50 protein-coding genes (2 of these 50 cut by a window edge) are annotated in these 57,671 nt (G+C 56.4%); 28 read left to right on the plus strand and 22 right to left on the minus strand.

Annotation, left to right across the window (positions count from 1 at the left end):
- From RAC65_RS00265 to ycgZ, 4 genes are all read right to left on the minus strand, one after another.
- On the minus strand, positions 1–1,159 hold the 5' portion of the coding sequence (locus RAC65_RS00265) for a SulP family inorganic anion transporter (protein WP_039340743.1). Its footprint begins 320 nt before the window's first position; only the first 1,159 of its 1,479 coding nucleotides appear in the window; it begins with the start codon at positions 1,157–1,159; its stop codon lies beyond the left edge, outside the window.
- 640 nt (positions 1,160–1,799) lie between these two features.
- Positions 1,800–2,060, minus strand: coding sequence for a hypothetical protein (locus RAC65_RS00270; protein WP_006119675.1), 261 nt, complete (start codon positions 2,058–2,060; stop codon positions 1,800–1,802).
- Between the two features lie 816 nt (positions 2,061–2,876).
- A complete protein-coding gene (locus tag RAC65_RS00275) occupies positions 2,877–3,152 on the minus strand; it encodes a hypothetical protein (protein WP_375096230.1) in 276 nt (91 codons plus the stop codon).
- Between the two features lie 90 nt (positions 3,153–3,242).
- Positions 3,243–3,476 carry a regulatory protein YcgZ gene (ycgZ, locus tag RAC65_RS00280; protein ID WP_006119672.1) on the minus strand — a complete coding sequence of 78 codons (234 nt, stop codon included), beginning with the start codon at positions 3,474–3,476 and terminating at the stop codon, positions 3,243–3,245.
- Positions 3,477–3,973: 497 nt separating this feature from the next.
- Between ycgZ and RAC65_RS00285 the strand changes: the two genes are divergently transcribed.
- Positions 3,974–4,471: a glutathione peroxidase gene (locus tag RAC65_RS00285; RefSeq protein WP_058701696.1), complete on the plus strand. Its 498-nt coding sequence runs from the start codon at positions 3,974–3,976 to the stop codon at positions 4,469–4,471.
- A gap of 103 nt (positions 4,472–4,574) precedes the next feature.
- Here RAC65_RS00285 and RAC65_RS00290 read toward each other — a convergent pair whose 3' ends face one another.
- A complete protein-coding gene (locus RAC65_RS00290) occupies positions 4,575–5,999 on the minus strand; it encodes a trehalose-6-phosphate synthase (protein ID WP_058701736.1) in 1,425 nt (474 codons plus the stop codon).
- A gap of 118 nt (positions 6,000–6,117) precedes the next feature.
- On the minus strand, positions 6,118–6,669 hold the full coding sequence (locus RAC65_RS00295; RefSeq protein WP_054633930.1) for a GNAT family N-acetyltransferase: 552 nt from the start codon (positions 6,667–6,669) through the stop codon (positions 6,118–6,120).
- 687 nt (positions 6,670–7,356) lie between these two features.
- On the opposite strand from RAC65_RS00295, the gene RAC65_RS00300 reads away from it, so the two are divergent.
- Positions 7,357–8,475: an alkene reductase gene (locus tag RAC65_RS00300; RefSeq protein WP_375096231.1), complete on the plus strand. Its 1,119-nt coding sequence runs from the start codon at positions 7,357–7,359 to the stop codon at positions 8,473–8,475.
- Between the two features lie 14 nt (positions 8,476–8,489).
- On the plus strand, positions 8,490–8,804 hold the full coding sequence (locus RAC65_RS00305; RefSeq protein WP_058701698.1) for a helix-turn-helix transcriptional regulator: 315 nt from the start codon (positions 8,490–8,492) through the stop codon (positions 8,802–8,804).
- A gap of 308 nt (positions 8,805–9,112) precedes the next feature.
- Here RAC65_RS00305 and RAC65_RS00310 read toward each other — a convergent pair whose 3' ends face one another.
- Positions 9,113–10,657, minus strand: a complete 1,545-nt coding sequence (locus RAC65_RS00310; protein ID WP_039340722.1) for a methyl-accepting chemotaxis protein — start codon at positions 10,655–10,657, stop codon at positions 9,113–9,115.
- 586 nt (positions 10,658–11,243) lie between these two features.
- Between RAC65_RS00310 and RAC65_RS00315 the strand changes: the two genes are divergently transcribed.
- Complete coding sequence (locus RAC65_RS00315) at positions 11,244–13,208, plus strand: methyl-accepting chemotaxis protein (protein ID WP_058701699.1); 1,965 nt, start codon at positions 11,244–11,246, stop codon at positions 13,206–13,208.
- A gap of 297 nt (positions 13,209–13,505) precedes the next feature.
- Here RAC65_RS00315 and ychF read toward each other — a convergent pair whose 3' ends face one another.
- A complete protein-coding gene (ychF, locus tag RAC65_RS00320; protein WP_033741049.1) occupies positions 13,506–14,597 on the minus strand; it encodes a redox-regulated ATPase YchF in 1,092 nt (363 codons plus the stop codon).
- Positions 14,598–14,704: 107 nt separating this feature from the next.
- Entirely contained in the window at positions 14,705–15,292 is a 588-nt protein-coding gene (pth, locus tag RAC65_RS00325; protein WP_033741051.1) for an aminoacyl-tRNA hydrolase, read from the minus strand.
- A 258-nt stretch (positions 15,293–15,550) separates the two neighbouring features.
- Between pth and ychH the strand changes: the two genes are divergently transcribed.
- Positions 15,551–15,826: a stress-induced protein YchH gene (gene ychH / locus RAC65_RS00330; protein ID WP_033741052.1), complete on the plus strand. Its 276-nt coding sequence runs from the start codon at positions 15,551–15,553 to the stop codon at positions 15,824–15,826.
- Here ychH and RAC65_RS00335 read toward each other — a convergent pair whose 3' ends face one another.
- From RAC65_RS00335 to lolB, 4 genes are all read right to left on the minus strand, one after another.
- Positions 15,827–16,975, minus strand: coding sequence for a GGDEF domain-containing protein (locus RAC65_RS00335; RefSeq protein ID WP_058701701.1), 1,149 nt, complete (start codon positions 16,973–16,975; stop codon positions 15,827–15,829).
- A gap of 220 nt (positions 16,976–17,195) precedes the next feature.
- A complete protein-coding gene (gene prs / locus RAC65_RS00340; RefSeq protein ID WP_006118899.1) occupies positions 17,196–18,143 on the minus strand; it encodes a ribose-phosphate diphosphokinase in 948 nt (315 codons plus the stop codon).
- Between the two features lie 136 nt (positions 18,144–18,279).
- The gene (gene ispE / locus RAC65_RS00345; protein ID WP_324028501.1) at positions 18,280–19,137 is read right to left on the minus strand and encodes a 4-(cytidine 5'-diphospho)-2-C-methyl-D-erythritol kinase; all 858 of its coding nucleotides are present in this window, start codon (positions 19,135–19,137) and stop codon (positions 18,280–18,282) included.
- Entirely contained in the window at positions 19,134–19,760 is a 627-nt protein-coding gene (lolB, locus tag RAC65_RS00350) for a lipoprotein insertase outer membrane protein LolB (protein ID WP_006118901.1), read from the minus strand. Before lolB ends, ispE begins: the two co-directional genes overlap by 4 nt.
- Positions 19,761–19,976: 216 nt before the next feature.
- Here lolB and hemA point away from each other — a divergent pair, with 216 nt between their 5' ends.
- The 6 genes from hemA to kdsA are packed head-to-tail and all read left to right on the plus strand — an operon-like array spanning position 19,977 to position 25,315.
- The gene (gene hemA / locus RAC65_RS00355; protein ID WP_033741057.1) at positions 19,977–21,233 is read left to right on the plus strand and encodes a glutamyl-tRNA reductase; all 1,257 of its coding nucleotides are present in this window, start codon (positions 19,977–19,979) and stop codon (positions 21,231–21,233) included.
- Positions 21,234–21,275: 42 nt separating this feature from the next.
- Positions 21,276–22,358, plus strand: coding sequence for a peptide chain release factor 1 (gene prfA, locus RAC65_RS00360; RefSeq protein ID WP_006118903.1), 1,083 nt, complete (start codon positions 21,276–21,278; stop codon positions 22,356–22,358).
- Positions 22,358–23,200 carry a peptide chain release factor N(5)-glutamine methyltransferase gene (gene prmC / locus RAC65_RS00365; protein ID WP_006118904.1) on the plus strand — a complete coding sequence of 281 codons (843 nt, stop codon included), beginning with the start codon at positions 22,358–22,360 and terminating at the stop codon, positions 23,198–23,200. Before prfA ends, prmC begins: the two co-directional genes overlap by 1 nt.
- Before the next feature lie 30 nt (positions 23,201–23,230).
- Positions 23,231–23,629, plus strand: coding sequence for a SirB2 family protein (locus RAC65_RS00370; protein ID WP_039340706.1), 399 nt, complete (start codon positions 23,231–23,233; stop codon positions 23,627–23,629).
- Positions 23,626–24,435: an invasion regulator SirB1 gene (sirB1, locus tag RAC65_RS00375; protein WP_033741062.1), complete on the plus strand. Its 810-nt coding sequence runs from the start codon at positions 23,626–23,628 to the stop codon at positions 24,433–24,435. Before RAC65_RS00370 ends, sirB1 begins: the two co-directional genes overlap by 4 nt.
- Positions 24,436–24,460: 25 nt before the next feature.
- Entirely contained in the window at positions 24,461–25,315 is an 855-nt protein-coding gene (gene kdsA / locus RAC65_RS00380; protein ID WP_006118907.1) for a 3-deoxy-8-phosphooctulonate synthase, read from the plus strand.
- 63 nt (positions 25,316–25,378) lie between these two features.
- Here the strand turns inward: kdsA and chaA are convergent, their stop codons facing one another.
- On the minus strand, positions 25,379–26,470 hold the full coding sequence (gene chaA, locus RAC65_RS00385) for a sodium-potassium/proton antiporter ChaA (protein ID WP_058701703.1): 1,092 nt from the start codon (positions 26,468–26,470) through the stop codon (positions 25,379–25,381).
- Positions 26,471–26,835: 365 nt separating this feature from the next.
- Here chaA and chaB point away from each other — a divergent pair, with 365 nt between their 5' ends.
- Both chaB and RAC65_RS00395 read left to right on the plus strand, forming a co-directional pair.
- Positions 26,836–27,066: a putative cation transport regulator ChaB gene (gene chaB / locus RAC65_RS00390; protein WP_006118909.1), complete on the plus strand. Its 231-nt coding sequence runs from the start codon at positions 26,836–26,838 to the stop codon at positions 27,064–27,066.
- 427 nt (positions 27,067–27,493) lie between these two features.
- Positions 27,494–28,168: a gamma-glutamylcyclotransferase gene (locus RAC65_RS00395; protein WP_162835475.1), complete on the plus strand. Its 675-nt coding sequence runs from the start codon at positions 27,494–27,496 to the stop codon at positions 28,166–28,168.
- Positions 28,169–28,197: 29 nt separating this feature from the next.
- Here RAC65_RS00395 and RAC65_RS00400 read toward each other — a convergent pair whose 3' ends face one another.
- The 7 genes from RAC65_RS00400 to icmH are packed head-to-tail and all read right to left on the minus strand — an operon-like array spanning position 28,198 to position 36,576.
- Complete coding sequence (locus tag RAC65_RS00400) at positions 28,198–29,604, minus strand: serine/threonine-protein kinase (protein ID WP_058701704.1); 1,407 nt, start codon at positions 29,602–29,604, stop codon at positions 28,198–28,200.
- A gap of 44 nt (positions 29,605–29,648) precedes the next feature.
- A complete protein-coding gene (locus RAC65_RS00405; protein WP_185199526.1) occupies positions 29,649–30,590 on the minus strand; it encodes a hypothetical protein in 942 nt (313 codons plus the stop codon).
- Positions 30,591–30,600: 10 nt separating this feature from the next.
- Positions 30,601–31,380: a PP2C family serine/threonine-protein phosphatase gene (locus RAC65_RS00410; RefSeq protein WP_058701706.1), complete on the minus strand. Its 780-nt coding sequence runs from the start codon at positions 31,378–31,380 to the stop codon at positions 30,601–30,603.
- The gene (gene tagH, locus RAC65_RS00415) at positions 31,377–32,504 is read right to left on the minus strand and encodes a type VI secretion system-associated FHA domain protein TagH (RefSeq protein WP_058701707.1); all 1,128 of its coding nucleotides are present in this window, start codon (positions 32,502–32,504) and stop codon (positions 31,377–31,379) included. Before tagH ends, RAC65_RS00410 begins: the two co-directional genes overlap by 4 nt.
- A gap of 34 nt (positions 32,505–32,538) precedes the next feature.
- Positions 32,539–33,237, minus strand: a complete 699-nt coding sequence (gene tagF / locus RAC65_RS00420) for a type VI secretion system-associated protein TagF (protein ID WP_058701708.1) — start codon at positions 33,235–33,237, stop codon at positions 32,539–32,541.
- A gap of 13 nt (positions 33,238–33,250) precedes the next feature.
- Complete coding sequence (gene tssM / locus RAC65_RS00425) at positions 33,251–35,359, minus strand: type VI secretion system membrane subunit TssM (RefSeq protein WP_033741079.1); 2,109 nt, start codon at positions 35,357–35,359, stop codon at positions 33,251–33,253.
- Positions 35,359–36,576 carry a type IVB secretion system protein IcmH/DotU gene (icmH, locus tag RAC65_RS00430; RefSeq protein ID WP_033741082.1) on the minus strand — a complete coding sequence of 406 codons (1,218 nt, stop codon included), beginning with the start codon at positions 36,574–36,576 and terminating at the stop codon, positions 35,359–35,361. Before icmH ends, tssM begins: the two co-directional genes overlap by 1 nt.
- 109 nt (positions 36,577–36,685) lie before the next feature.
- Between icmH and RAC65_RS00435 the strand changes: the two genes are divergently transcribed.
- From RAC65_RS00435 to cobA, 8 genes are all read left to right on the plus strand, one after another.
- Positions 36,686–36,883 carry a hypothetical protein gene (locus tag RAC65_RS00435; RefSeq protein ID WP_152998357.1) on the plus strand — a complete coding sequence of 66 codons (198 nt, stop codon included), beginning with the start codon at positions 36,686–36,688 and terminating at the stop codon, positions 36,881–36,883.
- Between the two features lie 633 nt (positions 36,884–37,516).
- Positions 37,517–38,740, plus strand: coding sequence for a nitrate regulatory protein (locus RAC65_RS00440; protein ID WP_039340692.1), 1,224 nt, complete (start codon positions 37,517–37,519; stop codon positions 38,738–38,740).
- Positions 38,741–38,999: 259 nt separating this feature from the next.
- Positions 39,000–40,262, plus strand: coding sequence for a CmpA/NrtA family ABC transporter substrate-binding protein (locus tag RAC65_RS00445; RefSeq protein ID WP_058701709.1), 1,263 nt, complete (start codon positions 39,000–39,002; stop codon positions 40,260–40,262).
- A complete protein-coding gene (gene ntrB, locus RAC65_RS00450; protein WP_006118920.1) occupies positions 40,262–41,134 on the plus strand; it encodes a nitrate ABC transporter permease in 873 nt (290 codons plus the stop codon). Before RAC65_RS00445 ends, ntrB begins: the two co-directional genes overlap by 1 nt.
- 10 nt (positions 41,135–41,144) lie before the next feature.
- Entirely contained in the window at positions 41,145–41,933 is a 789-nt protein-coding gene (locus RAC65_RS00455; RefSeq protein WP_033741085.1) for an ABC transporter ATP-binding protein, read from the plus strand.
- A 10-nt stretch (positions 41,934–41,943) separates the two neighbouring features.
- Positions 41,944–46,017 (plus strand): nitrite reductase large subunit NirB, encoded by a 4,074-nt coding sequence (gene nirB / locus RAC65_RS00460; protein WP_375096232.1) that lies wholly within the window; start codon positions 41,944–41,946, stop codon positions 46,015–46,017.
- A complete protein-coding gene (locus tag RAC65_RS00465) occupies positions 46,014–48,635 on the plus strand; it encodes a nitrate reductase (RefSeq protein ID WP_058701710.1) in 2,622 nt (873 codons plus the stop codon). Before nirB ends, RAC65_RS00465 begins: the two co-directional genes overlap by 4 nt.
- Positions 48,632–49,462, plus strand: coding sequence for a uroporphyrinogen-III C-methyltransferase (gene cobA, locus RAC65_RS00470; RefSeq protein ID WP_058701711.1), 831 nt, complete (start codon positions 48,632–48,634; stop codon positions 49,460–49,462). Before RAC65_RS00465 ends, cobA begins: the two co-directional genes overlap by 4 nt.
- Positions 49,463–49,496: 34 nt before the next feature.
- Here the strand turns inward: cobA and RAC65_RS00475 are convergent, their stop codons facing one another.
- Complete coding sequence (locus RAC65_RS00475) at positions 49,497–50,309, minus strand: DeoR/GlpR family DNA-binding transcription regulator (RefSeq protein ID WP_033741089.1); 813 nt, start codon at positions 50,307–50,309, stop codon at positions 49,497–49,499.
- 343 nt (positions 50,310–50,652) lie between these two features.
- Here RAC65_RS00475 and RAC65_RS00480 point away from each other — a divergent pair, with 343 nt between their 5' ends.
- The 7 genes from RAC65_RS00480 to RAC65_RS00510 all read left to right on the plus strand — a co-directional run.
- Positions 50,653–51,450 (plus strand): GolD/DthD family dehydrogenase, encoded by a 798-nt coding sequence (locus RAC65_RS00480; protein WP_006118926.1) that lies wholly within the window; start codon positions 50,653–50,655, stop codon positions 51,448–51,450.
- 54 nt (positions 51,451–51,504) lie between these two features.
- Positions 51,505–52,440, plus strand: coding sequence for a D-ribose ABC transporter substrate-binding protein (locus tag RAC65_RS00485; RefSeq protein ID WP_033741095.1), 936 nt, complete (start codon positions 51,505–51,507; stop codon positions 52,438–52,440).
- Between the two features lie 44 nt (positions 52,441–52,484).
- On the plus strand, positions 52,485–53,096 hold the full coding sequence (locus tag RAC65_RS00490; protein WP_058701712.1) for a DUF2291 family protein: 612 nt from the start codon (positions 52,485–52,487) through the stop codon (positions 53,094–53,096).
- A 10-nt stretch (positions 53,097–53,106) separates the two neighbouring features.
- The gene (locus RAC65_RS00495) at positions 53,107–54,633 is read left to right on the plus strand and encodes a sugar ABC transporter ATP-binding protein (RefSeq protein ID WP_058701713.1); all 1,527 of its coding nucleotides are present in this window, start codon (positions 53,107–53,109) and stop codon (positions 54,631–54,633) included.
- A 16-nt stretch (positions 54,634–54,649) separates the two neighbouring features.
- On the plus strand, positions 54,650–55,717 hold the full coding sequence (locus tag RAC65_RS00500; protein ID WP_054633914.1) for an ABC transporter permease: 1,068 nt from the start codon (positions 54,650–54,652) through the stop codon (positions 55,715–55,717).
- A 12-nt stretch (positions 55,718–55,729) separates the two neighbouring features.
- Complete coding sequence (locus RAC65_RS00505) at positions 55,730–56,524, plus strand: glucose 1-dehydrogenase (protein ID WP_058701714.1); 795 nt, start codon at positions 55,730–55,732, stop codon at positions 56,522–56,524.
- Between the two features lie 164 nt (positions 56,525–56,688).
- Positions 56,689–57,671, plus strand: partial view of a YchO/YchP family invasin gene (locus tag RAC65_RS00510; protein ID WP_058701738.1) — the 5' portion only. It continues 490 nt past the right edge of the window; 983 of the gene's 1,473 nt are visible here — the first part of the coding sequence; the start codon lies at positions 56,689–56,691; the stop codon falls past the right edge of the window.

The raw sequence follows: 57,671 nt of genomic DNA on the forward strand, positions 1-57,671 counted from the left end.
AGCGCGCCACTTTAGTGGCAAAGTTCAGCGAGGCAATCAGTACGCCGATCAGCACACCCAGCGCCAGGTTGTGAGTGGCGACCACAACGACGACGGTGGCCAGCATCACCACGCTGGTGGACATGGGATGGGTGCGCAGGTTGGCAATCGACTGCCAGGAGAAGGTTCCTACAGATACCATAATCATCACGGCGACCAGGGCTGCCATCGGGATCTGAGACACCCACTGGCGCAGAAAGACCACCATCAGCAGTAACACCACGCCCGCCGTCAGGGTGGACAACCGTCCCCGGCCGCCTGACTTCACGTTAATCACCGACTGACCAATCATGGCGCAGCCCGCCATACCGCCAATAAAGGCGGTACAGATGTTGGCGATCCCTTGCGCTTTGCACTCGCGGTTTTTATCGCTGCCTGTATCGGTCATGTCATCCACGATGGTGGCGGTCATCATCGACTCCAGCAATCCCACCACAGCCAGGCCTGCGGCGTAAGGCAAGATGATCAGCAGGGTGTGCAGATTCAGCGGAATGTCCGGGATCAGAAACACGGGCAGGCTGTCGGGCAGCCTGCCCATATCGCCGACGGTGCGCACATCCAGATGGAGCCATACAGAGATTGCAGTCAGAACAATAATGCAGACCAGGGGGGAAGGGATGGCTTTGGTGATCCGCGGGAAAAGATAAATGATGCCGAGCCCGGCAGCGGTCAGGGCATAAACCTGCCAGCTCACATGAGTCAGTTCCGGCAACTGGGCCATAAATATCAGGATGGCCAGCGCGTTGACGAAGCCGGTCACCACCGAGCGGGAAACGTAGCGCATCAGACTGCCTAACCTGAGATAGCCTGCCAGCAACTGCAGAAGGCCGGTCAGCACGGAGGTCGCCAGCAGATACTGCAAGCCGTGCTCTTTAACCAGCGTGACCATCAGCAGCGCCATCGCGCCGGTGGCCGACGAAATCATCGCCGGTCGGCCACCGAGAAAGGCCATAACGAAGGGAATACAGAACGCGGAGTAGAGTCCGACCTGGGGATCTACGCCAGCGATAATCGAAAAGGCGATCGCTTCTGGAATAAGGGCGAGCGCGACCACAATACCGGCAAGGACGTCACCCCGGACGTTACCCAGCCAGTCCTTACGCGTCGAGGACAGCAACATATTGATTTCTCAGTTTTTTAGATGAAAGTAAGCCCATGCGGGCAAAATTTAGTGATGCAAAAGCACATCCGCAGTCGGGATGTTATTGCGTGCGCGATCGGTTAAGCCGGTGCGCCAGGGAAGGGGGAAAACTCAGGGTGGCGTAAGACGCATGATGGTAATTCTCCTTTACGGCCATAAGGGGCTTTCAGGAAGGTCATTCCTGCCCGGACGCGATATCCGGGGCAGACGGCGATGCCTGTCAGGGGGCAAAATGGTGCTTTCCTGAGCAGAACAGCGACTCACTATAAACAAAACGACACGCAGGTCAACGTTAAATCGTCCTGCATATTTCTGACAGGCTGCAAAGTCAACCCGAAAGTGAGTGTCAGGGGAACACAGTGAGGAAGGGGGGCGGCCGTACTTGAAAGAAAGCGCCACGCGTCGTGAGCCAGCTGTATCCGCGTGTTTGACGCGATCGTTTCGTTTACAGAACGTGTTTTGACCGCACGAGGAGCAAAAGACAACACCGTGGTTATGCGCAACATGCCGTGAAGTGTCGTCCCTGACAGTATCTCCGGCCGGTACACGCTCGCGCGAGACCGATGAGGTTATCTCGTATCGTCGTCTTCCGGCCGGGGCCGGACTACGTCCATTGGCGTTATTTCTTTTCTTCGTTCAGGCCTGCAAGTGTCTGCAGGTAGGGCACTGGCTGCTTTACGAGACCGGGCGTTAAAAATGCTCTTAGCCATGTTCTGGCTTCCAGGATTTTACTCAGGCGATCGTCGCTGCAATTGTCTGTTGCCATGCGTCTCAGTTCATTCATCAGAGAAGTAATGTTTATTTCCCTGTCAGCCAGCGCCAGGTGCAATGCTGCTTCGCCAATAATGACGTGGCCTTTCTCGTCGTCTTGAAGTAACACGGTCAATCCTCCATAAGTACGATTTATGACAACCTCACCACTGACTGTAGTCGTCCCCGCAGATAATGCCTGCTTAAAATATTCAGCACTTACCCTGTTCTGTCGTGATGCGCTCAGAAACAGGTACGCGTAACCCAGACCAGGTCTGTTATTCGTGCGTTAAAGGGAACATAATGGCACTGCGACCGGAAGGGAGAAAATCTTTTTCATTTAAAGTTATTACCGTTAGCGTAATCTCTTCGGGTGTTCAGTTTCATTTGCACTGTCTTAACCTGAAAGCGCAAGAAAGAGCCAGGGTTGGGTGGTGGGATGAAAAGTGATAAACTGTATGTTTATACACCTGCCGGGAGGACGATTGAAAAACAATGAGCACGATATTTCACAAGAGGTGCTTGCTCTGGTAGGCAGAACCGTCAGCCAGCTCCTGAGACGGGAGGGCACTGTCATGCCTGAAGACCTGACGAAGGCCTTGCAGACGATGAGTGAACATAGCGTAGAGGCAAAAACGCGCGCGGACTGCGGTGAACTCATTATCCGGCTTATGAAAAAGATGCATTAATATCCGCTTCACGTCAGGCATCTTCTTATCTGCGTCGCAGTCGGGCCAGTCGCCGTAATCTACGTGCGCAGAATATCGGGCCTTACTCTCTCTGGTGTCGTTCCGGTCACGGTAATACGAAACGTTTTGTCTTCCAGAAAGCCTTGCCTGGCAGGGATAGCGCTTCGACGCTATTTTCACCCCCAAACAGACAGCCTGCTTGTGTCGTTAATCGTAAATGACTTGCTTTGACAGACGTGTATAACGCTGAGACACGGTCAGTTCCGTGAGGTTTCATCGGCATCTTGTGACAGAAGGGCGGCATGGTCATCGTCCCTGTCATCAGGAGAGCGACGAGCGGCCATATCGGCTTTAATTTCACTGATGGCCATGCTGACTGCGCGGCTTTTCTCTTCGCTGTCAGAAGAACGCATGATGGCATCAAGATTTTCCAGCACGCTCTTTAATGTGACGCTGCCCTGCTCCTCAAGGGATGCCAGGGCAGCCTCTCCAATGAGTGTGTCACGGAGTTTTTCATCTTTACTGTATGTCATTATTACTCTCTGAATAAGTTTTGCCTGCCCGGCTGTCGTGTATGTCAGCCACTGTGCCGCAAAGTCCCTTTCAGAAGGTTCCAGCCAGTATCAGAACAGAAGGCGCAACAGTTCCTGCAGGTGTTCTTCTTCCTGAGGAGAAGAAACATGGCTCATACGTTCAATGAGCGACTTGCAAAGCGCTTTGCGGTTCAGCGTACGACCTGCTCTGAGTATTTCAACCACAACAACGCCCAACGTTTCCTGCTGAGAGGGCAGTGATGCGCGGCTGAAGAAGGATGAAACATCTTTACTTACGCCAGTTACGGGCAGTCTGTGTTGCATAGGTTTCTCCATTGTACAGTTATTATGCTGAGTGTATAGATCTAAGTTATACAACAAATCAGTCATTGTACAGGTTTGTTTTGGGTTCTGATTTTTAGAGGTCAAATCATCAGGTTTCAAAGTAACTGACCTTCCAATGACGTTGGGAGAAAGAGACAGGATGAGCCAGACAGCCGCTCTGACGGGACAGGCAACAAACGCCTGTAAACACGGGGGCTGGGCCTTTTCTTCTTAACGCGACATCGTTCCGCTGTACACCGCTGGTTTAATGACAGGCGTATTTCTCTGTTATGCTTTGGCCACGTCTTTTTAAATATCATAGCCAGTGTTATCCCTGGCTAAGCGCGAAGAGGGTGTGCCATAAAACGGGTGGGCCGGGTCACATCCTGTTGCCAGCGCCTTCGCCGCCGATCAAAAGTCGGCTTGCCGGGCCCCTGTGTTGTGATGTACGGCGCGCCAGTCCTGGCGGTAAATGTTTTTTCTCTGAGGATTACACTATGACGGCCTTTTATCAACTCAGTGCTACCCGTTTACATGGCGAGCGCATTACGATGGCCGACTACGCTGGCAAGGTGGTGTTGGTGGTGAATACCGCCAGTCATTGTGGCTTCACGCCCCAATATGCAGGCCTGGAAGCGCTTTACAAAAAGTATGCCGATCAGGGGCTGGTGGTACTGGGCTTTCCCTGCAACCAGTTCGGCAGGCAGGAACCCGGTAATGCCGACGATATCGCACAGACCTGCCATATCAACTATGGCGTGAGCTTCCCGATGTTCGAGAAAGTCGAGGTCAACGGCGCCGCAGCGCACCCGGTGTTTCGTTTCCTGAAACAGGCATTGCCAGGTGTGTTGGGTGGGCGGATTAAGTGGAATTTCACTAAGTTTCTGATCGCGCGTGATGGTAAACCGCTCAGACGATTTGCCCCCATCACTTCTCCTGAAAAAATGGAAGCCGCGATTGTTGCCGCGCTGGAAAGCACAGCGGCTGTGATGTGAAGCGTTGATCTGAGTGCCAGCAAAGGACAGCGACCCGGTCAGGTTGTCTGCCGTGCCGCAACCGGCGCCAGGAGGCTGACTGGCGCAGCGTTTGCCTGTCACCTCAGTAGCGCACCCGGCTGCTGCTCAGACGCAACGCGGGCGCGGCTGCCATAACCGGGCCCGGAATGACCGGCATGCCACCCAGCACAGACAGAAATGCCTCTGCCCAGTGATGGCTGTCATGCAGATGTAACCCCTTCATCAGCCGCGCGTGCAGGTGTCGCCGTTCACGCAGCGGCATCAGCAGGGCACTGTGAATGGCATCGGCCATGGCATCCGGATCGTAGGGATTGACGATAAGCGCGCCGTCCATCTGCTCCGCCGCGCCCGCAAACTGTGACAGGATCAACACACCCGGGTTTTCCGGATCCTGCAGGGCCACATACATCTTCGCCATCAGACTCATGCCTGACATCAGGGGCGTGACCAGCGCGACGCGTGAGGCACGATAAATACCCGCCTGCTCCTCACGGCTGTAGGCATGCGTCAGGCAATTCACGGGATACCAGTTCATCATGCCATGCACGCCATTACATTCTCCGCACAGAGTTTCTAACGTGTGCGTGACAGCCGCTGCCCGGTCCGCGTAGCCCGCAGCAGGCGGGGCCAGTTGCAGCAGGGTAATATTTTTTTGATAGACGGCATGTTTGCGCAGTAACACTTCTACCGCGCTGATGCGGTAAGGCAGTCCGGCGCTTTCATCAAGATGACCGCCGCTCAGAACGGTGTTTTCCGGTAAGCTTTCACGACACTGCATTTCCATAAACGCACAGCTGTTGCTGTCACGCAGGCAGCGCACATCATCCAGATCGATCCCGACAGGAAAGACGCCGAGCTTTACAATCCGCCCCTGCACGCGAACGCTGTCTACGCTCAGGCGCTCGGTGCGGAATTCGCTTTCCAGCCAGACGATAAAGTTGTTCAGGTCCTGAACGGTCTGAAAGCCGAGCAAATCACAGCACAGCAGCGACTGTGTGAGCCAGCGCCAGTCGGGAATCGCCTCAAACATCGTGCCTGAGGGAAAGGGCTGGTGCAGGAAAAAGCCCACAGGATTAGTCAGTCCGGCCTCACGAAGGTAATGGGCGCAGCCCAGCAGATGGTAATCCTGTATCCAGATGGTGTCATCGGGCATAGCGTTATCACAGATGACCCGCGCATAGGCTTCGTTAATCTTTTTGTATTCCCGATAGCCGTCAGCAGAAAAGCGGGCCAAATCCGGACGCTGGTGGAAAACCGGCCACAATCCCTGATGAACATAATGGTGATAACCCTCTTTCACTTCGGCGGAAGACAGAGGAAAGGTCAGCGTTTCATAAGGGCCTTTCTGCTGAATGCTCAGCGGCCTTGGTGCATCAGAAGGCAGCATCGTCGTCTCACCATCCCAGCTTATCCAGAGTCCGCCGTGGCGGGAAAGCAGGCCTTCATAAATTGCAGACAGCGTGGAACGTTGTGAATGATTATGTGATACCAGGATAAAACCTGACATGGTGTTTTCCTTATGGGCGGGCAGGGCATCAGTTGCCGTGCCCGGCGTCCAGCCGTGATCGGGTTGAGGTCGGATGAAAAACTGCAGCAAGCCACACATGGCAAAGCGTCCTGTCCGCTTAATGGTGGTGGGCGCGGTCAGCGCTCAGCGAGTCGCTCAGGCCGTAAGGCGCAACCGCCCTGAGATAAAGACCCGGCAGAGAGGCATGGCAAATGAATCCGTTGCGTTCAAGAAAGTCCTGGGCGCTGTCGCTCAGCGCAATAATGCGATGACAGCCACTGGCGCCAGGGTGGGTCAGACAGCAGTGGAGCAGCCAGGATCCCAGCCCGATATAGCGATACTCTGGCGAGATAAACAGGTCCTGTATAACCCAGGTTTCGGCCATATCGGTAACGACCCGCGCAAAACCGATCTGCCGGGTATGACGATAGAGGCCAAAGCAAAGACTGCTGTTCAACGCCAGCGTCAGCAGACGTGCATCGGGAATAGCCGAACCCAGCCACTGGGCAATCAGCCGCGGATTGAGCATGGACGGATCGGTGTTGACCTCCATCGTCTCTCTGAACCATTTACGGGGAGAAAGCAGGCGCAGCCGCTGCTGCTCGGCAAGATCCGCAATCACGGCATCACCACAAACCGGCAGGAAAGAGGCCGCATTCACACATTTCATCAACGGTTTCCTTTTACATGGACGCCTTAGCGCCCGGTGCCGTTGATTTAAGCGCCCGGCGTGTAAAAGTGGCGTAAAAAAGAGCGGGTGCGGTGTAAAAAGGGTGCAAAGGAAAGGGTGAAGACATGGGGGCATGAGCCAGTGAAGAAGCCCCCGTGGCGCAAAGATTACGTGCCGTCGTATCCCCAGCCTGATATATCCCTGTCTTCTCTCCTGAAAAGGGCGGCATGCATACGCTGAGGACGGGACAGACAAGCAATGTTATGTGAAGGCGACTCGCCTTCGTCTCTGCCCGAGCTGTACCGCAGGTCGCGTTTCAGGTGACCGGTTCTGACGATTTAACAGGGTATAAAGCGGCTATCTTCTGCTTTATGCGCCGATCTGCCATTGTTTTGCTGCGTTCATCATCCAGGCTGCTGCACGCGTTCATACTGCGCTGATAAAGGGCAGTGAGGGATTTTCCTACCGGCGGAGTGATGCTGATTTTTGCCGCAAAAAAGCCGAAACAGCCACCATCAGCCCGGTCGTTCCGCCGTGAGGATAACGGTAACGCTTAGGTGAAGGGCGCGGTGAAGGCAATCTGGCAGAGTCATCATGACAACGGGAGATAACCGCACACATTACATATTTACAAATTTAAATGTGTAAATATAATGCCAGCCCTGTTTCTTTTTAAGGATGTTAATTATGCCGTCTCTTTTCACGCCCCTGACGCTGGGTGATCTCAGGTTGCGTAACCGCATTGCGCTTCCACCCCTGACCCGTTGCCGTAGCGAGCAGCCGGGCAACATTCCCGGCAGGATGATGGTGGAGTACTATCGCCAGCGTGCCAGCGCGGGCTTCATGATCACCGAAGGTACGCAAATTGAACCGCGCGGGCAGGGCTATGCCTGGACGCCTGGCATTCACAGCGACGCACAAATTGCGGGATGGCGAAACGTCACCGACGCTGTGCATGCAGAAGGCGGAACGCTCTTTTGCCAGCTCTGGCACGTGGGCCGCGTATCGCACAATGCGTTGCAGCCCGGTAAACAGCCGCCTGTTGCTCCTTCCGCCGTTGCCGCCAGCGGCGTACGGGTCTTTATTGAAACCGGACCAGGTGCCGGTATGCTGACGGAACCCAGCATGCCGCGCGAACTGACCACATCGGAAGTCAAAGCGATTGTGGCGATGTACCGCACGGCAGCAGAGAACGCGAAAAAAGCCGGTTTTGACGGTGTCGAGCTGCATGCCGCCAACGGTTATCTGATCAATCAGTTTATTTCTGAACACACCAATTTCCGTACCGATGAATATGGCGGCTCCCTTGATAACCGCCTGCGCTTTCTGCGTGAAGTCACCGAAGCGGTGAGTGCGGTATTTGGCAGTCACCGTGTCGGCGTACGTTTCGCGCCATTGTTCTCAAGCACAGAGGAAGAACGCGTTTATCTGGGGCTGGTTGAACGCGATCCGCATGCTACCTACATTCGTGCTGCGCAGATGCTAAACGAGCTTGAAACTGGCTATCTGTCTATCGCCGAAGCGGACTGGGACAACAGTCCGGAGATGCCCGAAAGCTTCCGTATTGCGCTGCGTGAAACCTTCCGTTCCCCCATCATGTATTCCGGACGTTATACCAGGGAAAAGGCCGAACGTATGCTGGAAAAGGGATGGGGCGATCTGTTTGGCTTCGGGCGCACGTTTATCGCTAACCCGGATTTACCGGCGCGTTTCAAAATGGGCTACCCGCTGAACAACGCGGATCCTGCCTCACTGTATGGTGGAAGTGAGAAAGGCTATACTGACTACCCTTTCTATTCTGCTTGAGGTTCTGAGACGGCATGACACCTGAAAATGCCATTAAATTACTGGCTAACCCGACACGGGTTGCGGTGCTCAAATGGCTTAAACGCCCTGACGAAGCCTTTGCTGACTATTCTCAGCTGTATCCCTTCGATCAGTACGGTGTCTGTGCCAGTCTTATTCAGGACAAAGCGGGCCTCTCACAGCCCGCCACCTCGTTATGTCTGAAAGCGCTGCATGATGCCGGCCTGCTTGAGGCAAGCAAGGTCGGTAAATGGACATACTATCGCCGGCGTGAAGAGGCGGTTCACGAGATGAATATGTCAATTATCCAGGCCCTGCAGGATCTGTAGGCGGCTTGTCAACGACAGTCATACGGACGTCCGGTAACGCTGCGTTGTGGCACATCAGGACATGCATGAAAATCAGCGCCAGGCTCACGCATTTCGCTGGCGAGGAAGAGAGGGCGCATGAGCGCCACTCTCTTTTACCGTTGCGACGTTTAGGGCAGCCTGAATAAGTCACGATACAAAGCGCCATCCCTTCGCAACACGCGCCGGAATCTGTCGCAGATACCACAGCCTGTGAACCTGCGCCAGGCGGATGTGATTGCCCCTGTACCTTCCTGATGAAGCCTGGAATGCCGGCGTTACCTGAATGTTCAGACGCTAAACGATCCAACAATCTGTCGTAATGTTTGGGCCTGTTCAGACAGCGAACGGGAGGCCATTGACGATTCCTGGACCAGCGCCGCGTTATTCTGTGTGACGCCGTCCATCTGATTCACTGCCACGCTGACTTCTGAAATTCCCTGCAGCTGCTCAGAAGAGGCCCGGGCAATCGAGTCCATCCCTTCAGCCAGGTCGCTGACCATACTCATGACCTTCAGGACGCTCTGCCCGGTTAGCGCGGCAATTTCTACGCCGCTGTCAACGTGTGCGACGGCCTGTTCAATCAGACGCTTGATGTCTTTCGCGGCCGTGGCACTACGCTGGGCAAGTGTCCGCACCTCACCAGCCACGACGGCGAATCCGCGACCATCTTCACCTGCACGCGCGGCTTCCACGGCGGCATTCAACGCCAGGATGTTGGTCTGAAAAGCGATGCTTTCAATCACGGACGTAATATCACGGACCTTGACTGCGCTCTCATGGATGTTGTGCATGGTATCGGTCATGTGGCTGACCTTGGACTTGTCGGCGTTAACGGTCTGTGCTGTTGCCCGGGCAGATTCAGCGGTCTGCTGCGCACCGGCTGTGTTGCTCTTCACCGTGCTGGTGAGCTGCTCCATGCTGGCGGCGGTCTGCTGCAGCGCGGCAGCCTGCTGCTCGGTTCGTGATGAGAGTTCTGTATTTCCCCGGTCGATTTCATCGGCCGCCAGCGCAACGGACGCGGAGGCGTCTTTAATCTGCAACACGATCCCGCGCAGTCTGGCTTGCATCGCGTCGAGAGACGCCATGAGGCTGCGGTCATCATTTTTTCGCAGTTGAACCGTTGAGGTCAGATTCCCTTGTGAAATAGCGTAAGCGAGCCGTTGCGCTGTAACCGGCTCACCGCCGAGTTCACGCATAATCTTGCGAATCAGGTAACTTCCCGTCAGCAAGCCCAAAATGACCGCAATGCCCAGCAGAACCAGCAAAATAATATAGGCCTGCTCCGTTGTCTTACTGTTCTGACTGACGGCATTATCAGAGCGCTGAGTGAGCACTTCGCCCATTGAGGTGAGCCCGTCAATCAGGGGGTTCTGGGCTGGTCTGACGGTATCAAGAAGAAATTTCACTGTTGCTGCGTTATTTTTCCCCAATGCCAGAGGAACAGTATTACTGAAGGAGTCCAGGGCATTTTTTTGACTCTTTTCTATTGCCTCAAACGCTTTTTTTTCCTCGTTACTGCCCGACTGGTCAATCATCTGGCCCAGTTGAGAACTGCTGTCAACAAACCGGGCTTTTAATTTTTCAAGACGAGCGGATTGCTCTTCAAGACCTTTTTCATCTGTAAATAAGGACAGATTCCTTACCGTGATTGCCATATCACGCTGAATAAGTGTCAGGTCTGTGATTAATTTTGTTTTCTTCATATCACCCTGAACAATGGCTTCAAGGGTGTTTTTAGACTGGTATAAAGAATGAATGGCTACCACTATGCACAAGGAGAAAAAAATGATTAACGTGCCAAAACCCAAACCGAGCCGTGTTGCGATCTTCATAAATCTATCCTGATAAAGGGAGAGGGGGACGGTGATCTTTCGGCACAGACAGACCAACCTTTATCGAAACCAGGACAATTAAATGTAAGAAAACACGTCATGGTAATTTCTGTAAAAATTAAATTTTGTCAATGAGTTAAGACGCATTATTCATAGGTTTTTCTTATATCCCTCCCGTCATCAAAGCATCGGTAAATCGCAGTAAAAAAGTCATGTCTTCCCCTCTGTCTTACGGCGTGACGGGTTTTAGCATGACTAAACAGAAGGGCAGATCACTGCGCTGGCCAGGAAGGCGTCCGGGCGGAAAGGGCGCGTCAGTTCTGTGCGCATCTTAATCGCGGGCGGGCATCCCAATGAAAATGCAGAGAACCAGCCTGCCGCAACTGTCGCCCTGTCCAGCGCTGACCCATCAATAACAATAATCGCAGTAATCGTTGAAGCAATTGCCTCCTGTGTCGATAACGCATGCTCAGCTCAATGTTGGGGCTGAGCCTGAAGCGTCAAAGCTGATTATTACTCAGTCATTTGTGTGCTTTTTTACGACACCAGTACGTGCATTCCTTTTAATTACAGTGGAAACAACAATATGTCTGTCATCAAGACAATGACCAGAAGCTTAACCGGTTCACGTTTTGCGGGGGGATCTCAGCCCGCCAACGGGATCTTTAACTGTGAAAGCTTACCCACTTCGCTCTCTGCAGCAGGCCTCAGCAGTCGTGCTGCGGGTATTTTGCTGACGTTTGTGCCGCCAGAGGCCGATTTTCATAAGGTCAGTCAGGCATGGCAACGCTTTACATCAACAGATTTGACCGTCATTACGCTCTCCTCTAACGGAGCGCTCAGCGCCAGCGGCAAGCAAACAACGTACTGCAAAGGCGACGGGCAGGAAGGCAGCTGGCTCTGGTTACCCCGTAACCTGATTGCAGAGCATGAAACACATGTGGTCGATCTGCACCTTCACGATACCCACACGGCGACGGATCGCATTCGTGCCATCCAGGATGAGCTGGCTGCGTTGAGGCTGAGCATGCCGCTCTCTGCTGACCGTACCTTTGCCATGATTTACTGTGACGGGCTGTCTGCATCGGAAGGGTTTTTAATGCAGGCCTGGTATAATACGGGCCGCTTTCCCTGCCTGGCAATCGGCGGATCCGCCGGTGGACGCGTCACCTTTGACGGGACATGGATTGGCGCTGGCGGGCGTGTACTGCAGGGGAAAGCCGTTATTGTTTTCTGCAAAATGGCGGCGGGTAAGTCCTTTTCACCCTTTAAGAGTCAGAACTTCGAGCCACTGAACAAGAGCTGGCTGATTGCCGAGGCGGATCCGGTTAAGCGTACCCTGACTTCCGTGTTCAACCCACAGGGGCAGCAACAGCCCTTCACCCAGGCACTGGCTGAACATCTGGGCTGCAATGAACAGCAGCTGACGGAGCGTCTGAAAGGTTTAACATTTGCGGTGAAGGTAGGTGACGCGTATTTCATTCGTTCTGTAGCGAAGATGGACAGCCACAGTGTACAGTTTTTTTGCGATCTGGAATTTGGCGATCGGCTTTACTTAATGCGTGAAACCGATTTTAAGCAGGCTACGCTGCGGGACTGGCAGGCCTTTACGCAACGTCACGGCAAACCGGCGGCGGTCCTGATGAATGACTGCATACTGCGCCGACAGGGCAATCCCGATAAGCTGCACGATGCACATTTCTTTAAAGGCATCCCGGCGGCCGGGTTCTCCAGCTTTGGTGAAATTCTGGGCGTACCGATCAATCAGACCTTGTCTGCACTGGTATTCTTCAATCATAACGTAAACGCCATGGCGCAATTTCCGGTGGAATATGCCAGCTATGCCGCGCACTATGCGCAGCGCGCGTTACGTCGCTGGGAAGCGCTAAACCGCGTCCAGTCGGGCGTGCTGGCTCGCGTGGTGAATTATCAGCAGGAGTTGGCACCTATCGTTCAGGCGCTGCCGGTACTTGAGGCGGCAACCCAGAGCCAGAGCGAAGCGTTGTCGATGGCCGAAAGCAGCATTCGCGCTATCAGCACTCTCGCCAAAGAAAGCCAGCAGGCACAAGGGCGCCTGGGGGGCGGGCTGGACGATCTGGAAGCGATATCTAACGGCATCAACGTTATTACGCACGGCATCAGCAATATCGCTTTCCAGACCAATATTCTGGCGCTCAATGCCGCTGTCGAGGCTGCACGCGCGGGGGAAGCTGGCAGAGGATTTGCCGTTGTGGCAGGGGAAGTTCGCCGTCTGGCGCAATCCTCGAAAGAGCAGGCTGAAGCGACCGCTAGCAACATTAATGATGCGGTCGACACGATCTCGCGTATCCGCGATGTCGCGACAAACACGGTACAAACCGCGACGGACATGACAGACCGCAGTATCCAGGCTGCCGATGCGATTGCCGCCATGAGCGATCGAAGCCGTCATGAACGGGCAGGGATGGCGAAACAGCTGGATAATCTGCGCACCTTAACGGCAGGTATGGATGCCATGCAGGAAGCGGTCGCCGAGCTGAAAGTGCTGCAGACACTTTCCTCGTCACGGTAAATCACTGCTGGCGCCGCGACGAGGAAGGCCCTGCGCCAGTCTCTGTTAAGCAGGGATAACAACTAAGGTAATAGCAAAGTGAACCCGGGCTTTCTTGTTGTTATTTATCACACCTCGTCAGGTTGCTTATTTGCCACCTTATTTTCAAGACGGAAAATTCAGCATACGTTGCGTTTGATCCTGAATGTCTTAGTGGCTTTTTCAAACCTGTTCTGTGAAGCTTTAAAAAAAAAGCCACGCATTCGCGTGGCTTTCACAACCTTATTCATTCACGTGCAGTTCACTTCACCGTGTGGATTAGACGTTAAACAAGAAATTCATCACATCGCCATCTTTAACGATGTACTCTTTGCCTTCTGAACGCATCTTGCCCGCTTCTTTCGCGCCTTGCTCACCCTTATAGGTAATAAAGTCTTCAAACGCGATCGTTTGTGCGCGAATAAAGCCTTTCTCGAAGTCGGTGTGGATTTTACCGGCGGCCTGTGGGGCGGTGGCGCCAACAGGGATAGTCCATGCGCGTACTTCTTTGACGCCGGCGGTGAAATAGGTCTGCAGATTCAGCAGTGCGTAACCGGCACGAATCACGCGGTTCAGGCCTGGCTCTTCGATGCCCAGCTCGGCCATAAACTCGTCACGATCTTCGTCTTCCAGTTCGGCGATATCAGATTCGACAGAGGCGCAGACTGGCACAACGACAGAACCTTCTTTGGCGGCGATTTCGCGCACTTTATCCAGGTACGGGTTGTTTTCAAAGCCATCTTCATTAACGTTAGCAATGTACATCGTGGGCTTAAGCGTCAGGAAGCTCAGATAGCGCAGGGCGGCTTTGTCTTCATCGGTCAGATCCAGCGCGCGCAGCATGCCCGCGTTTTCCAGATGAGGCAGACATTTCTCCAGCGCCGCCTGTTCCGCTTTCGCGTCTTTATCGCCGCCTTTAGCTTTTTTCTGCACGCGCTGCAGTGCACGTTCACAGGTGTCCAGATCCGCCAGCGCCAGCTCGGTGTTGATGGTTTCGATATCATCAGCCGGATCGACTTTATTATTCACGTGGATAATATTGTCGTTTTCAAAGCAGCGAACCACGTGGCCGATCGCTTCGGTTTCACGGATATTGGTCAGGAACTGGTTGCCCAGGCCTTCACCTTTCGATGCACCTTTTACCAGACCGGCAATATCGACGAATTCCATGGTAGTCGGAACCACGCGCTGTGGCTTGACGATCTCGGACAGCTGATCCAGACGCAGGTCAGGCATAGGCACAACGCCCGTGTTGGGTTCAATGGTGCAGAAGGGGAAGTTCGCCGCTTCAATACCCGCTTTTGTCAGCGCGTTAAACAGAGTGGATTTACCGACATTTGGAAGGCCCACGATACCGCATTTGAATCCCATGGTTTAATACCCTTTATAGCTGGATGGGCAACGCCTGAACGCAGGCGCCGCCGGAAACGTAAGATAATTTTCGCGCATTATACACAGATTCGCGACAATCGGGGCGATTAGACAGGCTTAAAGGCATGCAGGCGGTTCATTGCCTTAATGCGATCTTCCTTCAACCACAGTTCGGTGCAGCGCGCTGCTTCATCAATGGCGTCATCGATCAGCTTTTGCTCGCTGGCGGGCGGTTTGCCTAACACAAATCCGGTCACTTTGTTGCGGTCACCGGGATGGCCGATACCGATGCGCAGACGATGAAAGTTATTATTATTGCCCAGCTTGCTGATGATGTCTTTCAGGCCGTTATGACCGCCGTGACCGCCGCCTTGTTTGAATTTCGCAATGCCCGGTGGCAGATCGAGTTCATCGTGCGCCACTAAAATTTCTTCGGGCGCAATACGGTAGAAGGTCGCCATCGCCGCGACCGCTTTGCCGCTGAGGTTCATAAAGGTGGTGGGCACCAGCAGTCGGACATCTTCGCCCGCCAGCGCCAGTCGCGCCGTATAACCGAAAAATTTGGCTTCTTCTTTTAACGACTGATTGTGCCGCTCAGCCAGCAAATCCAGATACCACGCACCCGCGTTATGGCGCGTGGCGGCATATTCCGCACCGGGATTCGCCAGGCCGACAATCAGTTTAATGCTGCTCACAAGGAATATCCTGCTGTTATCACCAAAGGGCAGTAGTTTACTGTGCCAGGCTGCGGATCACAAAGTGTGAGCCACGAATTATTAGTGTCGGTGATTAATTGTTTTCCATCTAAATCAATAAGCTGTAATTATGCTTTGGTCACACTTATCCTGCTCTGAGTGTGACGAAGTGCACAAATTAGCCTGCTGTCATTGCCTAAACTACTGACAGGTTAACATTGTGTGCGCTCATCGGACCGCACCGTCAGGAGGTGAAAGATGAAACGTCATCACTCACGTATGGCAGGAAATGCCTTAATGGCACTGGGCTTAGTGACCATGGTACTCGGCGTTGGTTTTTCGATTATCAACCAACTTCCCTCTTTAAATCTGCCGCAGATACTGGCGCAGGGCGCGATGTTTGGGATTTTCTTTGGCGCACTGTTATGGCTGGCCGGTGCCTGCATTAGCGGTCGTGAGAAAGTCGAAGATCGCTATTACTGGGAGCGGCATTATGGCGATAAACGCTGCCGCCGCAGCCATCACTCGTCATAATCACGTTCCCGGCAACGTCAGGCAGGATTGGGTTCGGTTTCTGCCTTTGGCTTTTGCCTGATAGAGCGCTTTGTCAGCCAGCGCCATCAGTTCGCCAAAATCAATGTGGCGATTGTCGGCGGTAGAGAAGCCAATGCTGACGGAATAGGGAATCTGCCCCGGTCGGGAAAGGTGGATCGCCTGGCGCACCTGCTCGCACCAGACGTTAGCCTGTGCTGACATCATCGGCAGAAGGGCGGCAAATTCTTCGCCGCCCAGTCGCGCAAAGCGCGCCCCTTCAGGCAGCATGCCGGACACACGGTGACTGAAATCAATCAGAACCTGGTCGCCCTGATGATGCCCGTAGCGGTCATTAATGCCTTTAAAATGGTCCAGATCGAATAACACCACCGTCAGCGCTTTATTCTGCTTCTGACAGGCTTTAATCATCACCTCGGCCCCGGTAAACAGCGCACGACGGTTCCAGATATTGGTCAGAGGATCGTGCAGTGAAGCCGCTTTCAGCGCATTGCGCGTCCGCTCATTGACCATCGCCAGAATCGTCACGGTAAACCCAATGACAAACAGCATGGATTCCATAATCACATAGACGGAGAAATTCGATCCGCTTATCGCGCCCTGAACGCCGACCGGGCGGGAATTATCCAGAAATATGCGAGCCACATGGAATATCAGGTGAATCCAGAGCAGGAGCTGGGCAGGCCAGAACGTTGCATCCATATTGCGCCGCGCCAGCCAGAGAAAATAGATAAGCGCTCCGGTATACCCGATGCAGAGCAGGCAGAGCACCAGTACGCGCAGCGATAAGCTGTAATAAAATCCCGGAATCAGGCAGAGCAGTGACCAGATCAGCGCCCCGACCAGACCACTCATCCCCGGCTGCTTACCGCAAAAGGTGCGAAACGCGCTGAACAATCCCCCGTAAGCCAGCATAAGCAACACGTTGCTCATGGCCACCGGTAAAAACTGATAGCCCTGGCTGCGCAGGCTACTGAGAATAAAGGCGACCAGCGTCAGTAAAATGGCCACGCAAACATAGCCCAGCGTGCGATCGTAATGCGAACCGACCCAGGCAAATGCCAGGATCAGACTCATAAACCCCAGTACGTAGAGTTCGCAAATAAATAACGTATAGACGTCGAGGTTCATAGTGGAAAACGATCGCAATAAAAAGTGCGGGCAAAGTACCACTCAACGCAGAATGGCAAAAGAGCAGATAAGATAATTTCAGCGAAAGAGTTTTTCGTAGTAAGCGTGACAATAACGGCGGTGACTCATAACGAAAATTTCTGTGAATCAAGCAGCTTTGTCGGAAGGGGAGAGGTACAGACAAAAGAAAAGGCCGGACAGCGTGTCCGGCCTGCGAAGATTAGTGTTCGAACATTGCCGAAATGGACTCTTCGTTACTGATGCGGCGAATGGCTTCTGCCAGCATGCCTGACAGCGTCAGGGTACGGACGTTTGGCAGCGACTTCATCTCTTCGGATAACGGAATGGTGTCACACACGATAACCTGATCGATGACAGATTTACGTAAGTTTTCCACCGCGTTACCGGAGAAGATAGGGTGCGTCGCGTATGCGAAGACGCGCTTGGCACCGCGCTCTTTCAGCGCTTCCGCGGCTTTGCACAGTGTGCCGCCGGTGTCGATCATGTCATCGACCAGCACACAGTCACGGCCCGCTACGTCACCAATGATATGCATGACCTGAGAAACGTTCGCACGCGGGCGACGTTTGTCAATGATGGCCATATCGGTGTCGTTCAGCAGTTTCGCAATAGCACGGGCACGAACCACGCCGCCAATGTCAGGCGAAACAACAATCGGGTTTTCCAGGCCAATCTGTAACATATCCTCCAGCAGAATGGGACTGCCGAAGACGTTATCAACCGGGACATCGAAGAAGCCCTGGATCTGCTCAGCGTGCAGGTCAACCGTTAAAACACGGTCAACGCCGACGCTGGAAAGAAAGTCAGCCACGACTTTGGCGGTAATAGGCACACGCGCAGAACGCACGCGGCGGTCCTGACGGGCATAACCAAAGTAGGGGATAACAGCGGTAATACGACCAGCTGAAGCACGACGCAGCGCGTCGACCATCACGACCAGTTCCATCAAATTATCATTGGTGGGAGCACAGGTGGACTGGATGATGAAAATATCACCACCGCGTACATTTTCATTAATTTGTACGCTTACTTCGCCATCACTGAAACGACCGACAGCGGCGTCGCCCAGGCTGGTGTAAAGGCGGTTGGCAATACGTTGTGCTAGTTCCGGGGTGGCGTTACCAGCAAAAAGCTTCATATCAGGCACGAGAAGAACCTCAGGCTTTGCGTCCAGAGAATGAACGTCATGACAGTAACCGGCGAATACTGTCGTGATCGTTCACACGGGTATGTGAGTGCGAAACGTGCTGTATCTGGAACAGGGTGACACAGTCACGCTATCGCTAATCGCCTTGCAGAGTGCGCTGTAACGGCGAGACGTTAACGCCTCGGGCTACAAAACCGCGCACCCATGACGGGGCAAGTTCCAGCACCTGGCGAGCAGCGTACTCGGTGTCAAATTCAGCAAACACACAAGCACCTGTCCCTGTCAGGCGCGACGGCGCGTATTCTAGCAGCCATGAAACAAGCTCATCAACCTCACGAAAACGTTTTCTTACTACTGATTCGCAATCGTTAAGAAAGGGGGCCTGTAAAAGTGCTGATAAAGTGCGCACGGGCGTGTCACGGGGAAGTGCCGGATCGTTAAAGACCACTGGCGTGGCCACGCTGACGCCGGGATGGGCAACAAGATACCATTTTTCGGCAGGCGATGCGGGAGAAAGCACCTCGCCGACCCCTTCGGCGAAGGCGGCGTGCCCTTTTACGAACACCGGGACATCCGCACCCAGTTTCACGCCCATCTGTGCCAGTTCCGTCGGCGTAAAACCGGTTTGCCAGAGATGATTAAGCGCCACCAGAACCGTAGCGGCGTCAGAAGAACCGCCACCCAGTCCACCGCCCATTGGCAAACGCTTTTCAATGGCGATCCGCGCACCCGCCTGCGCCGGCAGCGTTCCCTTCTCGCGGGCAGCCGCCTTAAGCATGTCGGCGGCACGCACGATCAGGTTTTCAGCATCCGGCACGCCGGACACGGGCGTGAGAAGGGTAATGGCATCGCTCTGATCGGGAACAATCTCCAGACTGTCGCCATAATCCAGAAACTGAAACAGGGTTTGCAGGTTATGGTAACCGTCCGCCCGGCGCCCGGTGATGTACAAAAAAAGGTTCAGTTTTGCCGGAGCAGGCCAGGTGGTGATCATTTCAGCGTCCAGCTATCCATACGTAACTTGATGCGCTGATCGCCTTCTTTCAGCTCCAGGCTGGCGGGCAGCGCAGGGGTGACGTTGCTGTCGTAGCCGGCGATGGTCACCTGCCAGGTCTGGCCATCATGCTGATAGTTCAGGCTGCGCAACTGATACTGATCGTTAAGCTGGTAGTCGGTCGCATCGCCCGGCAGGCCCATCATCCACTGACGCAGGTTGGTCAGCGGAATATCCATGCCGGTCAGCTGCGAGATCATCTTCTGCGCATCGTTGCTGACATAGCGTTTGCCCTGGCTATCCACGATCTGCACCACAGAACCCTGCGCATCCAGCTGCAGTTCTGTGCTGCCTAACGGGTTGGTTAACAGCAGACGATAACGGTCAGGTGCGGTCTGCTGCCAGTTGAAGCGGGCATAGACTTTTTGTTTGTCCGACAGATAGGCGAACGCGCCGCGCGTCTGGTACTGCGTCACTTTACTGACCGCTTGCTGATGATGTTGCCATTGGGGCGCAGTGGCGCTCGGGCCGGGACCTTGTGGTTTATTGATGCTACAGGCAGCCAGCAGAACAGCACCGGCCAGGGGTAAAAGGCGCAACAGATTGCGTGGGGAAGTAAGCATCAAGTGGTCATCTCCTCGGACTCATTTTTCATTGGTAACAGGTAACGCTAACCATCCGCATTTTAACCGTCAATGCTGTTATACGGCAAAATCGCTATGATCGGCTTAATCTTATTACAGTCATAGCCTTTGTATGGCTTTTCTTGATCTGCTGCATCTTGTAGAATGCGCTTCACAAAACCCTGACATTATTGGGACAACCCAACCTAAATCGCCATGACGCTGCTCGCTCTCGGAATCAATCACAAAACTGCACCCATTGCTCTGCGCGAACGCGTTGCGTTCGGGCCGGAGTCGCTGGAACAGGCCTTAGACAGCCTGTTATCCCAGCCCATGGTGCAGAGTGGCGTCGTGCTCTCCACCTGTAACCGAACCGAACTCTACCTGAGTGTAGAGCAACAGGTCGATCTGCAGGAACGTCTGGTGCGCTGGCTGTGTGACTATCACCAGCTTGATGAAGAGGATGTACGTAACAGCCTCTACTGGCATCAGGACAATGAGGCCGTCAGTCATCTTATGCGCGTCGCCAGCGGGCTGGATTCGCTGGTGCTGGGCGAGCCGCAGATTTTAGGTCAGGTGAAAAAAGCCTTTGCTGATTCGCAGCGCGGTCATGCACTGAGCAGTGAACTGGAACGTATGTTCCAGAAAACCTTCTCGGTTGCCAAGCGCGTGCGTACGGAAACGGAGATCGGCGCGAACGCCGTTTCCGTTGCCTTTGCCGCCTGTACGCTGGCGCGGCAGATCTTTGAGTCCCTCTCCACCGTCAACGTGTTACTGGTTGGCGCGGGGGAAACCATCGAGCTGGTGGCGCGTCATCTGAGCGAACATCAGGTCAAAAAACTGATTATTGCCAACCGTACCCGCGAACGCGCGGACGCGCTGGCGAAAGAAGTGGGCGCGGAAGTGATTGGCCTTGCGGACATCGACGCGCGCCTGGCCGATGCCGACATCGTCATTACTTCCACCTCCAGTCCCTTGCCCATCATTGGTAAAGGCATGATGGAACGGGCGCTCAAAGCGCGCCGTAACCAGCCAATGCTGCTGGTGGATATTGCGGTGCCGCGCGACGTAGAGCCGGAAGTGGGCAAGTTAGCGAATGCCTATCTCTACAGCGTTGACGATCTGCAGGCCATCATTGAGCAGAACCTTGCCCAGCGCAAAGCCGCTGCGGTGCAGGCCGAAAGTATCGTGGTGCAGGAATGCAGCGATTTCATGGCCTGGCTGCGTTCCCAGGGCGCGGTCAACTCTATTCGTGAATACCGTGCTCAGGCGGATGATATCCGCGCTGAACTGGAAGGCCGTGCGCTGCAGGCGCTGCAGCAGGGTGCCGATCCGCAAAAAGTGATGCAGGAACTGGCCCACAAGCTGACCAACCGTTTGATTCATGCACCGACCAAATCTCTTCAGCAGGCCGCGCGCGACGGCGACAGCGAACGCCTGCAGATTTTACGCGACAGCCTGGGTCTCGATTAGGCACACTGCTGTCGTCTTCTGTTACGGGAATCCCACAGTTAAATGAAAACCTCTATTGTTGCGAAACTGGAAGCGCTGCAGGAGCGCCACGAAGAAGTGGAAGCGATGCTGGGCGATGCAGGCGTCATTGCCGATCAGGAACGCTTTCGTGCTTTGTCGCGTGAATATGCTCAGTTGACCGATGTCACGCGCTGCTTCCGCGACTGGCAGCAGAACCAGGATGATATCGAGACGGCTAAAATGTTACTCGACGATCCTGAAATGCGCGATATGGCGCAGGAAGAGCTGCAGGCGGCACGTGAGAAAACCGACGCGCTGGAGCAACAGTTGCAGCTGTTACTGCTGCCGAAAGATCCGGACGATGAGCGCGACTGTTTTGTCGAAGTCCGTGCCGGTACCGGCGGCGACGAAGCGGCCATTTTTGCAGGTGACCTGTTCCGTATGTACAGCCGTTACGCCGAGTCACGTCGCTGGCGGGTGGAAATCGTCAGCGCTAACGACGGTGAGCACGGGGGCTATAAAGAGGTGATTGCCCGTATTATGGGTGACGGTGCCTATGGCCGACTGAAATTTGAATCCGGCGGCCATCGCGTACAACGCGTACCCGAGACGGAATCCCAGGGCCGTATTCATACCTCTGCCTGTACGGTGGCGGTGATGCCTGAACTGCCGGAAGCGGAGCTGCCCGAGATCAACCCGTCAGATTTAAAAATCGATACTTTCCGCTCCTCCGGTGCCGGTGGGCAGCACGTTAACACCACCGACTCCGCGATCCGTATTACCCACTTGCCGACCGGTATTGTGGTGGAATGTCAGGATGAACGCTCTCAGCACAAGAACAAGGCAAAAGCCTTATCGGTGTTGGGCGCGCGTATCCATGCGGCCGAAATGGCAAAACGTCACGAAGCTGAAGCCAGCACCCGCCGTAACCTGCTGGGCAGCGGTGACCGTTCCGATCGTATCCGCACCTATAACTTCCCGCAGGGCCGTGTGACCGACCACCGCATCAACCTGACGCTCTATCGTCTGGATGAAACCATGGAAGGTAAACTGGACAGCCTGATCGAACCCATCGTTCAGGAATACCAGGCTGACCAACTGGCGGCGCTGGCCGGTCAGGATTAATGGATATTCGCCACTGGCTCAAACAGGCGGTTGCCACGCTGTGTGGGGGCGACAGCCCGAAGCGTGATGCGGAAATCCTGCTGGGTTATGTCACAGGCAAACCCCGCAGCTGGCTGGTGGCTTTTGATGAAACCCTGCTCAGTGACGCGCAGTTACAACAGTTGACGGCGTTGCTGGCACGGCGCGCACGGGGGGAACCGATTGCCCATTTAGTTGGCGAGCGCGAATTTTGGTCGCTCCCGCTGAGGGTTAGCGACGCCACACTTATCCCGCGGCCGGATACCGAGATCCTGGTTGAACAGGCGCTGGCCCGATTGCCTGCCGCACCTGCGCGCGTGCTGGATCTCGGCACGGGCACCGGTGCCATTGCCCTGGCGATTGCCAGCGAACGGCCCGATTGCACCGTGATCGGCGTTGATCGTGTCCCTGCTGCCGTTGCGCTGGCGCAGGATAACGCTGCGCATCTGGCGATAGCTAACGCGACGTTTGTGCACAGCCACTGGTTTGCACAGCTCACCCCGACCCGATTTGATCTTATCGTGAGTAATCCGCCTTACATTGATGCCAGCGATCACCATCTGGAGGAGGGCGATGTGCGTTTTGAACCGCGCAGCGCACTGGTGGCAGATGAGGCGGGCATGGCCGATCTCCGGTGGCTGATCGCACAGTCACCCGCCTGGTTACAGCCGGGTGGCTGGCTGCTCCTGGAACATGGCTGGCAGCAGGATGAGGCGGTGCGTCAACTGATGTGCCAGCACCACTATCAGGCAGTGGACACGGTGAAGGATTACGGTGGCAATCCCCGGGTCACATTTGGGCAGACCGCGCCGATACCGGTATAGTGCCGCAACGTAAAATCACAGGGATGAATGATGTTTACTTATTACCCACTGCTAAAAAACCTGCATCTGCTGACCGTGGCGATCACGGTTTCGCTGTTTCTGCTGCGCTTCTACTGGCAGCGCGTTGGCGCAGCCATACTGCAACGCCGCTGGGTCCGTATTCTTCCACATGTCAACGACACGTTGCTGCTGCTGAGCGGCGCAGCGCTGGTAATGCTGACCCACTTCTATCCGTTTTCACCTCAGGGAAGCTGGCTGACGGAGAAGCTGTTAGGCGTTATTATCTATATTGCCCTTGGGTCCGTGGCGCTGAGCCGCCGCCCTCGTTCTGATCGCACCCGCTGGATGGCCTTTGTGGTCGCCTTAATCGCGCTGGTGACGATCATTAAGCTGGCACTGAGTAAAATGCCGTTATTGGGGATAGTATGAGCTCCACCGAACAACTCGATTACAGTGAAACACCGCTCTGTGAGGCGGTGATGGGTGCAACCAAAGCCATTCGCACCGATTTTCCGACCCTGTCGGTCGAACAACAGTTAGCGGCGTTAGTGGCTGAAGCCCGGGATTACGTCAGCGACCAACAGGATGCGGATTTAAAGCTCGAAAAGCTGCTGGAGCTGTTTTACAAGCAGTGGAAATTTGGCGGTGCCAGCGGCGTGTATAATCTGTCTGATGCACTCTGGCTGGATAAAGTGCTGAAAACCCGTCAGGGAACCGCCGTGTCACTGGGCGTGATTCTGCTGCATATTGCGGCGGAACTGGAACTGCCCCTGATGCCGGTGATTTTCCCGACGCAGTTGATTCTGCGCGCCGACTGGCTGGATGGCGACAAGTGGCTGATTAATCCCTTCAACGGGGAAACCCTGGATACGCACACGCTCGAAGTATGGCTGAAAGGCAATATCAGCCCGCTGGCGCGTCTGTATGATGACGATCTCGACGAAGCCAAAACCGTCAGCGTAATGCGCAAAATGCTGGATACGCTGAAAGCGGCGCTGATGGAAGAGAAGCAGATGGAGCTGGCCCTGAACGTCAGCCAGGTGTTGTTGCGCATTGACCCGGACGATCCCTATGAAATTCGCGATCGGGGATTAATCTATGCACAGCTTGAGTGCGATCATATCGCGTTAACGGACTTAACCTACTTCGTTGAACAGTGTCCTGAGGATCCGGTCAGCGAAATGATTAAAGTCCAGATTCACGCAATCGAACAAAAACGCGTGACGCTGCATTAAGCGTCACCCCAGATAAGGAAAGGGCATGACACAGAAAGTTGTCAGTATTGGTGATATCAGGGTCGCAAACGATCTGCCATTTGTTCTCTTCGGCGGCATGAACGTGCTGGAATCCTACGACCTCGCGATGCGCATCTGCGAGCACTATGTAAACGTGACCGACAAACTCGGCATTCCTTACGTTTTCAAAGCGTCTTTTGACAAAGCCAACCGCTCCTCCATCCACTCTTACCGTGGCCCCGGCCTGGAAGAGGGCATGAAGATTTTCCAGGCGCTGAAGCAGGCCTTTGGCGTGAAAATCATCACCGATGTGCACGAAGCGGCGCAGGCTCAGCCTGTGGCGGATGTTGTTGACGTGATTCAGCTGCCGGCCTTCCTGGCGCGTCAGACCGATCTGGTTGAGGCGATGGCGAAAACGGGCGCGGTGATTAACGTCAAGAAGCCCCAGTTTGTCAGCCCCGGTCAGATGGGCAACATCGTGGACAAGTTTGCCGAAGGCGGAAACGACAAGGTTATTCTTTGCGACCGCGGCAGTAACTTTGGCTACGATAACCTGGTAGTGGATATGCTGGGTTTCAACGTCATGAAAAAGGTGACGAATAACTCGCCGGTGATTTTCGACGTGACGCACGCGCTGCAAACCCGCGATCCGTTCGGTGCAGCCTCAGGCGGACGCCGTGCTCAGGTGGCCGAACTGGCGCGTGCCGGTATGGCGGTGGGCATTGCGGGCCTGTTTATTGAAGCCCATCCGGAGCCGGACAACGCCAAATGCGACGGTCCGTCGGCGTTACCGCTGGATAAACTGGAACCGTTCCTGGTGCAGATGAAGGCGATTGACGATCTGGTGAAAAGCTTCCCGGCACTGGACACCAGCAAATAAGCCGCAGTGCAGACGAAAAAAGAGCGAATTCTCGCTCTTTTTTTTCGTCTCAGGTTTGTGAGATTAGAGCATGATGGTCATCAGATAGCCGACAAATAAGGCCAGGTGCGCGGCACCATTCAGCACATTCGTTCTGCCGGTTGAGAAGCTAATCTGACACAGGATCAGAGAGGCAATCATAATGACCATCTGCGGCGGTTCCAGGCCGAATATCAATTCCTGGCCTGTCAGCGTCGCAATAATAGATACCGCCGGTACGGTCAGCGAAATCGTGGCCAGCACTGAGCCAAAGAACAGGTTCATCGCGCGCTGTACCTGGTTCATCAGGACGGCCCGGATGGCACCCAGACCTTCCGGTGAGAGGATCAGTAACGCCACCAGGAAGCCGGTGAACTGCTTCGGTGCGTTGAGGTCGGTCAGCAGATGCTCCAGCGGGTTAGCATTCATCTTGGTGACGGCAATCACCGCAATCAGATGCACGATCAGCCAGATGGCGTGCCAGAGGCTACTGTGCGCAGAAGGTTTACCGTGGTGAGGATCGCCATCATCACTGTCATCTTCGTGCTCATAGACAAACAGGCTCTGGTGCGTTTTGGTCTGAATCAACAGGAAAACGCCATACATCGCGGCAGAAATAGCGGCAATCAGTAAACTTTGCGCAGCGGTGAAATTTCCGCCCGGCAAGGCATTCGGAAACACCAGCACCAGGATGGCTAACGGAAAAATAGCGATCAGGTATTGCTTTACCCCGGCCAGATTCACGTATTGCGTCGCAAACTTTCTGCCGCCCAGCAGTAAGGCAAAGCCCACCAGCCCGCCGGTCACGATCATAATGATCGAGTAGAGCGTATCGCGCATCAGCGCAGGTGCCGCATCGCCGGTGGCCATCAGTGCCGAAATCAGGCTGACTTCCAGAATCACGACAGACAGGCTGAGGATCAGGGAACCATAGGGTTCGCCCAGGCGGTGAGCCAGCACATCCGCATGACGCACCACGCTGAACGCGCTGCTGAGAATAGCAACCAGCGCCAGTAAATTAATGCCGACGACGAGCAGGAGTGAGGTTTGTGCACCAAAAAAATAGAGTACACCCAGGGCAATAAGGGGAAGTATCAGTGAAAACTCTTTGTGACGTGTTTTTTCATGTAAAGGCATTCACTCTCCTCGCTGCTGAATAAAAGGGGCAATTCATTTACCCACCCTGACAGTGAAATATATAAGTCAGGCAGTGTAACTTTTCAATCGAACAGCAGGTGAAAATTTACCGCTTTTTACTTTCACACACATTCAGCCTGAAAAGGGGTTTATAAAAATTTATTCCCGCTTTTGTCAGATAAATCAGTCATCAAGTAAATCCTCTTTCGCGATAATCTTCCGCATTATTGCAAAATACATCCCAATAAGGTGATCGTTAATGCCGGAACAGAGAAATAACAAGCGGAGAGGCGCAGAAACCACAGTTTGCATTTTGGCTTATCTGCGCCAGACTTATAAACCATCATGTTAGAGGAGGATAAACGATGCCTTATGCTAAGCGAAGCGACCTGCCAGAAAGCGTTAAGCACGTCCTGCCAGCGCATGCCCAGGATATCTATCAACAGGCCTTTAACAATGCCTGGTCACAATATAAGGATCCCGATGACCGGCGAGGCAATGAATCACGCGAGGAAGTGGCCCACAAAGTGGCCTGGTCAGCGGTGAAACATGACTATGAAAAAGGGGATGACGATAAATGGCATCCCAAAAAATAGTGTGTTGCGTTGTGGGCCTGAACAGCAGGCCCGTTTATATGTCCCGTCCCGCCAGCATCATGTCCGTTCTCACGCGCATTTCTTCCCTCTGATCGCCCACGTTTCAGGCTTCTTTTCGCGCCCACGTTACGCATGTTTACTTCACGTTGCGCGAGCAGGGGTTATCCTGAACGCCAGGATGCCGTGAAGAAACTCATCAGCCCTTACCGTTTTACGCGCTGTAAAACACCTTTTTGCGGTGTTATAGCTGCCGCTTTTAATAGTTAAATAAAGGCTATTTTTTAGCGGATATTCCCACTCTTACTTGAAACTGATTTTGTTAATAATTAATGTCAGTTTAATGAATACAGCGTAAATTTGTGAATGTTCACGCAACAGAACCGAGGAGTGTCTTACACAGGACGTGGTGAAAGTCGAGGAGGTCGCATTGCTTACCCGGGAATTTTTATTAAAAGCGGATTGTAAAACATCATTTGGTGATATTGAGGAGACATTACTGTGGAGTTGTGAACAGCGCGCGGCGTCGCTGGCGGCAACCCTGGCATGTCGGCCCGATCACAGCCCGGTATGGATCTTCGGCTACGGTTCTCTGATGTGGAACCCGGTATTTGAAGCCGATGAAGTGGCATCGGCCTCGCTGCACGGCTGGCACCGTGCCTTTTGCTTACGCCTCACAGCCGGGCGCGGCACGGCTTCCCATCCGGGGCGCATGCTGGCGCTGAAAGAAGGCGGCATCACGCAGGGACTGGCATTTCGCCTGCCGGAATCACGGCTGCACGACGAACTGGCATTACTGTGGAAGCGTGAAATGATCACCGGCTGCTATTTGCCGACCTGGTGTGAGCTGGTGCTGGACGATCAACGCCGCGTGACGGCGCTGGTTTTTATTATGGATCCGCGTCATCCGCTTTATGAACCGGATACCTGTCCTCAGGCGGTTGCGCCCCTGATCGCAGCAGCCAGTGGACCGTTAGGCTCGAACGCCCAGTACCTGTTTTCGCTGGAAGAAGAACTGACTAAGCGCGGGATGCAGGAGGACGATCTGATCCGCCTGGCGCACCAGGTGCGTGAACTGCAGCAGCACTGGCCAAGACAGGCGTAATCCGCGCCCGCCAGGCCAGCAGCATCCGGTCACTGGGTTGGGTTAATCAGCCAGGTGCCCGGTCTGTCAATCACCACGGACTGACTGCGCGTCGTATTCCCGGCATGCACATCAATGCGGTACTGGCCTGCCGCCAGGTTCAGCACGGCAAAACCGTTGCTGCTGGCGTGCAAGGCCACGGGCTGACCGTTCAGGACCACCTGTTCATCACCGGCCAGTTTCAGGTAAACCATCGCCAGGCCCGCGGGCACTGTGCCGGTCGCTGGTGCAGCACTGCGTTTCGCCACCTGCGGCACCGAAGCGGTTTGCGAGTTTTCAACCCACACCACCGCGCCGACGGCAATAACGGCAACGGCGGCCAGCGCCAGAAGCCCCGGTGACAGACGACGCACTGTGCGTCCGGTCAGCGGTTCCGCCATCGTCGCCCCGTGATTCATCGCCAGGACCACCGGTGGGACCGTGTCGGCCGCGGCTGCGTCCTGTTGGTTTTGCGCGTCATTGCGCTGTTGCAGACTGTTAACGACCGCCTCCACATCGCTGACCGGTAAGGCAATGAGGGCAGCAAACACGTCGATGCTCTGCGGACGATCGTGCGGTTTCATCAATAGCGCACAGTCAATAGCATGCAGCAGCGGCAGCGAATAGCCTGAAGGCTTACGCACCACCAGCGGTTGATAGTTGTCTTCAATGCAGCGCACCACGCTGACCGGCGGCGGGGAGCCGGTAATCAGCGTGTGCAGTACCGCGCCCAGCGCATAGATATCTGTCCACGGGCCTTGTTCACCTTCGCCTTCTTCGCTGTACTGCTCAATGGGGGCAAACCCCGGCTTCAGCATGATTTCGGTTTCATCAGAGAGATTGCCTATCTCTTTGCGGGCGGAGCCAAAGTCGAGCAGCACCGGCAGTTGATTTTCCTGAATCTGAATATTATCCAGCGAAATATCACGGTGCAGATAGCCAGCCTGATGAATGGTATTGATAGCCCCCAGCAAGGGCGGCAGTAAGCGGCGAATCCAGTCTTCGGTGATAGACTCATGGCTGGTTAACTGCCACTCTTTCAACGTCATGCCGTTGTAGTAAAGTGTGCCCATATAGGCGGTGCCGTTTTGTTCCCAGAAGCGCAGGACATGCAACAGGCCCGGATGATTGAAGCGTGCCAGCAGTCGGGCTTCCTGAATAAAGCTGTTCAGACCGGCATTAAACAGCTTCTGAAAACGTTCACCGCGCAACTCCAGCGACATATCCGCCGTCCTGACCGCCAGCGAAACAGGCATGTATTCTTTAATGGCAATGGTGCGTTCAAGTTGATGGTCCCATGCGCGATAGACAATGCCGAAACCGCCGCCGCCAATCACTTCTTTGATTTCGAACTCGTTAAAGCGATATCCGTCAGGCAAGGCATTCGGTACTGCTTTCTGATTGTCATTAGCCGACATAGTGGACTCTCTGAACTGGGCCTGCTTGCCAGGCAACGCGATAATTAATGGATGTTACGCCAGGCACCTGCGCCGGGATCAACCTGATCCGCGCGCAAGGTGTCCACAAGTAACACATTCACTTTCTGTTGTGACGGTAAACTGCCTGCCCACCGGCTTCGCACCATGTCGAGCCGTGCAGACAGGGCGCTGGCATTCTGCTGCGCAGTGGCTTTATCCGCTCTGACCAGAAGGGTGCCCTCAAAGCGCCACAGATGTTGCGTATCGTCGAAAGGCAGCACCAGCCAGCTGTCAGGCGCATCAGCACGGGTCACAATCATGCGCTGTTTATTGACGCTAACGATTTGCAGGGCGTTACCGGCAATGGCCAGACTGGCGATCGGGTAACCCTGGTAAAACGTGACGGCAAGCGTCTGCGGTTGGCCGTGTCCACTGACGGTAATATCACTGTTGCCTTCGAGCCAGCCTTCCGACGAGCAGCGCAACCGACCGCCTTGCGGGACAAAGATCGACAATCCGTTTTCGTCCCATGCGGTGCGAAAGCGGCAGCCATCAGGTAACGCAAAATGCTGTAACGGGGTGCTGTCTGCTGGCCGCGACGCGACAACCGGAACGTTACTGCTTGTGGCGGCATCAGCGTTCACAATCAGACGCCAGTTCTGCAATTTACTGGCGCTGCCGGAAGCCAGCACGCTGCCCTGGCTGTTGGTCATTTGCCAGGGCAGAACGTCCAGTTCATTGCACTGATTCGCTAACAGTGTCCCGACGCGCGGCAGGAACGATTTAAGGATCTCTGCATTCTGGCTCTTACCCGAGACAATACGCAGTGGCAGTGTCTCCTGGCACCAGTCGTCGGGCGTTTTGCCTTCAACGTTGTCGATATACACTTCCAGTTCGAGGCTGGGTGAGTACACCACGCGATAATTTTCCGCCTGCGCAGTAAAGGCCATCAACAAGGTAGCCAGAGCGGGCAACCACACTTTCATAGCGTTTCTTTCATCCATCACGAGAGGGCAGAAAACGGGTTGAGTCAGCCAGCGAATAAAGCAGCGTGGCCTCCTGCGGTTCGCCGATCCACACGGCCAGCGCACTCAGATTATCTTTCTTTACTTCACGGCTCACGGCATGTTCCATCAACGTCAGCCACTCCTCACAGGCATTCACCATGCGCAAGGTCTGCTCCATTTCCCGGGTGGTCAGATTGAGCCAAAACCCGTCGCTACAGACTAAAAACGCATCGCCGTCTTCCAGCAGTATTTCGTCAGAAAAGCTCACAGGATGGGCAGGTTCTGTGCCGAGCGCATTATAAAGTAAATTACTGTTAATTCCGGTATTTTCATAGCCTGCCTCGCTCAGTTTTTGCACAAGACTGTGGTCGCGGGTGACCGCATTGAGCACGCCATGCCGAAAGTGGTAAACCCGGCTGTCGCCCGCGTGCGCCCACCATGCGCGCTGTCGGGTGCGGTCGATAAACAGGCCCGCCAGCGTGGTGCACATCGTGGCAAAATTCGGATTATTACCCTGTGCGATTTCAAGCACAGAGCGGCACGTTTCTATCGCCTGCTGTGTGAAGGCGAGGGTAAGGTGCGGACAGGTGTGCAACTGAGTCAGCAGGCTGTCGCATACCAGTTGTGCCGCCTGTTCCCCACCGGGCAGTCCCGCTACGCCGTCGCATACCACGAAGCTGGCCTGATGGGCATTCAGTACCACACCGGTGCGATCTGCATGTTCATCACGCTGACCTTGCTGACTTCGCTGGGCAAACGCGATATTCATGCATCATCCGTACGCGTCTGGGAATCTTTGTACTGATTCACCTCCATGTCGTAAGCATGAAGGAAAGCTTCACCAAACAGCGTATGGAAATCGTCTTCGATTTCACCCGCAGTGCGCTGATAGCGGCGAGTGAAATAGTCCCACAGTGCGGCTTTTTGATAAGGCGTAAACGGGACTTTTGACACGGCACCGTCTGACTTCGCCTGCTCCTCCAGCCCCTGCGGATTAAACGACTGCAACATGGCGGCGATGATGGCGCGGATCCCGGCGATCATGCCCAACTGATGTGCCTGCAGATCCACCAGCGCATCCCGTACCGCCTGTTCAGGCTGCATAAAGCCCGGCATCTGGCTCTGGTACATCTGCATCAATACGGTTTTGCCCGAGGGCAGAATCTTGAACGGGTTATTTGCTTCGTTCAGGATCATCGTCATTTCCGCTTTGACGCCCCGTTTAAGGATAGAGCGCGACGACAGCAATGCCACCGTGCCCTGCGAAAACAGACTTAACATGCGGCCAGTGGTCCGCATCTGTTCTTCGTTAATCACCGTATTGTGGCCGTTGCTTAGTCCCATACCGTCAAGCAGCGCCGCGACCAGGTTGTCGTGATCGTGTGCGGCGGGCGAGGGCGCATATCGGGACTCACCGGCCTGGGGATCGATGGCCAGCCTGGCATCGCCCCGGTGGTCGTGGCGTCTGGCGACAGGTTCCTGAGCGGCCTCTTCGACTTCAGTAAATTCGGGGATATCCAGCGGATTCGTCTGCGGGCCCGTATGGCTAAAAAACGCCAACGGATCGCTGTTGATGCCCTGTACCGCGGGGTCACGTACGTCGATGGCATAGTCGCCGATGCGCAGAGCATCCCCGTGTTTCAGGCTCACCTGCATTCCCCGGCTGAGCGGCACACCGTTGTGTTCGACCGGTGTCACGCTGCCCTGATTAGTCAGGCGGCACTCTCCGTTACAGGACAGGTGCACCAGCGCCTGCAGACGAGAAATAGAACGGGCTTCATCCGGTAACACCAAATCGTTATCCTGACTGCGGCCGATCGTGCCGCCCGGCGGATGAAACGTGACGGTTTTCACCGGCACATCAGACGTGCATTGAACGATGGTAAATTGCATGAGCTATCCCGTTATGAAGGACAAAGGCAACGTCTCACTCGAACATCGGTGGATAGAGGCCGTTGCGTCCCGGCTGTGCACCTGCTGCCGGATTAAACAGTAATGAGAACAGTTCTGCCGTGAGGGTACCGCTATGCTTGTGTGTCGCATGTACGAAACCGTCACTGCGGTTGCTCCACCAGTAACTTATGTGTTGCTGCGGGTCGAAATGTTCGGCGACGTCCTGCCAGCTCAGTGTGCAGGGCAAATCCGCGAAACCGATTACATCCATAATATCTGACGGCTGCTGGACCGGGACCATCAGCGGAGCCAGGGCCTGGATGTGCTGATCGAGCTGGTCCGGGCTCAGGCCGTGAGTCACAGCATTCAGCAGCGTGGCCCCCAACTCCTGATACCAGTCTCCCGAGATCGTTAACTGTGCCGGATGCCACTGACTGAGCGGAAAGCTCAGCAAGGCCAGCAGCGGCCAGGCGCGCCCCACACGATCGCATGACGGTAACAGGCAGCCCATCTGTACCTGCTGACGCGTTGGCGTGATCGGTAACACAAAATTCCACACCGGCGCGCGCAGAAAATCGGCGCTCACGGCCGCGTCCTGCTGATGCCAGTGAATGAGGCCCTGCTGAAACCAGTGATTCCACGGCGTGATGACCTGTTCAGTGAGCCGATGATGTATAAAGTCCCCTGTTGAGGGCAGTTTGCCAAACCAGCCAGGGGCCAGAGATACAGACATGTTCACCTCGCCATTATGGATTATGCGTTGTCGGGCGCTGTGCCTTCGCGGGGGCAATCGCCAGTACCGCACCGCCGCGCCCCGCATTGTTCAAATTATCAGCCAGCTTGCGCATCATTAGCGCATTGTCACGCGCATAAGGTGAAGACTGAATTTGCTGATCGAGTAGCTGGCTTAAGTGCCAGTCAAGCTGCTGCAAATCCCGCGCGCTGACCTTTTCAGGTAACGAACGCTGCAGATTTTGCAGTAGCCAGGCCCGTAGAAATTCCCCATCGTAGTTTCTGGGCTGATACAGCATCTGATAAGCGCGGAGCGCATTACGACTGTATTCATTGTCATCACCGGGATCGTTACGCAGCAGATTGGTGATCTGCTGAGCGACCCGGGGCAGCAGTAAAGACTTAAGCGCATTTTGATAAAGCGCCCAGGCGGCATCGCTGACCTGATTGCCACGATATAAGCCTGCCCGCATAGTAAGCGGCGGATTATCGAGAGAAAACTGGTCGGACACCGGTAACTTCACCAGGTTATTCAGAAAGGGTAGCAGATCAAAAATATTATCAGCGGGCTGATGTATCACTTGCTGACTTTGTGCAGAAATTGCCGGTACGCGCGCGGTAACCTGCTGCAGATAATGCTGGTTCTGATAGTAGCTGATCAACCACAGTCCGCTCATGATCACCAGCGCCCCGGCCAGCATGCCATAGCCAATCCAGTGCAGGAGCTGATTACGGTATTCCCAGCGACGATTGCTGCCCGCCAGGCCACTTTCTTTAAACACCAGATTGCTCAGCAAATCACGAATAAAAAAGCTCTGGCCTTTATTGCCGGGAATAGGGCTGTTGCGGTTGACCCGATCCCAGGCGGCAATCGAGTGTGCCCCCGCCTGACGCAGTTGCAGTTTGCGGCTCAGCTCGCCCATCACGCGGTCAAAAGGCAAACCTTCCTGTGTACCGCTGGTAAAGAACAGCCCACGAGGATTCCAGGCCACGGTCTCAGAACGCGGGGAAAAAATGCTGTCCAGGTATTCGCTGAGCAGGGGACGCAGCGAAGCAAACTCCTGCGGAAACAGAAAACATTCTGCCCGCTCATTGAGGTCGCGCTCATGGGTCATTTGCCCGGCCAGTTGCTGCTGCAGTTGCTGTTCTAACTGGGTAAACTGCCCCTCGAAGTGAAGATGCCAGTCCTGCTTGTGTGGCTTACCGGCTTCCCAGGGAAACGTGAAGCCCCAGATAGCATCGCGGCGGGCCTTCTCCATGCTGCCAAAATAACTCATAAAGCCTTTCAGCAGGTCGGTTTTGGTCACCATGACATAGACGGGAAAATGAATACCGGTGTGCTGATGCAGTTCGTTCAGCCGTTCGCGCAGGGCGTTCGCCTGTTCGTAACGCGCCTCAGCCGAATCGCTGAGTAAATCCGCGACGCTGATGGTCAGGATGACGCCGTTGATCGGCTGCCGCGCCCGATAGCGCTTCAGCAGATTGATAAAACTCTGCCACTCGCTGGCATCGCGTGCCCGCTGGCTTTCCTGTAACGCATAGCGCCCGGCGGTATCGATCAGCACGGCGCTGTCGGTGAACCACCAGTCGCAGTGCCGGGTACCGCCGACGCCGCGAACGGCCTCGTTGCCGAACGTATCGGTCAGGGGAAATTTCAGGCCGGCATTGAGCAGAGCGGTGGTTTTACCGGCACCCGGCGCACCAATCATCAGATACCAGGGAAGCTGATAGAGGTAATTGGCGTTAATCCGTGCCCACAGGCTGCCCTGGCGTCGGCCAAAATGGGTGCGCTTGAGGCGCATGGCCGCCTCACTAAAGCGCTGGCTGAGCAGCGCCTCAGTGGCCTGCCGTTCCGCCGGATCGTCGCTCTCTGCGACCTGCAACCGGTCAAGCAGGCGACTGTTGAACCAGGCACGGTACAGCGCAGGAATCAGCTGGAAACCAATCCAGAGAAGATAAAGCAGACTGACCACAATCTTGCGGTGTAGCGCGGGTTCAAGCGGGCGGGTTTCATTCCACGCGATAAGCGGTCCCAGCATCCACAGCAGGCAACTCAGTGCCGTGACGCCAATAAAGCTCCACAGCAGCCGATGCGTTAAGAATAAGCGGAAAGAAGCGCGCATCAGGGTGTTCCTTGGTGAGTACTCAGTGTTTCAGGTGCGGCAAACAGCGTAATTTCAACACGGCGATTACGGGTACGGTTCTCGCTGCTGTCGTTGGGCAGCAGCGGATCGCTGTCGCCGCGGCCTTCTGACCGGAGCACGTGTGAATCGGCCAGTTGCACCTGCAGTAACTGGCTAATCGCCCGGGCACGGGCGAAAGAGAATTCATAGTTTGAGGCAAACCGACTGCCGTCAACAGGCTGATCGTCGGTAAACACCGACACCAGAATGGTGCCTTTGACGTCTTTCATCGCTGCGGAGACGCGCGCCAGAAGCGCCCGGCCCACCGGATTAATCACCGTGCCCTGTTCGGCAAACAGCTTGTCTGCCGGGATAATCACTTTGCTGCCAAACGCACCGTCGCTGACTTCGAGCTGGCCGGCGGCGATCACGTCATTTAACCGCTGACGTAAGTCGAGCAGCGCCTGTGGCGAAGAAGGGCGACGATTCATCATGATTTGTGGCAACGGCATATTATACAGACTGCGCAGCAGGGGCTCAGCCGCGTTGCCGAGCCGCCAGTTGAGTCCGCTGTAAATCAGGCAGCCGATCAGGGCGACCAGCATGGCACAGGCCCAGAGTGGCACCATCGGACGGGCCAGCGTATTAACCAGCGGATGTACCTGCACCAGCGGCGTGGACTCCGTGGTTTGCTGCGCACGGGTTTCGTCGATCAGCGCTTTTAACCTTGCCCGCAGGCTGTCGCACTGCGCCCGGCCTTTTTCACTGCCCCGGTAACGCCCTTCATAACCCAGCAGCAGGCAGTAATGAATAATTTCCAGCAGCCAAAGGTGCTGCTGAGGGCTTTGTGAAATGCGTGAAAGCAGCTGGAAGAACTTTTCGCCGCCCCAGCTTTCATTGTGGAAGGTCACCAGCATGCCGTTGCCGGACCAGACGCCGCGCGTGCCCCATGGCGTTTGCGCGGCGGCTTCATCCAGGGCACTGCACACACAGTACCGTGCACCGATGATCATCTCAAACGGCAGGCCTGCCTGCTTGCAGCGTTGTTCAAACAGGCGGATTTCATCAATCAAAGACTGACGTAAACCTGCCGGGTCATCGTGGGTGGCAGCCTGACGAATTTGCACCACCGCATTCAGCAGAGGCGCGGCCGCTTTAAGTAACAAATTTTCGCGACCAGAGGTCGTCACCTCACGCGGTGAAGATTCCACGCTCATGGCTGTGTGTACTTCCCGCGTTGCGTTGCGCGTCCGGCAGCATGCGCAGGACGGCAGGGGTTAAATTTCATCAGTTCATGATCCAGGTTGCCGTCGTGACAGGACCGCAGTGTCTGCTGTCGCCACCCACGTCAACGCACAGGGGTTAAGTTATCTGGCCATGCAAATGCGTGCTGCCTCGCATGTCACCGTCAGGACGATGGTTCACACCGGTGGTCAGCTCAACCTCGCCGGGAGCCTGCCCGCGGACATCACCGCAATGGCATATCCGTATCGGCAACGTCAGGTTGGACCGGGGCTGTGTTGAGCCTTTGCCCGCGCGGCCTGACTCAGGCAAGGGCGGTGGGCATGTCCCGAACAGGGCGCGCGCGTTCCACTGCACGTCACCGGCGAATCGGCATTGACCGAGGAGGGGGCGTTTTGCTGCCGGACAAAAAATGTGCAGCTAACGGGCAAAACGCTAAATGGTTTTTCACCCTTTTCCTCACGTCAGTGTCTCTGCCTGCACGATGTTTATCTAACGTATCGCGCCTCCTCATCGGGAGGCGCACAGCCGGGCAGGTGATCTGTTCAGAGACAAGGCCGCTCATGGTCACTCTTTACAGCGCTCAGTCTACCTAAGACTTTTGAGAATTCAAACCATTGCACCCAATGATATAGCATGGTAATGGCCGTTTAGCCCGTTCCTTGTGCAGGGGCTTCAGGGATGGCGCCTCCGGGGCAGTATCGGGCGCATTACTCGCGACATTTCGCCTCAAAAACGCGGGTGATCCCATCCCTGCCACGGCCCGACTGCCTGGATAAAAGAATAAGCCGCGTTAACCACTTTACACCGCAGTGAGAAACGGAAAGGGCGGAACGTGCGGCACAAGCCGTCAGGCTAAGAAAAGACGGCACGGCTTTTGCTTGACTCCTTTTTTGTACGAAAAGGGGGTGAGCAATGGATGACGCACTGAGCTGGGTGCAGGCCTCACGGCAAAGCGATATTGCCAGCCTGCAACGCCTTCGCCAGACCGGTAAACTCATTACCACCGTCAGCGAGCTGGTGCATCAGCTTCAGCGTGAGCGGGGGGCGAGCACTCTGTGGATTTGTTCTGAAGGCCGGCTTTACGGTGAGCAGCGGCTCGCCAGTGAGCAGGATGTGACGCGCTGCCAACGGGATTTTTGCCAGGCCTTACCCAAAGCCGAAGCCCAGCCGGGATACAGCCGGTTCTGTAACCTGATCGCCGCCGCGCTGCAGGCCCTGGCCGGGTTACCGGCGTTGCGCCAGCAGATTACGCAACAACAGATTGCGCACGCGCAGGCCGTTGCGGCATTCAACACAATTATCCGTAGCTTACTGAACCTGGTCTTTGAAGCCGCCGACACCGCCAGCCATCCTGACATTACCCGCGCGCTCATTGCGCTGTTCAGCTTTATGCAGGGCAAAGAGCTGGCGGGACAGGAACGCGCTCTGGGAGCGGCCGGCTTTGCCGCCGGCCAGTTCAGCGCCGAGCAACGCAGCGCCATGGTGGCCTTAATTGAAGCACAGGAACAAAGTTTTTCGACGTTCCAGCAGTTTGCTGATGAGGCGGTTTTGCACCACTGGCAGCCGCTGGCGCAGGCCAGTCGCGAGATTGAACGACTGCGGCGCATTGCCTGTACCGACGGGCGGCGGGATGACAGCGGCGCACCGCACTGGTTTTCACTGCTGTCACAGCGTATCGATCAAATGAAACTGCTGGAGGATCAGCTGTCAGCCACGCTGATGTCGCGCTGCCGCGAGGCGATCGCACTGGCACAGCATCAGGCCGCTGAACCCCTGCATGTGGCACAGTCGGGCTGCAATTTTACGTTATATGTCTCTGGGGCGGACTGGCTGGCTGCCGAGTCCGGTGCGCTGAACAGCGACGGGCTGGCGCCCCAGCTCGGTCGCTCGCTGCTGTCGTTGATCGCGGAGCAGTCCCAGCGTTTGCAGCATCAGGCCAATGAGCTGGCCACTCTGCGCGCCACGCTGGAAGAGCGCAAACTGCTCGACCAGGCTAAAAACTGGCTGATGCAGCAGCATGGGTTGAGTGAAGAGCACGCCTGGCAACGGCTGCGTAAAAGCGCGATGGATCAGAACAAACGGCTGCCGGAAATCGCTCAGGCGATCGTCACGGTGGCCGCCACGATGAAGAGGTAACTCGAAAGCGTTAGCTGCACAATGCTTGTGCGTGATCTGCGTCACCAATGTGCAAAATCGGTTAAAAACTCGCCAGAGAAACCCTGAAGCGCCACGCGCAGGACCGTTTCAAAGCTGGCACGCGGTTTGCTTTACCTTACTGAGTGTGTGCATTTGCTTTGCCAACGGCGGTAAAGCGAGTGCTTTGGATAAAGGCGTCCATCTCCCTGTGAAAGCAGTGGAGAGGACGCCTTTTTTTATTTCCTGAGGGTGGCAAAAAATGAGCAAATCGCCAGTTTCACTGTCTCGTCGTCAACTGCTGTTATCCAGCGCCGCCGTTGGCGGGCTGTGGCTGTTGCCGGGATTGCGCAACGCCGTATGGGCGGCGGGTTCCGATGCGCCAGAAAAAGCCACCGTGCGGGTGGGATTTATTCCGCTGACCGACTGTGCGCCGGTCGTCATGGCCTCGGTGAAAGGCTTTGACAAAAAATATGGTCTGACGCTACAGCCCAGTAAAGAAGCCAGTTGGGCAGCCGTTCGCGACAAGCTGATCTCCGGTGAGCTCGATGCGGCACACGTCCTGTACAGCCTGATCTATGGCCTGCAACTGGGCGTTGCCGGCCCGCAGCATGCGATGGCGAACCTGATGACGCTCAATAATAATGGCCAGGCGATCTCCCTGTCGAACCAGCTGAAAGCGCAGAAGGTTACCGATGCCGCCAGCCTGAAAAAGACCATCGACAGCCAGGCCAAAGGCAGTCTCACTTTTGCCCATACCTTTCCGACCAGCACCCACGCGATGTGGCTGTACTACTGGCTGGCGAATGCCGGTATCAATCCGTTTGATGACGTGCGCACCGTCGTCGTGCCGCCGCCGCAGATGGTGATGAATATGAAGATTGGCAATATGAGTGGCTTCTGTGTGGGCGAGCCGTGGAACCAGCGCGCCATCAGCGACGATATTGGTTTTACCGTCGCCACCAGTCAGCAGATTTGGCCCGATCATCCCGAAAAAATTCTCGGCACCCGCGCCGCGTGGGTGAAAGAGAACCCCAATACGGCGCGCGCGCTGACGGCGGCTGTCCTTGAGACGGCACGCTGGATCGATGCCTCCGATGATAACCGCCGCGAAACGGCGCAGGTGCTGGCCGGGCGCGCCTGGATCAACACCAAACCTGAGATTCTGCAAGGCCGCATGCTCGGCCAGTACGAAAACGGGCTGGGACAGAAATGGCAGGATCCGCATGCGATGCGCTTCTTCCATGACGGCAGCGTCAGTTTCCCGTATCTGTCCGATGGTATGTGGTTCCTTACCCAGCTTAAGCGCTGGGGAATGCTGACCCAGGATCCGGACTACCTGGCTGTCGCAAAGCAGATCAACCAGATCGATATCTACAAACAGGCTGCCAGCGCTGTCGGCAACGTCACGTTGCCCGGCAGTGAGATGCGCAGCAGCACCCTGATGGACGGCAAAGTATGGGATGGATCGAATCCTGCCGCTTACGCCGCCAGCTTTGCCATTAACCATAAAGAGAGGTCGTGATGAAAACCCAGACTCGCTCGCTGGCGCAGCCTGAGACGCTGCCCACCCACGCCACCGTGGTGCCCCTTCAGGTGACGCCAAAAAAGATGCGTTCACCTGCGCGCCTGCGTCCGTTTTTGCAGCGTGCCATTCCCGCGCTGTGCGGTGTGCTGCTTCTGCTCCTGATCTGGCAGATCGCGGCGCTTTCCAGCAAAGGCTTTCCCGGCCCGTACGCCACCTGGGAGGCGGCGAAAGTCCTGTTCGCCGATCCGTTCTATAACAACGGTCCTAACGATCAGGGCATCGGCTGGAATGTGCTGGCCTCGCTGCAGCGCGTGGCTGTCGGCTTTGGTCTGGCCGCGCTGGTGGGGATTCCCGCAGGCTTTCTGCTGGGGCGTTTTACCTTTGTGGCACGCATGTTCAATCCGGTTATCGCGCTACTGCGCCCGGTCAGCCCGCTGGCCTGGCTGCCTATCGGCCTGCTGCTGTTTCAGCGGGCCGAACCGGCCTCCAGCTGGACCATTTTTATCTGTTCCATCTGGCCGATGATTATCAATACCGCAGAAGGCGTACAGCGCATTCCCCAGGATTACCTCAACGTGGCGCGCGTGCTGCAACTGTCGGAATGGACCATCCTGCGCCGCATCCTGTTTCCCGCCGTTCTGCCAGCGGTGCTGACCGGGGTCCGCCTGTCGATTGGCATCGCCTGGCTGGTGATCGTGGCCGCCGAAATGCTGACGGGCGGCCTGGGGATCGGCTTCTGGATCTGGAACGAGTGGAACAACCTCAATGTTGAAAACATCCTGATTGCCATTTTGCTGATTGGCGTCGTCGGCCTGCTACTGGAGCAGGGACTGATGCTGCTGGCGCGTCGCTTTAGCTGGGATAAATAAGGGGAACACTATGCAACCTATCATTCGTGTACAGCAGGTCAGCCAGCGTTTTACCACCTCCGGCGGCGATTTTCTGGCGCTCGATAATGTCAGTTTTGATCTTCATCAGGGGGAAACGCTGAGCCTGATCGGTCACTCTGGCTGTGGTAAATCCACGCTGCTCAACCTGATCGCCGGTTTAACCCGGCCTACCAGCGGTGTCCTGTTGTGCGATAACCGCGAAGTTACCGGCCCCGGCCCTGAGCGCGCCGTTGTGTTTCAAAACCACTCGCTGTTGCCCTGGCTGACGGCGTATCAAAACGTTGAGCTGGCGGTCGAGCAGGTGTTCAAAGGCAAGATGAACAAGGCCGAAAGGCGTGACTGGATCGAGCACAACCTCAACCAGGTGCAAATGAGTCATGCCATGCATAAGCGCCCCGGCGAGATCTCCGGCGGCATGAAGCAGCGCGTCGGCATCGCCCGCGCGCTGGCAATGAAACCTCGCGTGCTGCTGCTGGACGAACCCTTCGGTGCGCTGGATGCCTTAACGCGCGCGCATCTGCAGGACAGCGTCATGCGCATCCAGCAGGCGCTGAACACCACCATCGTCCTGATTACCCATGATGTGGATGAAGCCGTGTTGCTGTCCGATCGGGTGCTGATGATGACCAATGGCCCGGCGGCGCAGGTGGGCGACATCCTGACGATTGACCTGGCCCGGCCGCGTTCACGCGTGGCGCTGGCGGATGACGTGCGTTATCACCATCTGCGCCAGAAAGTGCTGCATTTTCTCTACGAAAAACAAACCTCGGCGGCATAAGGACGACACCATGAGACAACGGTTGCTGGTTGTGGGTAACGGGATGGCGGGCATGCACATGGTGGAAACCCTGTTGCAGCTGGCGCCGACGCGTTACGACATCACCGTGATTGGCAGTGAGCCGCACGGCAACTATAACCGTGTGCTGTTGTCGCCACTGCTGGCCGGAGAAACCACCGTTGCGCAAACGCTGATCCACGATCGTGACTGGTATCACCGTCACGGCATGACCTTGCTGGCGGGAGAGACGGTGGAACAGGTGAATGTCGCTGAGCGGACCTTACGCACCGACCAGCGCCTGCTGCACTGGGACCGCCTGGTACTGGCGACCGGATCGCAGCCCTGCCGGCCGTCTGTCCCAGGCAGCGACCTGCCGCATGTCAGCACCTTTCGCACGCTGCAGGATGTGGACACTTTGCTGGCGGGGCAGGGTCCGGTCGTGGTGGTCGGCGGGGGCTTTCTGGGTATTGAAGCGGCCGCCGGCCTTCAGGCGCAGGGGCGCCAGGTTACGCTGCTTCATCGTCAGTCGTGTTTGCTGGACAGACAGCTGGACGCCAGGGCAGGGGAATTACTGCTGGCTCAGCTCCGGGCGCGCGGCATTCGCTGTGAACTGAATACCAGCCTTGCGGCGATCCGGACGGATAGCGTGATCCTCCACGATGGCCGGGTGCTGGCGGCGCGGCAGGTGGTGATGGCCATTGGTGTCCAGCCGGCAATCGCCCTGGCGCAGGCCGCCGGGATTCCCTGCCAGCGCGGCATTCTGGTGGATCGCCAGTTGCGCAGTGCGCACGCGGGAATTTATGCCGTAGGCGAATGTTGTGAAATCAGCGGCGAGACCTTCGGTCTGGTCGCGCCCTGTCTGGCCCAGGCGAAGATTCTGGCGGCGCAACTGGCCGATCGGCCTCAGGCGGATTTCTACAGCGCGGCCACGGGCACCCGTCTCAAAGTCAGCGGCATTTCCCTGTTTAGCGCCGGTGACGTTCGCGAAGCGCCGTCTGTCACTAGTTTTGACCCGATCGCCGGGCACTATCGCCGCCTGTTCCTCAAAGACGGCCGGCTGAACGGCGTGCTGCTGTATGGCGACTGCCAGCAAAGTGGTGCGCTGCTGAACCAACTCCATAATGCCGGACCGGTTTCTGTGAATACGCTGTTCGGCCTTGATGAACCTGAAACGCAGCCGCTGGCTGCAGGAAATCCTGTGATGAGCCAAACGAAACCTGTATTAGCCGTGGTGGGTCACGGCATGGTCAGCCACCATTTTCTGGAGCAACTGGTCGATCGTAACCTGCATCAACATTATCACGTGGTGGTTTACGGCGAAGAGCGCTATCAGGCTTACGACCGGGTTCACCTTTCCGAGTATTTCACCGGTAAAACGGCCACGCAGTTGTCGCTGGTAAGCGAAGAATTTTTTGCCCAAAACGCGATTGAACTGCGTAGCGGTTGCCGGGTAGAGGCGATCGATCGCCAGCAGCGCAGCCTGCTCGACAGCGCGGGCCGTGAGCTGGCCTGGGATAAGCTGGTGCTGGCCACCGGCTCGCGCGCCTTTGTCCCCCCGGTCCCCGGCCATGACGGCGAGCGCTGCTTTGTCTACCGCACGCTGGACGATCTGGATGCCATTGCAGCCTGTGCCCGCCAGAGTCAGCGCGGCGTGGTGATCGGCGGCGGGCTGCTGGGCCTGGAGGCCGCCAACGCGCTGAAGCAGCTTGGGCTGGAGACCCACGTGGTTGAGTTTGCGCCGCGCCTGATGGCCGTGCAACTGGACGAAGGCGGGGCGCTGATGCTGCGGCAAAAGATCGACGCGCTGGGCGTGACGGTACATACCGCGAAGCAGACCGAACAAATTGCCAGCCAGCCTGACGGCAGTCTGGTGCTGCACTTTGCCGATGGCGGCGAGCTGGCCACCGACCTGGTGCTGTTCTCTGCCGGTATCCGTCCGCGTGATGAGCTGGCCCGCAGTGCCGACATCAGCGTGGGGCCGCGCGGCGGCATTACCATCAATGACCATTGCCAGACCAGTGACAGCGACATTTATGCCATCGGCGAATGCGCGCTGTGGAACGGGCAGATTTTTGGCCTGGTAGCGCCGGGCTACCAGATGGCGCGAGTGCTGGCCGGGCATCTGGCGGCCGAACCCGCGCAGTTCACCGGTGCCGACATGAGCACCAAACTGAAGCTGCTGGGCGTAGACGTCGCCTCCTTTGGCGATGCGCACGGCAAAACACCGGGCAGCCTGAGCTACCACTGGGCCAATGGACCCAAAGGCATTTACAAGAAGATCGTCGTGAGCGCCGACAATACACGACTGCTGGGCGGCGTGCTGGTGGGAGACAGCAGCGACTATGCCACCCTCCTGCAAACGATGTTAAATGACATGCCGCTGCCGACAGCACCGGAAGCGCTGATTTTGCCTGTATTAAATGGCGCGCCGGCCAAAGGGTTGGGCATCGCTGCGCTGCCGGACAGCGCCCAGGTGTGCTCCTGTCATAACGTCAGTAAAGGCGATATCTGCCAGGCGGTGCAAAGTGGCTGTGGCGAGATGGCCAGTATTAAAAGCTGTACCAAAGCGGCAACCGGCTGTGGCGGCTGCGCCGCGCTGGTAAAACAGGTGATGGAGTTTCAGCTGGAAAACCAGGGCGTCGCCGTTAAAAAAGACATCTGTGAGCACTTCGCCTATTCCCGTCAGGCGCTGTATCACCTGATCCGTATCAATGGCATCAAAACCTTTGACGAGCTGCTGGCCAGCCACGGACGGGGCTGTGGTTGCGAGGTATGCAAACCGCTGGTGGGTTCGCTGCTGGCCTCGTGCTGGAACGATTACCTGCTGAAACCGGCCCATTTACCCTTACAGGACACGAATGACCGTTACTTTGCCAATATCCAGAAAGATGGCACCTATTCGGTAGTGCCGCGCGTGCCAGGGGGCGAGATCACGCCACAGGGCCTGATCGCCATCGGCGAAGTGGCCGCGCGTTACGATCTCTATACCAAAATCACCGGCGGCCAGCGTATCGATCTGTTTGGTGCGCGACTGGACCAGTTGCCTGCTATCTGGGAAACCCTGCTGGAAGCCGGCTTTGAAACCGGTCATGCCTACGGAAAATCCCTGCGTACAGTGAAATCCTGCGTTGGCTCGACCTGGTGTCGTTATGGCGTGCAGGATTCTACCGCCTTCGCCATCGCGCTGGAGAACCGGTATAAGGGCCTGCGCGCACCACATAAGATCAAGATGGCCGTGTCCGGCTGTACCCGCGAATGTGCGGAAGCGCAAAGTAAAGATATCGGGGTCATCGCCACGGAAAACGGCTGGAACCTGTATGTCTGCGGCAATGGCGGCATGAAGCCACGCCATGCGGAACTGTTTGCCAGCGATCTGGACGATGACACGTTGATCCGGTACGTCGACCGGATTCTGATGTTCTACGTGCGCACGGCGGATCGCCTGCAGCGTACCAGCGTCTGGATGGATAACATGGAGGGCGGGCTGGACTACCTGCGTGAGGTGGTGATTCATGACAGCCTGGGGATCGCCGCCACGCTGGAACAGGACATGCAACAGGTGGTAGACACCTGGCAGTGCGAATGGCAGACCACGCTGGCCGATCCTTCGCGACGTGCGCTGTTTACCGCCACAGTGAACAGCGATCACCCGGATGAAACGCTGCACTATGCGCGCGTGCGCGGACAACGCCAGCCCCACAAGGCCAGCGGTATTCCCCTGATGCATCTGCCCGCCGAACCCTGGAGCGAAATCTGTCCGCTGGAGGCCATCCCGCCAGAGGCCGGCATCGGGGCCCGACTTGGCAGCGTCCGTATTGCTTTATTCCGTCTGGGTGATGACTGTTATGCGCTGGAGGATCGTGAGCCAGGCAGCGAAGCCAGCGTGCTGTCACGCGGCATCCTTGGCGATGTTGCCGGGGAGCCGGTGGTGATCTCTCCGCTTTACAAACAGCGGGTGCGCCTGCGGGACGGACAGAGCCTGGATAACCCTCAGCATCAACTGCGCTGCTGGCCGGTCAAACTGGAGGACGGCCAGGTGTGGGTCGCCAACCGTCCGCTTAACCTGATGGCGCAGGCATCATGAAAACCACCTGCGCTTATTGCGGTGTGGGCTGCGGCGTCGAGGTCACGCAGTCGCAGAGCGCGTCGGCTCAGGTCCGGGGCGATGCCAGTCATCCGGCGAATGCCGGGCGGCTGTGCGTGAAGGGCGCGGCGCTGGGCGAAACCCTGACACAGGCCGGACGGTTGCTGCATCCTCAGCTTCATCACCAGCGCGTCAGCATGGAGACGGCGCTGGATGCCGCGGCTGACGGACTGCGCAGGATTATCGATACGTACGGCCCGGAGGCGGTGGCTTTTTACGGTTCCGGCCAGTTGCTGACCGAGGATTACTATGTGGCGAACAAGCTGATGAAAGGTTTTCTCGGCGTCGCCAATATCGATACCAATTCACGCCTGTGTATGGCCTCAGCGGTGACGGGCTATAAACGGGCGTTCGGCGCGGATGCCGTGCCGTGCTGTTACGAGGATCTGGATCAGGCCGAGGTGGTTATCCTGGTCGGCTCGAACGCCGCCTGGGCTCATCCGGTGCTGTTTCAGCGCCTGAAGCAGGCAAAAACGCAGCGCCCTGAGATGCAGGTTGTGGTGATCGATCCGCGCCGCACGGCCAGTTGTGAATTCGCCGATCTGCACTTACCGCTCCGGCCGGGCAGCGATCCGGCCCTGTTTTCGGGCCTGTTGCACTGGCTGGAACAGCATGGCGGCATTGACGCCACGATGCTGCCGCATCTGGACGGTGTAGACACAACCTTACAGGCCGCGCGGCAGTGGGATTGTGCGACGGTGGCAGCCCATTGTGATATCAGCCACGACATGATCGCGGCGTTCTACCGGTTGTTTACCCGGCATGAGCGCGTACTGACCTTATGGTGTATGGGCATCAACCAGTCACAAAGCGGCAGTGACAACAACAATGCCATTCTCAATGCGCATCTGCTCAGCGGCAAGATAGGCCGACCCGGCTGCGGCCCGTTTTCGCTGACCGGACAGCCGAATGCGATGGGCGGGCGGGAGGTTGGCGGACTGGCCAACCAACTGGCGGCTCATATGAGTTTCACCGCGGAAGACTGCGACCGTTTACAGCGTTTCTGGCGCAGTCCGCGTATGGCGCGTCAGCCCGGCCTGACGGCGGTCGATCTGTTCGACGCCATTGAGCGCGGGGCGATCAAAGCCGTATGGATTATGGGCACCAATCCGGCGGTTTCGATGCCAGAAGGCAATCGCATTGCCCGGGCGCTGGCTGCCTGTCCGCTGGTGATAGTGTCAGACGTACTGGCGCAAACGGATACCACCGCCTTTGCGCATATTTTGCTACCCGCGCAGGGCTGGGGGGAAAAGAACGGCACCGTGACCAATTCTGAACGCCGGATTTCCCGCCAGCGCGCGTTTATGCCCCCGGCCGGAGAAGCGAAACCGGACTGGTGGTTACTCGCCCAGGTCGCCCAGCGTCTGGGCTTTCATGAAGGCTTTGCCTGGACGCACCCGGCAGCCATCTTCCGCGAACACGCGGCGTTGTCGGGGTTTGAGAACAACGGCCAGCGCGCGTTTGATATCAGCGGTCTGGCCGGGATGAGCGACGCACAGTGGGATGCGCTGACGCCGGTGCAGTGGCCGGTCAACGCCCGCTATCCCCAGGGTTGCGCGCGGCTGTTTAGCGACCGGCACTTTTACCATCCTGATGGTAAAGCCCGCCTGTTGCCACCGGCCACGCCGCAGCCCGTCGCGTGCAGGGCGGCGTATCCGTTATTGATGAACAGCGGACGGATCCGCGATCAGTGGCACACCATGACACGCACAGGCCTGGTTCCCCGGCTCATGCAGCATTGTGATGAGCCGTTTGCAGCACTGCATCCGCAGGACGCACAACGCTATGGCCTGTGCGCGGGGGCACTGGCACGGGTGCAGTCCGACGCGGGCTGGATGACGGTGCGCGTGACGCTGGACAGCGGTCTGCGACGCGGTGAGATCTTTGTCCCTATGCACTGGAACCGACAGTTCAGTCTGCAGGGCACGGTCGGCGGGCTGGTGGCCTCAACCCGCTGTCCGGTCTCGGCGCAGCCTGCCTTTAAACAAACCGCCGTACGTATCCAGCCGCTCCACACCCACTGGCAGGGCTGGCTCTGGCAGCGCGACGTAAGCCCGCCTGACGGACTGCGCTACTGGGCGCGTACACCCTATGAGGGCGCGCAACGTTTTAGCCTGGCCGGAGACGGTTCGCCAGAACAGTGGCTCACGGCAACGATCCCGCTGGACGGGCTGCAACGGCAAACCGCCCACGCGGCGGAACCGCATTACCGCCTGCTGGCCTGGCGCAACGGTGAGCTGCAGCTGGCTTTTTATGCCGGCGCGTCGTTACCCGCGATCGATCATGACTGGGTTGCGCAGGCTTTTCGCCAGGCGCCGGCGAATGCGGCGGAACGGCATGCTCTGCTGGCAGGACAATCGGCACAACGTGCCGTGGCTGGCCGGACGATCTGTAGCTGCTTTGGCGTCGGAGAAAACACGATCTTACAGGCGATTAAACAGGGCTGTCACAGCACCCAGGCACTGGGTAACGCACTCAACTGTGGTACTAACTGCGGCTCCTGTCTGCCGGAGCTAAAACACCTTTTGCTTTCCGTTGCTGTACCGGAGGAAGAATGACGATCGCGATCAACGCTTTAGATAAACTGCTGGCGCCGGAAAACGCGTCCAGCCCGGGCAAGGTCTGGCTGGTCGGGGCTGGGCCGGGGGATGTGGAGCTACTGACAGTCAAGGCGCTGCGTTTGCTGCAACGCGCGGACGTCGTGGTTTATGATCGCCTGGTCAGCGAAGCGGTGATGGCGGAAGTCGCCAGCAGCGCGCTCTGTATCGACGTCGGTAAACAGCCGGGTCATCACGGCCTGAAGCAGGCACAGATCAATCAACTGCTGGTGGATCTGGCCGCCAGCGGGCGCAATGTCGTGCGGTTAAAAGGCGGCGATCCCTTTATCTTTGGCCGTGGCGGCGAAGAGATGGTCAGCCTGCAGCAGGCGAATATTGCCTGCGAGGTGGTACCCGGCATTACCGCCGCCGTGGGCTGTGCGGCTGCCAGCGGCATTCCGCTGACGCACCGTGACTGCGCCCAGTCATTGCGCTTTATCACAGGGCACGGGCGCAGCGGCGAACCGCAGCTGGATGCGGCGGCGCTGACCGCCACCAATCAGACGCTGGTGTTTTACATGGGGTTAAGCTGGAGCAGCGTGATTAGCGCCCGGTTACGGGAATATGGCCGCAGTGAGGCGACGCCGGTGGCAATCATTGAAAACGGTACGCGCCGGGACCAGCGGGTGCTGATCACCACGCTGGCCGGGTTGCCTGATACGGTCGAACAGCAAAAACCGGTGTCACCGTCGTTACTGATTGTGGGCGACGTGGTGCGCTATTACCGTGCCGATCTTATGGCTGCCCAATCGCGCGAGACGGCGATGAGCGTGACGGCATCGCACTGACGATGACGGCGTCGGGGGAAAAATCAGGGACAGACTATCCTGACCGGCGGGTCGGAGTGGGCGCAACCAGCACCCTGACGCCCAGCGCTTCAAAGGCCGCAATATGCGACGGGCTGATCCCACTGTCGGTGATCAGATAGTGGATGTGGCTCCAGTCGCAGGGCAGGGCAAACATCGAGACCTTGTCGATTTTGCTGGAGTCCGCCACGACATAAACGGTACTGGCGGAGTTAATCATCGCCATTTTCACTTTAATATCGGTTTCACTGGGAAAGCTCAGGCCCAGCCGCGGCGAAATACAGGCGGTGGCGAGAAACAGCTTTTCCGCCAGCACATTTTCAAAAAAGCTGGCCGCTTTCTCGCCCGACGTTGACAGCGTCGGAAACTTAAAGGTGCCGCCTGTCAGCAACACATTAATGCCCGGCTCACCGCCCAGTTTCAGGGCGATGTTGACGGCGGTGGTGACCACAGACAGACGGCGAATGTGGCTGATGGCATCGGCAATCGCCGTCGTTGTCGTACCGGAATCGAAAATCACCGTATCGCCATTTTCGATGTGCTGCGCGGCCAGACGACCAATGGCGTCTTTCTCTTCCAGATGCGTCTGACGTTCAAGCTGCAACAGGCCGGTGTTCTGCTTGCCGGTCATCAGCGTTGCGCCACCATGATAGCGTTGTACAAATCCCTGTTTTTGCAGCATGCGCAGGTCGGTCCGCAGCGTGGCCTCGGTAAGCCCAAAAGTTTGGGTTAACGCTTTAACCGTTACCGTGCCGTCTTCCCGAATCATCTCTAAAATCTTTTCACGCCGCTGCTGCATTTCAGCTAACTGCTCAGTTTTGCTTTTCAATCGAAATGCTCCCTCTTTTACTTGCATCGGGCTTCGTGCATTCACGCGCTGTGAAAGAGTTTACCTTGCCGGTTTCGCGTTGGCGAGTGAGCGCCGATTCTCTGTGTGTTTTCGAACGAAAATGAATGTGACTTATTGTCGCCTCCTGTCTCTCACCCTGTCACCGTTTGCACCGCCTGTTTCACGGGATCTGTAATCTGGATAACGGGATTTTAACGGGCTGTCGCTGCCTGAAGGGCATTTTCGCGAAATTTGATCTTAGCCACATTAACCATCAATTCGATAGCATATATTTTTGTTCGAAAATGATTGTGGGGAATTAAAAACCTGAGAGGACAGTCGGATGAGCAGTGAATATGACGTTAACCTGCGTTATGGCGTAGACAACAACATGGATCTCAGCGGCAAAGTAGCCGTGGTGACGGGCGGTCTGGGCGGCATTGCCATGGCCAGTAACGAGATGTTGTTGAAGAAAGGGGCTCGCCTGGCGCTGCTTTATCCGCCTTTTGAAGCCGAAAAAGCGGAACACCTGCGTGAGACGTTCGCCGGTCAGCCGGTGCAACTGGTGTGCTGTGATGTGACGGAACCTGCCGACGTTGAACGGGCGTTCGGGGAGGTGGAAAACCACTACGGACATATCGACATTCTGGTGAACTGCGCGGGCTATGTGATGCTCCAGCCGGTGCTGGACACCGAATTTGCGGAATGGCAAAAGCAGATCGCCGTCAATCTGACCGGGCCTTTTCTGTGCTCGCAGGCAGTGGCGAAACGCATGGTCCGGGCTGGCAACGGCGGCAAGATTATTAATATCGCCTCTCAGGCGGCCTCCATCGCTATCGACAACCATGTGGCCTATACCTCGGCGAAAGCTGGCCTGCTGGGTATGACAAAGGTGATGGCGAAAGAGTTCGCCCCGCACCGCATTAACGTCAATACCTTATCACCGACGGTGGTACTGACGCCCATGGGCGAAAAAGCCTGGCGCGGTGAGAAGGGCACAGAAATGAAAAAACTCATCCCCTTAGGCCGCTTTGCCTATACCGACGAAATTGCCGCCGCCGTCCTGTTCTTTGCCAGCAATGGCAGCGACATGATCACCGGTGCTGACCTGATGATCGACGGTGGATTCACCATCTGGTAAGGCGACCGGCCCGTCATCTTTTCCCTGCCACAACGATAATAGCGAGACATCACCATGAAAAAAACGACGTTGCTCTGTACTTCGATTGCCGCCTGCCTGTTTTCCCACGCGGCGCTTGCCGTGGAAAAGGGCACCATCATGATTTTGGTTAACTCCCTGGATAATCCCTATTACGCCTCAGAAGCGAAGGGGGCCAATCTGAAAGCGCAGGAACTGGGCTACAAAACCTCGGTGCTGTCTCATGGTGAGGATGTCAAAAAACAAAACGAGCTGATCGATGCGGCCATCGGCAAAAAAGTGCAGGGCATCATTCTGGATAACGCGGACTCGACAGCCAGCGTCGCAGCCATTAAGAAAGCGAAAGACGCCGGGATACCGGTGGTGTTAATCAATCGCGAAATCCCGGTAGACGATGTGGCGCTGGAACAAATCACCCATAACAATTTTCAGGCCGGTTCGGATGTGGCCAACGTGTTTGTCGAGAAAATGGGTGAGAAAGGCAAGTATGCCGAGCTGACCTGTAACCTCGCAGATAATAACTGCGTCACCCGTTCAAAATCCTTCCACCAGGTGCTGGAACAGTATCCCGATATGCAAAGCATCGCCCGTCAGGATGCCAAAGGCACGCTTATCGACGGCAAACGCATCATGGACAGCATTTTACAGGCCCACCCGGACGTAAAAGGGGTGATTTGCGGTAATGGTCCGGTTGCGCTGGGCGCGATTGCCGCACTAAAAGCGGCAGGCCGCAACGATGTGGTCGTGGTCGGGATTGACGGCAGCAATGACGAGCGTGATGCGGTGAAAGCCGGGACCTTAAAAGCCACCGTCATGCTGCAGGCCCAGGCGATTGCCGCGCAGGGCATGACTGACCTGGATAACTACATCCAGAAGGGCGTCAAGCCGGAGAAACAACGTGTGATGTTCCGCGGCATTCTGATCACGCCAGACAATGCCAAAAACGTACAAGATTTTAACTACAAGTCGTAATTCACGCGTATTGCGCCCGTCTTTACGGGCGCCAGGGAGAATGTATGTACAACCGACTCTGTCTGATAGTGGTGGTCGCCGCGCTGAGTGGCTGCCGTATTGTCTCGCAGCAGGAACTGGCCGATCTCAAGAATCCCCCCAATCCGCACATGGCCAACATCCACGCCCTCTGGCAGCAGAAGCTGGTTCCGCAGATCGTCGCTCAGGCCAGACCGCTGGGCGAGTTGATGCAGCGGCTGCAGGCAGAGAAGGATCTGGACAGCGCCTGTAAGGCGCTCGGCTATCGCTCACAAAGCGAAAACCCCTGTGTCTTTAGTGTCAGTGTCAGCGGCGATGTGACGGCGCTGGAGACCACCTCGCGCAACGGCAAAATGAAAGTCAAAGATGCATCGGGTGACACTGTCACTATTCAGACGGGCCCGATTATTCGTGGTACGGCGCTGCGGGATGCGTATAAAGGCATCAGCTATCAGGACTTCAACAATCAGGACCTGTTCAGTGATTTTGGCAAAGCCATTAATCAGCAGGCCGTCAACATGATGAAGGACAGCCATATCAAAACCGGTGATCACGTCCAGGTGGTAGGGGTGTTCAGTAGCTGGGATATTCCGCGCGCCCTTCCTGCTATCACGCCAGCCCAGATTACGCGTCAGTGAGGAGGTGATCATGCCTGAAGCGCAACCGCAAGACGACGTCATTATTGAAACGCGTGGCCTGTCACGCGTGTATCCCGGTGTGACCGCGCTGGATCAGGTCAATTATCGGGTCTATCGCAACAAAGTAAATGTGCTGATCGGGGAGAACGGCGCAGGCAAATCCACCATGATGAAGATGCTGGCGGGGGTTGAAACGCCCTCATCAGGTGAAATCTGGCTGGATGGCAAGCCGGTTACGCTCAGTTCCACTCATCAGGCTGAGAAGTTGGGCATCAGCATTATTTTTCAGGAACTGAACCTGTTCCCCAATATGAACGTGATGGACAACATCTTTATCGCCAACGAATTCTTTCAGCGCGGCGTCATCAATGAAAAGTACCAGTATCAGCTGGCCCAGGCGCTGCTGGAGCGGCTGGAGCTGGACGTCGATCCCTGTGCGCCGCTGGATGAGTTGGGCATTGGTCATCAACAACTGGTAGAGATCGCCCGGGCGCTGTCAAAGGACACGCGCGTGCTGATCATGGACGAACCCACCAGCGCCCTGAGTCAGTCGGAAGTCAAAGTGCTGTTCAACGTGATTGAGCAACTCAAGCGACGTGGCGTCACCATCATTTATATCTCCCATCGGCTGGAAGAACTGATGGAAATTGGCGACCACATCACCATTTTCCGGGACGGGCGCTTTATTGCGGAACGGGAGGTGCGCGAGGCCAGCGTGCCCTGGATCATTGCGCAAATGGTGGGCGACAAGACAAAACATTTCGACTATCAGCCTGCCGTACAGGGCGAAACGGTACTGAAAGTCGACGGGCTGACGGCGCTGCATCAGAACGGCGGTTACCGCCTGAATGCAGTCAGTTTTAGCCTGCGCAAAGGCGAGGTGATTGGGATTTATGGTCTGCTGGGTGCCGGGCGAACGGAGCTGTTTAAAGGTCTGATCGGGCTACAGCCCTGTCAGGACGGGCATATCTGTCTGGGTGAGCAGCGACTGGATACCTGTAATTTTCAGCAGCGGCTCAGGCGTGGTATTGCGCTGGTGCCGGAGGATCGCAAGGGCGAAGGCATCGTGGGGTTGATGTCGATCACCGCCAACATGACGTTGTCCGATCTCAGCCTGCGCGGGTTTCGACGCGCGCTGGGCCTCGTAAACCCTGAACGGGAGCAGCAGCGGGTGAATGAGATGATTCGGCAGCTGGCCATTAAAGTCAGCGACAGCGAACTGCCCATCACCTCGCTGAGCGGCGGCAACCAACAGAAAGTGGTGCTGGGCAAAGCGCTGATGACCGGTCCTCAGGTCGTCCTGCTCGATGAACCCACGCGCGGCATTGATGTGGGCGCCAAAACCGATGTGTACCACCTGATTGGTCAGCTGGCGCAACAGGGGCTGGCGGTCATGTTTTCGTCGTCTGAACTGGATGAGGTCATGGCGCTGGCCGATCGCATTCTGGTGATGGCCGACGGCCGTATTACTGCCGATCTTCCCCGCGCGGATGCCACGCGCGAAAAACTGATTAGCGCGTCAACCCCGCAAGCCTGAGGTGCCGGAGAACTCCATGAACCAAAAATATCTGCTTTATATGTATTTGCTCAAGGCGCGTACTTTTATTGCCTTACTGATCGTCGTCGGTTTCTTTAGCGTCATGGTGCCGAATTTTCTGACGCCCTCTAACGTACTGATCATGACGCAGCATGTGGCGATTACCGGCCTGCTGGCGATTGGCATGACGCTGGTGATCCTGACCGGCGGCATTGATCTCTCGGTGGGCGCGGTTGCCGGTATCTGCGGTATGGTCGCGGGGGCGTTGCTGACCGCAGGCATCCCGTTATGGGACGGGAACCGGCTCTTCCTGAACGTGCCGGAGGTGATTCTGGTGGTAGCGCTGTTTGGTGTGCTGGTGGGCATCCTTAACGGGGCGATAATTACCCGGTTGGGCGTCGCCCCCTTCATCTGTACCCTGGGCGTAATGTATGTCGCCCGCGGCGCGGCGCTGCTGTTTAACGATGGCGCGACCTATGCCAACCTGGTGGGCCTGCCTGCGTTAGGCAACACCGGCTTCGCGTGGTTAGGATCGGGCACCTTCTTGGGCGTGTACATTCCGATCTGGCTGATGATCGGCTTCCTGCTGCTTGGCCTTTATCTCACCCGTAAAACGCCGCTTGGCCGCTACATCTATGCGACGGGCGGCAATGAACCGGCCGCAAGGCTGGCCGGTGTGCCGATTATTAAAGTGAAAGTATTCGTCTATGCCTTTTCGGGCCTGTGTGCTGCACTGGTCGGCCTGATCGTTGCCTCCCAGTTACAGACTGCGCATCCGATGACCGGCAATATGTTTGAAATGGATGCTATCGGTGCCACGGTACTGGGCGGTACCGCGCTGGCGGGGGGGCGCGGTCGTCTCTCCGGCTCAATCATCGGGGCCTTTGTTATCGTCTTTCTGGCCGACGGCATGGTCATGATGGGCGTCAGTGATTTCTGGCAAATGGTGATCAAGGGCGTGGTGATAGTGACCGCCGTGGTGATTGACCAGTTCCAGCAGCGCCTGCAGAGCAAAGTGATACTGCTGCGTCGTCATGAAAAAAAGCAGCCGGTCACGCCACGGGCTGATATCAGTCATGGATAACAGGGGAGCAGCATGAACCGCAATTTTAGTGGAAAAACCGTGGTGATCACCGGCGCCTGCCGCGGGATTGGTGCCGGCATCGCCGCCCGCTTTGCCCAGGACGGCGCAAACCTTGTGATGGTCTCCAATGCTGATCGGGTATTTGCCACGGCCGACAGTCTTCGCGCCACCGGGGCCGCTATCCTGGCCCTGCAGGCGGATATCACGGATGAAGCGCAGGTACAACGCCTGTATCGGCAGGCCGCAGAACGTTTTGGCGGCATTGACGTGTCGATTCAAAACGCAGGGATTATCACCATTGATGCGTTTGATGCGCTGCCGAAAAGCGATTTCGAGCGCGTGCTCGCCGTCAATACCACCGGTGTCTGGCTGTGCTGTCGTGAGGCGGCCAAATACATGGTGCAGCAAAACGGCGGCAGCCTGATCAATACGTCCTCCGGCCAGGGACGCAAAGGCTTTATCTACACGCCGCATTACGCCGCCAGTAAAATGGGGGTAATCGGTATTACACAAAGTCTGGCACTGGAACTGGCGCGCTGGAACATTACCGTGAATGCGTTTTGCCCGGGCATTATTGAAAGTGAAATGTGGGATTACAACGATCGGGCCTGGGGGGCCATTCTCAGCAGCGATAAGAAAACCTATGGCAAAGGCGAACTGATGGCGGAGTGGGTCGACACAATTCCGTTGAAGCGCGCCGGACAGCCGCAGGATGTGGCCGGGCTGGTGGCGTTTTTGGCCTCGGATGATGCGCGCTATATTACCGGGCAAACGATCAATGTGGACGGCGGATTGATTTTCTCCTGATGTTTTCCCCGGCGCGTTACGTCGGTGAAGGGTTATCTTAACCCCGTTTCATGCGGGGTTTGCCGCTTCGCTTAGCACAAATATCGCTTCAAATCATTAATCTGTGTCACATTATGCTAAAATAGTCTGCGCTGGTTTTGTCATTCTCGTTGAGAAACCACCTGATAATGTTTATGCCCGGACCTGATGATGTGATTTACAGACCTGTTCTCCTCGCGTTGACTGTCATGACGGCCTTCGCCGCCGCCCCTGTTCGTGCGCTGCAAGCCGACAGTCAGATTCCTGCCACCCCGTTTGGCGATCCCGCTCGTTTCCGGCAGTCGCTTGACGACCTTCCGTCGCTGGGGCATGTCGAGGAGGATCATCAGTGGAGTGAAAAACTGGCGAAGGCGGCGAAAAGCATTGCAGAAGCCAGTGAAAGCAGCAGCGATGTGACCTTTGGTCAGCAGGCCGGGCAGTGGGCGTTTAATCATCTGCGTGACGAAGTTGCGACGCGGGTGGAAACGGAAGGGCAGTCGCTGCTCTCTCCCTACGGTAATGCAGAATTCGACCTGAAAGTTGACATGGACGGCAATTTTGACGGGACCGGCGGTAATCTGTTTAGTCCGCTGGCCGATGAAAACCGCTATCTGACGTTTAGTCAGCTTGGTCTGCACGATACGGTGGAAGGGGTGGTCGGTAATGCGGGACTGGGCCAGCGCTGGGATCTGGGCAACTGGCTGTTAGGCTACAACAGTTTTATCGATCGCAGTTTTCGCAGCGGCCTCCAGCGCGCATCGGTGGGAACGGAAGCCTGGAGCAACAACCTGCGGCTCTCCGCTAATTACTATCATCCGCTTTCAGGATGGCGCAATCGTGACAGCAGCCAGCAATACCGCATGGCCGAAGGTTACGACATCACCACTCAAAGCTATCTTCCTTTTTACCGTCAACTGGGCGTGTCATTCAGTTATCAGCAGTATCTGGGTGAAAAGGTTGATCTGTTTAACAGCGGTAATCGCTACCACAATCCGGCGGCACTCTCGCTCGGGCTGTCTTACACGCCCGTGCCGCTGGTGACCTTCACGGCCAGCCACAAAACCAGCAGTGCCGGCGAGACCCAGGATCAGGTTGGGCTGAAACTGAATTACCGTTTTGGCGTGGCTTT

It is taken from the genome of Pantoea sp. BS_8, assembly GCF_041954965.1.
GTDB classification, from domain to species: Bacteria; Pseudomonadota; Gammaproteobacteria; order Enterobacterales; family Enterobacteriaceae; genus Pantoea; species Pantoea stewartii.

Bases quoted from the DNA above. Each gene is read 5' to 3' on its own strand.
- RAC65_RS00275 (WP_375096230.1), bottom strand. From the start codon at position 3,152: ATGACATACAGTAAAGATGAAAAACTCCGTGACACACTCATTGGAGAG.
- ycgZ (WP_006119672.1), bottom strand. From the start codon at position 3,476: ATGCAACACAGACTGCCCGTAACTGGCGTAAGTAAAGATGTTTCATCC.
- RAC65_RS00285 (WP_058701696.1), top strand. From the start codon at position 3,974: ATGACGGCCTTTTATCAACTCAGTGCTACCCGTTTACATGGCGAGCGC.
- RAC65_RS00290 (WP_058701736.1), bottom strand. From the start codon at position 5,999: ATGTCAGGTTTTATCCTGGTATCACATAATCATTCACAACGTTCCACG.
- RAC65_RS00295 (WP_054633930.1), bottom strand. From the start codon at position 6,669: ATGAAATGTGTGAATGCGGCCTCTTTCCTGCCGGTTTGTGGTGATGCC.
- RAC65_RS00300 (WP_375096231.1), top strand. From the start codon at position 7,357: ATGCCGTCTCTTTTCACGCCCCTGACGCTGGGTGATCTCAGGTTGCGT.
- RAC65_RS00305 (WP_058701698.1), top strand. From the start codon at position 8,490: ATGACACCTGAAAATGCCATTAAATTACTGGCTAACCCGACACGGGTT.
- RAC65_RS00310 (WP_039340722.1), bottom strand. From the start codon at position 10,657: ATGAAGATCGCAACACGGCTCGGTTTGGGTTTTGGCACGTTAATCATT.
- RAC65_RS00315 (WP_058701699.1), top strand. From the start codon at position 11,244: ATGTCTGTCATCAAGACAATGACCAGAAGCTTAACCGGTTCACGTTTT.
- ychF (WP_033741049.1), bottom strand. From the start codon at position 14,597: ATGGGATTCAAATGCGGTATCGTGGGCCTTCCAAATGTCGGTAAATCC.
- ychH (WP_033741052.1), top strand. From the start codon at position 15,551: ATGAAACGTCATCACTCACGTATGGCAGGAAATGCCTTAATGGCACTG.
- RAC65_RS00335 (WP_058701701.1), bottom strand. From the start codon at position 16,975: ATGAACCTCGACGTCTATACGTTATTTATTTGCGAACTCTACGTACTG.
- ispE (WP_324028501.1), bottom strand. From the start codon at position 19,137: ATGATCACCACCTGGCCTGCTCCGGCAAAACTGAACCTTTTTTTGTAC.
- lolB (WP_006118901.1), bottom strand. From the start codon at position 19,760: ATGCTTACTTCCCCACGCAATCTGTTGCGCCTTTTACCCCTGGCCGGT.
- hemA (WP_033741057.1), top strand. From the start codon at position 19,977: ATGACGCTGCTCGCTCTCGGAATCAATCACAAAACTGCACCCATTGCT.
- prfA (WP_006118903.1), top strand. From the start codon at position 21,276: ATGAAAACCTCTATTGTTGCGAAACTGGAAGCGCTGCAGGAGCGCCAC.
- prmC (WP_006118904.1), top strand. From the start codon at position 22,358: ATGGATATTCGCCACTGGCTCAAACAGGCGGTTGCCACGCTGTGTGGG.
- RAC65_RS00370 (WP_039340706.1), top strand. From the start codon at position 23,231: ATGTTTACTTATTACCCACTGCTAAAAAACCTGCATCTGCTGACCGTG.
- sirB1 (WP_033741062.1), top strand. From the start codon at position 23,626: ATGAGCTCCACCGAACAACTCGATTACAGTGAAACACCGCTCTGTGAG.
- kdsA (WP_006118907.1), top strand. From the start codon at position 24,461: ATGACACAGAAAGTTGTCAGTATTGGTGATATCAGGGTCGCAAACGAT.
- chaA (WP_058701703.1), bottom strand. From the start codon at position 26,470: ATGCCTTTACATGAAAAAACACGTCACAAAGAGTTTTCACTGATACTT.
- chaB (WP_006118909.1), top strand. From the start codon at position 26,836: ATGCCTTATGCTAAGCGAAGCGACCTGCCAGAAAGCGTTAAGCACGTC.
- RAC65_RS00400 (WP_058701704.1), bottom strand. From the start codon at position 29,604: ATGTCGGCTAATGACAATCAGAAAGCAGTACCGAATGCCTTGCCTGAC.
- RAC65_RS00405 (WP_185199526.1), bottom strand. From the start codon at position 30,590: ATGAAAGTGTGGTTGCCCGCTCTGGCTACCTTGTTGATGGCCTTTACT.
- RAC65_RS00410 (WP_058701706.1), bottom strand. From the start codon at position 31,380: ATGAATATCGCGTTTGCCCAGCGAAGTCAGCAAGGTCAGCGTGATGAA.
- tagH (WP_058701707.1), bottom strand. From the start codon at position 32,504: ATGCAATTTACCATCGTTCAATGCACGTCTGATGTGCCGGTGAAAACC.
- tagF (WP_058701708.1), bottom strand. From the start codon at position 33,237: ATGTCTGTATCTCTGGCCCCTGGCTGGTTTGGCAAACTGCCCTCAACA.
- tssM (WP_033741079.1), bottom strand. From the start codon at position 35,359: ATGCGCGCTTCTTTCCGCTTATTCTTAACGCATCGGCTGCTGTGGAGC.
- icmH (WP_033741082.1), bottom strand. From the start codon at position 36,576: ATGAGCGTGGAATCTTCACCGCGTGAGGTGACGACCTCTGGTCGCGAA.
- RAC65_RS00440 (WP_039340692.1), top strand. From the start codon at position 37,517: ATGGATGACGCACTGAGCTGGGTGCAGGCCTCACGGCAAAGCGATATT.
- RAC65_RS00445 (WP_058701709.1), top strand. From the start codon at position 39,000: ATGAGCAAATCGCCAGTTTCACTGTCTCGTCGTCAACTGCTGTTATCC.
- ntrB (WP_006118920.1), top strand. From the start codon at position 40,262: ATGAAAACCCAGACTCGCTCGCTGGCGCAGCCTGAGACGCTGCCCACC.
- RAC65_RS00455 (WP_033741085.1), top strand. From the start codon at position 41,145: ATGCAACCTATCATTCGTGTACAGCAGGTCAGCCAGCGTTTTACCACC.
- nirB (WP_375096232.1), top strand. From the start codon at position 41,944: ATGAGACAACGGTTGCTGGTTGTGGGTAACGGGATGGCGGGCATGCAC.
- RAC65_RS00465 (WP_058701710.1), top strand. From the start codon at position 46,014: ATGAAAACCACCTGCGCTTATTGCGGTGTGGGCTGCGGCGTCGAGGTC.
- cobA (WP_058701711.1), top strand. From the start codon at position 48,632: ATGACGATCGCGATCAACGCTTTAGATAAACTGCTGGCGCCGGAAAAC.
- RAC65_RS00480 (WP_006118926.1), top strand. From the start codon at position 50,653: ATGAGCAGTGAATATGACGTTAACCTGCGTTATGGCGTAGACAACAAC.
- RAC65_RS00485 (WP_033741095.1), top strand. From the start codon at position 51,505: ATGAAAAAAACGACGTTGCTCTGTACTTCGATTGCCGCCTGCCTGTTT.
- RAC65_RS00490 (WP_058701712.1), top strand. From the start codon at position 52,485: ATGTACAACCGACTCTGTCTGATAGTGGTGGTCGCCGCGCTGAGTGGC.
- RAC65_RS00495 (WP_058701713.1), top strand. From the start codon at position 53,107: ATGCCTGAAGCGCAACCGCAAGACGACGTCATTATTGAAACGCGTGGC.
- RAC65_RS00500 (WP_054633914.1), top strand. From the start codon at position 54,650: ATGAACCAAAAATATCTGCTTTATATGTATTTGCTCAAGGCGCGTACT.
- RAC65_RS00505 (WP_058701714.1), top strand. From the start codon at position 55,730: ATGAACCGCAATTTTAGTGGAAAAACCGTGGTGATCACCGGCGCCTGC.